Annotated in this window: 46 protein-coding genes, 3 tRNA genes and 1 pseudogene (2 of these 50 cut by a window edge); 31 read left to right on the top strand and 19 right to left on the bottom strand. The window is 71.4% G+C overall.

Translation table 11 applies throughout. From position 1 onward, the window contains the following. From ACZ4VK_RS03520 to ACZ4VK_RS03505, 4 genes are all read left to right on the top strand, one after another. A protein-coding gene (locus ACZ4VK_RS03520; protein WP_468347999.1) for an MmyB family transcriptional regulator crosses the window boundary here: on the top strand, positions 1–276 show its 3' portion. Its footprint begins 588 nt before the window's first position; only the last 276 of its 864 coding nucleotides appear in the window; its start codon lies beyond the left edge, outside the window; it ends in the stop codon at positions 274–276. A gap of 63 nt (positions 277–339) precedes the next feature. After that, on the top strand, positions 340–1476 hold the full coding sequence (gene dusB / locus ACZ4VK_RS03515) for a tRNA dihydrouridine synthase DusB (RefSeq protein WP_468347997.1): 1137 nt from the start codon (positions 340–342) through the stop codon (positions 1474–1476). A 356-nt stretch (positions 1477–1832) separates the two neighbouring features. Further along, positions 1833–4544 (top strand): pyruvate, phosphate dikinase, encoded by a 2712-nt coding sequence (ppdK, locus tag ACZ4VK_RS03510; protein ID WP_468347995.1) that lies wholly within the window; start codon positions 1833–1835, stop codon positions 4542–4544. Between the two features lie 586 nt (positions 4545–5130). Continuing rightward, positions 5131–6165 (top strand): ArsR/SmtB family transcription factor, encoded by a 1035-nt coding sequence (locus tag ACZ4VK_RS03505; RefSeq protein ID WP_468347993.1) that lies wholly within the window; start codon positions 5131–5133, stop codon positions 6163–6165. On the opposite strand, the gene ACZ4VK_RS03500 is transcribed toward ACZ4VK_RS03505, so the two are convergent. Beyond that, positions 6135–7292 (bottom strand): alkaline phosphatase PhoX, encoded by a 1158-nt coding sequence (locus ACZ4VK_RS03500; protein ID WP_468347991.1) that lies wholly within the window; start codon positions 7290–7292, stop codon positions 6135–6137. The genes ACZ4VK_RS03505 and ACZ4VK_RS03500 overlap by 31 nt on opposite strands. A gap of 310 nt (positions 7293–7602) precedes the next feature. On the opposite strand from ACZ4VK_RS03500, the gene ACZ4VK_RS03495 reads away from it, so the two are divergent. Both ACZ4VK_RS03495 and ACZ4VK_RS03490 read left to right on the top strand, forming a co-directional pair. Then, complete coding sequence (locus ACZ4VK_RS03495; RefSeq protein WP_468347989.1) at positions 7603–8052, top strand: group III truncated hemoglobin; 450 nt, start codon at positions 7603–7605, stop codon at positions 8050–8052. A 152-nt stretch (positions 8053–8204) separates the two neighbouring features. Then, positions 8205–8618: a VOC family protein gene (locus tag ACZ4VK_RS03490; protein ID WP_468347987.1), complete on the top strand. Its 414-nt coding sequence runs from the start codon at positions 8205–8207 to the stop codon at positions 8616–8618. 23 nt (positions 8619–8641) lie between these two features. Here ACZ4VK_RS03490 and ACZ4VK_RS03485 read toward each other — a convergent pair whose 3' ends face one another. From ACZ4VK_RS03485 to ACZ4VK_RS03465, 5 genes are all read right to left on the bottom strand, one after another. After that, positions 8642–9403: an SDR family NAD(P)-dependent oxidoreductase gene (locus tag ACZ4VK_RS03485; RefSeq protein ID WP_468347985.1), complete on the bottom strand. Its 762-nt coding sequence runs from the start codon at positions 9401–9403 to the stop codon at positions 8642–8644. Positions 9404–9500: 97 nt separating this feature from the next. Continuing rightward, positions 9501–10085, bottom strand: a complete 585-nt coding sequence (locus ACZ4VK_RS03480) for a TetR/AcrR family transcriptional regulator (protein ID WP_468347983.1) — start codon at positions 10083–10085, stop codon at positions 9501–9503. A gap of 37 nt (positions 10086–10122) precedes the next feature. After that, positions 10123–10479, bottom strand: a complete 357-nt coding sequence (gene nirD, locus ACZ4VK_RS03475) for a nitrite reductase small subunit NirD (RefSeq protein ID WP_468347981.1) — start codon at positions 10477–10479, stop codon at positions 10123–10125. After that, positions 10476–13040 carry a nitrite reductase large subunit NirB gene (nirB, locus tag ACZ4VK_RS03470; protein ID WP_468347979.1) on the bottom strand — a complete coding sequence of 855 codons (2565 nt, stop codon included), beginning with the start codon at positions 13038–13040 and terminating at the stop codon, positions 10476–10478. Before nirB ends, nirD begins: the two co-directional genes overlap by 4 nt. A gap of 1 nt (position 13041) precedes the next feature. Next, positions 13042–14232 carry an NAD(P)/FAD-dependent oxidoreductase gene (locus ACZ4VK_RS03465; RefSeq protein WP_468347977.1) on the bottom strand — a complete coding sequence of 397 codons (1191 nt, stop codon included), beginning with the start codon at positions 14230–14232 and terminating at the stop codon, positions 13042–13044. A gap of 190 nt (positions 14233–14422) precedes the next feature. On the opposite strand from ACZ4VK_RS03465, the gene ACZ4VK_RS03460 reads away from it, so the two are divergent. After that, complete coding sequence (locus ACZ4VK_RS03460; protein WP_468347975.1) at positions 14423–15208, top strand: sulfite exporter TauE/SafE family protein; 786 nt, start codon at positions 14423–14425, stop codon at positions 15206–15208. Positions 15209–15248: 40 nt separating this feature from the next. Here the strand turns inward: ACZ4VK_RS03460 and ACZ4VK_RS03455 are convergent, their stop codons facing one another. The 3 genes from ACZ4VK_RS03455 to ACZ4VK_RS03445 all read right to left on the bottom strand — a co-directional run bounded on the left by ACZ4VK_RS03455 (position 15249) and on the right by ACZ4VK_RS03445 (position 17487). Continuing rightward, a complete protein-coding gene (locus ACZ4VK_RS03455; protein ID WP_468347973.1) occupies positions 15249–15866 on the bottom strand; it encodes a class F sortase in 618 nt (205 codons plus the stop codon). A 93-nt stretch (positions 15867–15959) separates the two neighbouring features. Next, the gene (locus ACZ4VK_RS03450) at positions 15960–16466 is read right to left on the bottom strand and encodes a hypothetical protein (RefSeq protein WP_468347971.1); all 507 of its coding nucleotides are present in this window, start codon (positions 16464–16466) and stop codon (positions 15960–15962) included. 259 nt (positions 16467–16725) lie between these two features. Beyond that, the gene (locus ACZ4VK_RS03445) at positions 16726–17487 is read right to left on the bottom strand and encodes an aminotransferase class IV (protein WP_468347969.1); all 762 of its coding nucleotides are present in this window, start codon (positions 17485–17487) and stop codon (positions 16726–16728) included. 92 nt (positions 17488–17579) lie between these two features. On the opposite strand from ACZ4VK_RS03445, the gene ACZ4VK_RS03440 reads away from it, so the two are divergent. The 4 genes from ACZ4VK_RS03440 to cutA are packed head-to-tail and all read left to right on the top strand — an operon-like array spanning position 17580 to position 22614. Further along, positions 17580–18182: an NADPH-dependent FMN reductase gene (locus tag ACZ4VK_RS03440; protein ID WP_468347967.1), complete on the top strand. Its 603-nt coding sequence runs from the start codon at positions 17580–17582 to the stop codon at positions 18180–18182. A gap of 12 nt (positions 18183–18194) precedes the next feature. Further along, entirely contained in the window at positions 18195–19928 is a 1734-nt protein-coding gene (locus ACZ4VK_RS03435) for an ABC transporter ATP-binding protein (RefSeq protein ID WP_468347965.1), read from the top strand. Then, the gene (locus ACZ4VK_RS03430; RefSeq protein ID WP_468347963.1) at positions 19925–21892 is read left to right on the top strand and encodes an ABC transporter ATP-binding protein; all 1968 of its coding nucleotides are present in this window, start codon (positions 19925–19927) and stop codon (positions 21890–21892) included. Before ACZ4VK_RS03435 ends, ACZ4VK_RS03430 begins: the two co-directional genes overlap by 4 nt. After that, the gene (cutA, locus tag ACZ4VK_RS03425) at positions 21889–22614 is read left to right on the top strand and encodes a divalent cation tolerance protein CutA (RefSeq protein ID WP_468347960.1); all 726 of its coding nucleotides are present in this window, start codon (positions 21889–21891) and stop codon (positions 22612–22614) included. Before ACZ4VK_RS03430 ends, cutA begins: the two co-directional genes overlap by 4 nt. A gap of 31 nt (positions 22615–22645) precedes the next feature. Here cutA and ACZ4VK_RS03420 read toward each other — a convergent pair whose 3' ends face one another. The 3 genes from ACZ4VK_RS03420 to ACZ4VK_RS03410 all read right to left on the bottom strand — a co-directional run bounded on the left by ACZ4VK_RS03420 (position 22646) and on the right by ACZ4VK_RS03410 (position 26305). Continuing rightward, a complete protein-coding gene (locus ACZ4VK_RS03420) occupies positions 22646–24751 on the bottom strand; it encodes a molybdopterin oxidoreductase family protein (RefSeq protein WP_468347957.1) in 2106 nt (701 codons plus the stop codon). Between the two features lie 106 nt (positions 24752–24857). Continuing rightward, positions 24858–25547, bottom strand: coding sequence for a SanA/YdcF family protein (locus tag ACZ4VK_RS03415; RefSeq protein ID WP_468347955.1), 690 nt, complete (start codon positions 25545–25547; stop codon positions 24858–24860). A gap of 35 nt (positions 25548–25582) precedes the next feature. After that, positions 25583–26305, bottom strand: a complete 723-nt coding sequence (locus ACZ4VK_RS03410) for an aquaporin (protein ID WP_468347953.1) — start codon at positions 26303–26305, stop codon at positions 25583–25585. Between the two features lie 75 nt (positions 26306–26380). Here ACZ4VK_RS03410 and ACZ4VK_RS03405 point away from each other — a divergent pair, with 75 nt between their 5' ends. The 6 genes from ACZ4VK_RS03405 to ACZ4VK_RS03380 all read left to right on the top strand — a co-directional run bounded on the left by ACZ4VK_RS03405 (position 26381) and on the right by ACZ4VK_RS03380 (position 34092). After that, entirely contained in the window at positions 26381–26842 is a 462-nt protein-coding gene (locus ACZ4VK_RS03405) for a GNAT family N-acetyltransferase (protein WP_468347950.1), read from the top strand. Between the two features lie 707 nt (positions 26843–27549). Continuing rightward, entirely contained in the window at positions 27550–28317 is a 768-nt protein-coding gene (locus tag ACZ4VK_RS03400; RefSeq protein ID WP_468347948.1) for a sirohydrochlorin chelatase, read from the top strand. A gap of 35 nt (positions 28318–28352) precedes the next feature. Beyond that, positions 28353–29666 carry a deoxyguanosinetriphosphate triphosphohydrolase gene (locus ACZ4VK_RS03395; RefSeq protein WP_468347945.1) on the top strand — a complete coding sequence of 438 codons (1314 nt, stop codon included), beginning with the start codon at positions 28353–28355 and terminating at the stop codon, positions 29664–29666. A gap of 119 nt (positions 29667–29785) precedes the next feature. Continuing rightward, positions 29786–31045, top strand: a complete 1260-nt coding sequence (locus tag ACZ4VK_RS03390; protein WP_468347943.1) for an NAD(P)/FAD-dependent oxidoreductase — start codon at positions 29786–29788, stop codon at positions 31043–31045. A gap of 29 nt (positions 31046–31074) precedes the next feature. Then, complete coding sequence (dnaG, locus tag ACZ4VK_RS03385) at positions 31075–32964, top strand: DNA primase (RefSeq protein ID WP_468347941.1); 1890 nt, start codon at positions 31075–31077, stop codon at positions 32962–32964. Between the two features lie 57 nt (positions 32965–33021). Beyond that, entirely contained in the window at positions 33022–34092 is a 1071-nt protein-coding gene (locus ACZ4VK_RS03380) for an RNA polymerase sigma factor (protein ID WP_468347939.1), read from the top strand. A 93-nt stretch (positions 34093–34185) separates the two neighbouring features. On the opposite strand, the gene ACZ4VK_RS03375 is transcribed toward ACZ4VK_RS03380, so the two are convergent. From ACZ4VK_RS03375 to ACZ4VK_RS03360, 4 genes are all read right to left on the bottom strand, one after another. Then, positions 34186–36117: an ABC transporter ATP-binding protein gene (locus tag ACZ4VK_RS03375; protein WP_468347937.1), complete on the bottom strand. Its 1932-nt coding sequence runs from the start codon at positions 36115–36117 to the stop codon at positions 34186–34188. Then, positions 36117–37850 (bottom strand): ABC transporter ATP-binding protein, encoded by a 1734-nt coding sequence (locus ACZ4VK_RS03370; protein WP_468347935.1) that lies wholly within the window; start codon positions 37848–37850, stop codon positions 36117–36119. The genes ACZ4VK_RS03375 and ACZ4VK_RS03370 overlap by 1 nt, the downstream gene beginning before the upstream one ends. Before the next feature lie 164 nt (positions 37851–38014). After that, on the bottom strand, positions 38015–39454 hold the full coding sequence (locus tag ACZ4VK_RS03365) for an FGGY family carbohydrate kinase (RefSeq protein WP_468347933.1): 1440 nt from the start codon (positions 39452–39454) through the stop codon (positions 38015–38017). A 30-nt stretch (positions 39455–39484) separates the two neighbouring features. After that, on the bottom strand, positions 39485–39796 hold the full coding sequence (locus tag ACZ4VK_RS03360; RefSeq protein WP_468347931.1) for a YtxH domain-containing protein: 312 nt from the start codon (positions 39794–39796) through the stop codon (positions 39485–39487). Between the two features lie 160 nt (positions 39797–39956). Between ACZ4VK_RS03360 and ACZ4VK_RS03355 the strand changes: the two genes are divergently transcribed. The 10 genes from ACZ4VK_RS03355 (at position 39957) to ACZ4VK_RS03310 (ending at position 49063) form a co-directional block, all read left to right on the top strand. Beyond that, positions 39957–40029, top strand: a tRNA-Asn gene (locus ACZ4VK_RS03355). 5 nt (positions 40030–40034) lie between these two features. Beyond that, positions 40035–40107 (top strand) — tRNA-Asn (locus tag ACZ4VK_RS03350). 165 nt (positions 40108–40272) lie between these two features. After that, positions 40273–40349 (top strand) — tRNA-Ile (locus tag ACZ4VK_RS03345). 437 nt (positions 40350–40786) lie between these two features. After that, positions 40787–42424, top strand: coding sequence for a LuxR C-terminal-related transcriptional regulator (locus ACZ4VK_RS03340; protein ID WP_468347929.1), 1638 nt, complete (start codon positions 40787–40789; stop codon positions 42422–42424). A gap of 112 nt (positions 42425–42536) precedes the next feature. Then, positions 42537–43424 carry an alpha/beta fold hydrolase gene (locus tag ACZ4VK_RS03335; RefSeq protein ID WP_468347927.1) on the top strand — a complete coding sequence of 296 codons (888 nt, stop codon included), beginning with the start codon at positions 42537–42539 and terminating at the stop codon, positions 43422–43424. Positions 43425–43462: 38 nt separating this feature from the next. Then, positions 43463–43741 (top strand): hypothetical protein, encoded by a 279-nt coding sequence (locus ACZ4VK_RS03330; protein WP_468347925.1) that lies wholly within the window; start codon positions 43463–43465, stop codon positions 43739–43741. 387 nt (positions 43742–44128) lie between these two features. After that, on the top strand, positions 44129–44428 hold the full coding sequence (locus ACZ4VK_RS03325) for a hypothetical protein (protein ID WP_468347923.1): 300 nt from the start codon (positions 44129–44131) through the stop codon (positions 44426–44428). 322 nt (positions 44429–44750) lie between these two features. Continuing rightward, positions 44751–46067, top strand: coding sequence for a pectate lyase family protein (locus tag ACZ4VK_RS03320; protein WP_468347921.1), 1317 nt, complete (start codon positions 44751–44753; stop codon positions 46065–46067). Between the two features lie 57 nt (positions 46068–46124). Continuing rightward, positions 46125–48146: a pectinesterase family protein gene (locus ACZ4VK_RS03315; protein ID WP_468347919.1), complete on the top strand. Its 2022-nt coding sequence runs from the start codon at positions 46125–46127 to the stop codon at positions 48144–48146. 278 nt (positions 48147–48424) lie between these two features. Further along, positions 48425–49063: a TetR family transcriptional regulator gene (locus ACZ4VK_RS03310; protein WP_468347918.1), complete on the top strand. Its 639-nt coding sequence runs from the start codon at positions 48425–48427 to the stop codon at positions 49061–49063. Here ACZ4VK_RS03310 and ACZ4VK_RS03305 read toward each other — a convergent pair. Both ACZ4VK_RS03305 and ACZ4VK_RS03300 read right to left on the bottom strand, forming a co-directional pair. Continuing rightward, positions 49060–49569, bottom strand: coding sequence for an ATP-binding protein (locus tag ACZ4VK_RS03305; RefSeq protein WP_468347916.1), 510 nt, complete (start codon positions 49567–49569; stop codon positions 49060–49062). The genes ACZ4VK_RS03310 and ACZ4VK_RS03305 overlap by 4 nt on opposite strands. A gap of 169 nt (positions 49570–49738) precedes the next feature. Continuing rightward, positions 49739–52834 carry a discoidin domain-containing protein gene (locus ACZ4VK_RS03300; protein WP_468347914.1) on the bottom strand — a complete coding sequence of 1032 codons (3096 nt, stop codon included), beginning with the start codon at positions 52832–52834 and terminating at the stop codon, positions 49739–49741. A gap of 355 nt (positions 52835–53189) precedes the next feature. Between ACZ4VK_RS03300 and ACZ4VK_RS03295 the strand changes: the two genes are divergently transcribed. From ACZ4VK_RS03295 to ACZ4VK_RS03285, 3 genes are read left to right on the top strand one after another with little or no spacing between them, the layout of a single operon-like run. Beyond that, positions 53190–54446 (top strand): extracellular solute-binding protein, encoded by a 1257-nt coding sequence (locus tag ACZ4VK_RS03295; RefSeq protein WP_468347913.1) that lies wholly within the window; start codon positions 53190–53192, stop codon positions 54444–54446. A 35-nt stretch (positions 54447–54481) separates the two neighbouring features. Continuing rightward, a complete protein-coding gene (locus ACZ4VK_RS03290) occupies positions 54482–55468 on the top strand; it encodes a carbohydrate ABC transporter permease (protein ID WP_468347911.1) in 987 nt (328 codons plus the stop codon). After that, entirely contained in the window at positions 55465–56304 is an 840-nt protein-coding gene (locus tag ACZ4VK_RS03285; protein WP_468347909.1) for a carbohydrate ABC transporter permease, read from the top strand. The genes ACZ4VK_RS03290 and ACZ4VK_RS03285 overlap by 4 nt, the downstream gene beginning before the upstream one ends. 29 nt (positions 56305–56333) lie before the next feature. Here the strand turns inward: ACZ4VK_RS03285 and ACZ4VK_RS03280 are convergent, their stop codons facing one another. Continuing rightward, positions 56334–57119: a DeoR/GlpR family DNA-binding transcription regulator gene (locus ACZ4VK_RS03280; RefSeq protein ID WP_468347906.1), complete on the bottom strand. Its 786-nt coding sequence runs from the start codon at positions 57117–57119 to the stop codon at positions 56334–56336. Positions 57120–57403: 284 nt separating this feature from the next. On the opposite strand from ACZ4VK_RS03280, the pseudogene ACZ4VK_RS03275 reads away from it, so the two are divergent. Next, positions 57404–57671 (top strand): annotated as a pseudogene (locus ACZ4VK_RS03275) (ROK family protein) (its annotated part continues 134 nt past the right edge of the window); the annotation flags it as partial.

Genomic DNA, 57671 nt, shown 5'->3' with positions numbered 1-57671 from the left:
CTGGCAGAGCCCGCCTGGAAGGCGCTGGTACGGCGGCTGGAGGCGGCCTCGCCGGAGTTCCGGGAGATCTGGGCACGGCACGACGTGGTCGCCCCGGGCGGGCGCACCAAGGTCATCCGCAACGCCCAGGTGGGCCTGCTCCGGTTCGAGCACACCAACCTCTGGCTCGGCCCGACCGCCGGACCCCACCTCGTCACGTACGTCCCCGTCGACGACGAGACCCGGACCGGGGTCGAACGGCTCCTGAAGCTGGTCCTCCGGGAGGGTCCCCTGTGAGCTCCGCCATGCGCGGATAGTACGGCTAACTAAAGACCTCCGAGGTGCGCGACAATGGGCCTCATGACCGCGTTCACCCCTCTCGCCATCGGCCCGCACATCGTGCAGCCGCCGGTGGTGCTCGCCCCCATGGCCGGCATCACCAACGCCCCCTTCCGTACCCTCTGTCGCGAGTTCTCCGGCGGCAAGGGGCTGTTCGTGAGCGAGATGATCACGACGCGTGCCCTGGTCGAGCGCAACGAGAAGACGATGCAGCTCATCCGCTTCGACGAGACCGAGAAGCCGCGCTCGATCCAGCTGTACGGGGTGGACCCCGTGACCGTCGGCAAGGCCGTGCGGATGATCGTCGACGAGGACCTGGCCGACCACATCGACCTGAACTTCGGCTGCCCGGTCCCCAAGGTCACGCGGAAGGGCGGCGGCTCGGCCCTGCCCTACAAGCGGCCGCTGCTGCGCGCGATCCTGAACGAGGCCGTGAGCAACGCGGGCGACCTGCCGGTCACGATGAAGATGCGCAAGGGCATCGACGACGACCACATCACCTTCCTGGACGCCGGCCGGATCGCCGTGGAGGAGGGCGTCACGGCGATCGCCCTGCACGGGCGGACCGCTGCCCAGCACTACGGCGGCACGGCCGACTGGGACGCGATCGCGCGCCTCAAGGAGCACGTGCCCGAGATCCCGGTGCTCGGCAACGGCGACATCTGGTCGGCCGACGACGCGCTGCGGATGATGCGGGAGACGGGCTGCGACGGCGTGGTCGTCGGACGCGGCTGCCTCGGCCGCCCCTGGCTCTTCGCGGACCTGGTGGCGGGCTTCGAGGGCACGGGCGCCTACGCGGCGCCGGGGCTCCGGGTGGTCGCGGACGCGATGGTGCGGCACGCGCGGCTGCTCGGCGAGTGGCTGGGCGACGAGGCACGCGGTGTCATCGACTTCCGCAAGCATGTGGCCTGGTACCTGAAGGGCTTCTCGGTGGGCTCCGAGATGCGGAAGAAGCTCGCGATCACCTCCTCCCTGGACGAGCTCCGCGCTCAGTTGAGCGAGCTGGACCTGGATCAGCCCTGGCCGGTGGGTGCGGACGGACCTCGGGGCCGTACGTCCGGAAACAACCGGGTTGTCCTGCCGGACGGCTGGTTGAAGGACCCGTATGACTGCGCCGGAGTGAGCGAGGACGCCGAGCTGGACACGTCCGGCGGCTGAGATCCGGCCTTTCCGAGGGAGTGATCCTCGCCACCCCTGAGGGGGGTGGCGCTCACATGAGCATGTTGCGGTCGACTGCACCGCCTGAAGGGGTGGCACTGGGTGCCACCCCTTTTGTGTTCAAGAGTTGAACGCATATGCTCGAATGCGCGCTCATGTGAGCGTGGTTCTGCTGGTTTGGGTCAAGGATCCTTCGGGCCGTGAAAGCGGAAGCTTCCGCTCGGTAACTTTCGAAGTGCTGGCGGACGGGTGGTTAAGACCGGATGACCGCTAGGCGTACCTCCCCAGACGCCTTCGATCTGGGTATGTTCCTCGCCGTCAGGGCAGCCAACCGAGTCATCGAGGAGTCGGGACCCGTGTCGGAAAACAATGATCAGAAGTTCGTGTACGACTTCACCGAGGGCAACAGGGACCTGAAGGACCTGCTCGGTGGCAAGGGCGCGAACCTGGCCGAGATGACCAACCTCGGTCTGCCGGTCCCCCCCGGCTTCACGATCACCACCGAGGCGTGCAAGGTCTACCTCGAGAGCGGCTCGGAGCCCGTCGCGCTCCGCGACGAGGTGTCCGCCCACCTCGACGCGCTCGAGAAGAAGATGGGCAAGAAGCTCGGCCAGGCCGACGACCCGCTGCTCGTCTCCGTCCGCTCCGGAGCCAAGTTCTCCATGCCGGGCATGATGGACACGGTCCTCAACATCGGCCTCTCCGACGAGTCCGTCGCCGGCCTCGCCCGCCAGGCCGACAACGAGCGCTTCGCCTGGGACTCGTACCGGCGCCTCATCCAGATGTTCGGCAAGACCGTCCTCGGCGTCGACGGCGAGCTCTTCGAGGAGGCCCTCGACGAGGCCAAGTCCGCGAAGAAGGTCGCCAGCGACACCGACCTCGACGCCGCCGACCTCAAGAAGGTCGTCAAGCACTTCAAGAAGATCGTGAAGGCCCAGACCGGCCGCGACTTCCCGCAGGACCCGCGCGAGCAGATGGACCTCGCCATCGAGGCCGTCTTCAACTCCTGGAACACGGACCGGGCGAAGCTGTACCGCCGCCAGGAGCGCATCCCGGGCGACCTCGGCACCGCCGTCAACGTCTGCTCGATGGTCTTCGGCAACCTCGGCCCGGACTCCGGCACCGGTGTCGCCTTCACCCGCGACCCCGCCTCCGGCCACCAGGGCGTCTACGGCGACTACCTGCAGAACGCGCAGGGCGAGGACGTCGTCGCCGGTATCCGCAACACCGTGCCGCTGGCCGACCTCGAGTCGATCGACAAGACGTCGTACGACCAGCTCATGCACATCATGGAGACCCTGGAGACCCACTACAAGGATCTCTGCGACATCGAGTTCACCATCGAGCGCGGCCAGCTCTGGATGCTCCAGACCCGCGTCGGCAAGCGCACCGCCGGTGCCGCCTTCCGCATCGCCACCCAGCTCGTGGACCAGGGCCTGATCGACGAGGCCGAGGCGCTCCAGCGCGTCACCGGCGCGCAGCTCGCCCAGCTGATGTTCCCCAAGTTCGACGAGAACGCGAAGGTCGACCAGATCGGGCGCGGCATCGCCGCCTCCCCGGGCGCCGCGGTCGGCAAGGCCGTCTTCGACTCGTACACCGCCGTCAAGTGGTCCCGGTCCGGCGAGAAGGTCATCCTGATCCGCCGTGAGACCAACCCGGACGACCTGGACGGCATGATCGCCGCCGAGGGCATCCTCACCTCCCGCGGCGGCAAGACCTCGCACGCCGCCGTCGTCGCCCGCGGCATGGGCAAGACCTGTGTCTGCGGCGCCGAGGAGCTCGAGGTCGACACCAAGCGCCGCCGGATGACCACGGCCGACGGCCAGGTCGTCGAGGAGGGCGACGTCGTCTCCATCGACGGCTCCACCGGCAAGGTCTACCTCGGTGAGGTACCCGTCGTACCGTCCCCGGTCGTCGAGTACTTCGAGGGCCGGATGCACGCCGGCGCCGACGACGCCGACGAGCTCGTCGCCGCCGTCCACCGGGTCATGGCCTACGCGGACCGCGTCCGCCGCCTCCGGGTCCGCGCCAACGCCGACAACGCCGAGGACGCGCTGCGCGCCCGCCGCTTCGGCGCCCAGGGCATCGGCCTCTGCCGCACCGAGCACATGTTCCTCGGCGAGCGCCGCCAGTACGTCGAGCGGCTGATCCTCGCGGACACGGACACCGAGCGCGACCAGGCCCTCGAAGCCCTGCTGCCGCTCCAGCAGACGGACTTCGTCGAGCTCTTCGAGGCCATGGACGGGCTGCCCGTCACGGTCCGGCTGCTCGACCCGCCGCTGCACGAGTTCCTGCCCGACATCACCGAGCTCTCGGTGCGCGTCGCCCTCGCCGAGTCCCGCAAGGAGCCGCACGAGAACGACCTGCGCCTGCTCCAGGCCGTGCACCGGCTGCACGAGCAGAACCCGATGCTGGGTCTGCGCGGTGTCCGCCTCGGCCTGGTCATCCCCGGCCTGTTCACCATGCAGGTCCGGGCGATCGCCGAGGCCGCGGCCCAGCGCATCGACGCCAAGGGCGACCCGCGCGTCGAGATCATGATCCCGCTCGTCGGCACCGTCCAGGAGCTGGAGATCGTCCGCGAGGAGGCCGAGACGGTCATCGCCGAGGTCCAGGCCCGCACCGGCGTGGAGCTCAAGCTCGCGCTCGGCACCATGATCGAGCTGCCGCGCGCCGCCGTGACCGCCGGTCAGATCGCCGAGGCCGCCGAGTTCTTCTCCTTCGGCACCAACGACCTGACCCAGACGGTGTGGGGCTTCTCCCGCGACGACGTGGAGGCCTCGTTCTTCACCGCGTACCTGGAGAAGGGCATCTTCGGCGTCAGCCCCTTCGAGACCATCGACAAGGACGGTGTCGGCGCGCTCGTGCGCAGCGCCGTCCAGGCCGGCCGGGCCACCCGCCCCGACATCAAGCTCGGTGTCTGCGGTGAGCACGGCGGCGACCCCGAGTCGGTGCACTTCTTCCACGAGGTCGGCCTCGACTACGTCTCCTGCTCGCCCTTCCGGATCCCGGTGGCGCGACTCGAGGCGGGGCGCGCGGCCGCCGAGTCCAAGGGCAGCGACAGCCGCTGACCCCCCGGCTCCCCGGTTCAGGAGTGGCGGTCGGGCCCTCCTGAACCGGGGTTCAGGAACGGCCGCCGGTCCTGCTGAACCCCCGTTCAGCAGCGGCGGCGCGTGAACCACCGGGCCGCCGCCGGCCATCTCTCACCCTCACCGGCGGGCGGCGGTTCCGGAACCAATAGGGACGGGACGGACACCTTTGTGCGGAGGTGTCCGTCCCGTCGTTTTGATTTTGGGTGAACGTGCGTTCTTGTTCCATCGGGCCGGATTGAATTATTGGCCTTTGAACTTTCCGTTTCTTCGGCAAAGAACGGAGCGGGCGCGACCCCCGGATCCCCACCCGGAGGCCGCGCCCTTTACCGATGCCGGGCAGGTGAGCCGCAACCCTCGCCGACCGCCGCCGGACGGGCAAAGCCCCCCACGGTCTTCACCACGTCACCTCGGTCCTGAAGGTTTCCTGCCCGACCCGTACAGCTTTTCGGTTCCGCCCCGATTGCCGCGATGCTTTTCAACTGTGGCTGAAACACCCTGGTAACGTGCAGTGATGCTGTGCATACTCGTCGTCGGGGGTGGTTGCGAGTGCACAGGTGGGGACGTCATGCTGCGGATTCATTTCACCGGAAACGACTTGGCGGGGGTGCGTACGGCCGCCCGGCCGGACGTTCTGTGGGAAACGATTCTGAGCTTTCACCGTTTAAGGGACCGGCGCGGCTCCGTGGTCTTCGGAGAATGGCGCTCCGAAACGCGGGGGCGGCTCGGTGGTGAGACCCGGCTCCTCGCGGCGCTCGTGCCGAGCCGCGGCTATTTCCCCGACTTCCTGACGCCCGCCGAGGGCGTCCACGGGCTCGAAGAGGGCCTCCAGGCGATCCGCGCGACCGACTCCGGCCGGCTGCGCGCCGAGCTCTCGCTGCTCGCCGCGGACCGCTCCGGCGGCCGGACCGTACCCCACTCGCTCCGTGCCCTCGCCGACGGCGGCGCGGAGCCCTTCGACCGGCTCGTGGGGGCCCTGCGGAGCTATCACCGGGCGGCCGTCGAGCCGTACTGGCCGCACATCCGGGCCCGGGTGGAGGCCGACCGGGCCCGCCGCGGCCGTGCCCTCCTGGACGGCGGCGCCGACGAACTCCTCGCCTCGCTGCCGCCGATGCTGCGCTGGCGCGCGCCCGTCCTGGAGGCCGACTACCCGGTCGACCGGGACGTCCACCTCGACGGGCGTGGGCTGCTGCTCCAGCCCTCGTACTTCTGCCGGGGGACCCCCGTCGTGCTGCGCGACCCCGCGCTGCCGCCGGTCCTCGTCTACCCCGTCACCCACGGCGAGGCGCCGACCGTCCGGGCGCCGGGCGGCTCCTCGCTCGCCAAGCTGGTCGGTCACACCCGCTCGGCCGTCCTGCACGCCATCGGCGACGGCGGCACGACGAGCGAGCTCGCCCGCCGGGCCGGGGTGTCGCTGGCCTCGGCGAGCCAGCACGCGGGCGTGCTCCGCGAGGCCGGGCTCATCGCGACCCTGCGCCACGGCAACGCGGTCCTGCACACGCTGACGCCGTTGGGCGCCGCCCTGCTCGGCGGCGCCCAACGGAAGGTGGACCTGCGGTGCTACGCGGGGAGTTACACGCGGAACGGGCCGGTCACCTCGTAGGTGATGCCGCCCGACGAGCTGCCGCTCGTGCCCCGCTGGCTGGAGAAGTACAGCCGCTTGCCGTCGGGGGAGAAGGCGGGGCCGCAGATCTCGGAGGAGGACTGGCCGCCGATCCGCAGGAAGGGCGCCACGGCGTCGTCCGGGGTGATGACGCAGATCTCCATGTTGCCGCCGTCCTCGGCGACGAAGAGGTCACCGGAGGAGGAGCCGGTGACGTTGTCGACGCCGGTCAGCGGGGCGCCGCCGACCACCAGGGAGTCGTCGTAGGCCAGTTCGTAGGTGCTCGACGCCAGGTTGAGCTGCCACAGCCGGTTGTCGCCCTTGGTGGTGAACCACACGGTGTCGTTGGCGTAGTGGCAGCCCTCGCCGCCGTTGAACTTCTTGGCGGCCGAGACCTGGTAGCGGGTGGCGGTGGGGGAGCCGTCCGGGTCGGGCACGTTCTGCCAGGTGAAAGAGCCGGAGGTGGCGGTGCCCGCCACAAGCACCTGGAGGGTGCCGGCGGAGAGGTTGCCCCAGGTGGACGGCACGAAGCGGTAGAGGCAGCCGTCGGACTTGTCCTCGGTCAGGTAGATCACCCGGCGGACCGGGTCGGCGGCCGTCGCCTCGTGGTTGAAGCGGCCCATCGCGGCCCGGCGGACGGCGGCGTTCACACCCCACGGGTCGGTCTCGTAGACGTAGCCCGTGTCGACCTCCTCGCAGGAGAGCCAGGTGTTCCACGGGGTGGCGCCGCCCGCGCAGTTGCGGTTGGTGTTGGACAGGATGCGGTACGCCGAGGTGACGGTGCCCGAGGAGTTGAACTTGACCGCGCTCGCGCCGCCGGTGCTGGAGATCTCCGAGTTGGAGACGTAGATCCAGCCGGTGCCGTCGGCGAAGCAGGCGCCGCCGTCGGGGGCGGCGTGCCAGGTGTACGAGGTGCCGGCCACGGTCTGGCCGGACCGGGCGATGATCCGGCTGGTGAACCCGGCGGGCAGCTGGATGCCGTTGGCGTTCGCGGCGCCGAGCGCCCCGTACGGGCCCGGGCCCGGCTGGGCGGGGGCCGCGTAGGCGGCCCCGCGCATCAGGGTGCCGCCGAAGGCCGCCGCCGACGTGCCGATGACCGCTCCACGCAGGAAACTGCGTCGCTCCACGTCTCACTCCTGAGAAGGGTGGTGAACCGCCCCGCCACGCCGGTCGGCGGCGGGGTCGCGCGCTTCCGGAACCTAGGAGAACCGAATTGACTGTGCATCAACAAGCGGTGAAGGGGAAGCGGCGGGCATCGGGCAAAGGATCGCGGTGTCGGTGACGCCGCTGTTTTCGAGCCATGTCGATCTCCCCGCGTACGTGCGAGGCGGGGCGGCCCGTCGCGGTACGGCCGCCCGGAGCGGGCGCCCCGACCGGCCCCGGCTCCGGGGCTTTCGGCCCTTGGGGGAGTGGCGGTCTCGTGGGCACACTGGACGCATGCGTGCCGCCCGGGACATCCGTGATCGTGACGACCTCGACGTACTGCTGCGCCGTTTCTACGCCGCGGCCTTCGCCGACCCGCTCATCGGGCCCTTCTTCACCGAGGTCGCCGGCACCGACCTGGAGGTCCATCTGCCGAGGATCACCGACTTCTGGGAGCGCGCCCTTCTCCGTACCGCCGCCTACGGGCACGACGCCTTCGCCCCGCACGCCGCGCTCCACTCCGCCCGGCCCCTCACCGCCGCCCACTTCGGGCGCTGGGTGCAGCTCTGGCACGCCACCGTGGACGGCCTCCACACCGGGCCGCGGGCCGAGCGGGCCAAGGCGCAGGGCGAGCGGATCGCCCTCGCCATGCTGCGGCGGCTCGCCGGGCCCGCGGCGGAGACCGGCGGCGGCAGCGGGGGGTTCGTCCCGCTGGCGGCGCTGCGGCTGCGCTCGGTGGCCTGAACGCTCGGTGGCCTGAACGCTCGGTGGCCTGAACGGAGGAACTTCGAGGAATCGCCGGGAGAGCGATGAGTTCCGGGCGGGACGGCCGTCTTACCTCCTGAGAGCGCCGGAACGCACCGAGCGGGCCGGACCGAGGGAAGAGAGAGAACGCCATGGCCCCGCAGATGATCTTCGTGAACCTGCCCGTGAAGGACCTCGACGCCAGCAAGGCGTTCTACGAGAAGCTCGGCTACTCCATCAACCCGCAGTTCAGCGACGAGACCGCCGCGTGTGTGGTCATCAGCGACACGATCTTCGTGATGCTGCTCACCGAGGAGAAGTTCAGGAGCTTCACCGCCCCGGGCAAGGACATCTCCGACGCCACGAAGGCCACCGAGGTGCTCATCACGCTGAGCGCCGAGAGCCGCGCGAAGGCCGACGAGCTGGCCGACGCGGCCCTCGCCGCCGGCGGCAGCCCGGCGAAGGAGCCGATGGACATGGGCTTCATGTACGGCCGCTCCTTCGCCGACCTGGACGGCCACCACTGGGAGGTCTTCTGGATGGACCCGGCGGCCACCCAGGGCTGAGCCCCCGCGGCCCCGGGCGTACGTCAGGCGGCGACCCCGCCGTCGATCACCAGGTCGGTGCCGACGGCGGAGCCCGCCGCGTCCGACGCGAGGTAGAGCACCGCCGCCGCCACCTCGGCGGCGGACGAGACCCGGCCGAGGGGCGACTGCTCCTTCATCCGGACCTCCCGCTCGGCCTCGGTCTCGCCGGGCAGCAGCGACATCGCGGACTCCGAGGCGCCGGGGCTGACCGCGTTGATCCGGACGCCGTCGGCGATGTGGTCCAGGGCCGCCGCCCGGGTGATCGCCGAGACGGCGGCCTTCGAGACCTGGTAGCCGAAGACTCCGGGGACCCGGACGTGCGGGCCCAGGTTCGACGCGATGTTCACGATCGCCCCGCCGCCGTGCGCCCGCATGTGCGCCACCTCGGCCTGCAGGGCGTGCAGCACCCCCGTGACGTTGATGTCGAGCAGGGTGTGCCAGTCGTCCAGGGGGAAGTCGGCGGCGCTGTGACCGCCCCGGAAGACCCCCGCGTTGTTGACGGCCACGTCGAGACCGCCGAAGACCTCGACCGTGCGCCGGACCAGTTCGCGGGTGGACCCGGCGTCCGCCACGTCGGCGGTGACCGCGGTGGCGGTGCCCCCCGCGGCCTCGATCAGGCCGGCCGTCTCCCGGAGCGGCCCCGCGGTACGGCCGGCGACGACGACCTTCGCGCCCTCGGCGGCGAAGGCGAGCGCGATGGCCCGGCCGAGGCCGGAACCGGCACCGGTGACGAGGACGACGCGATCGGTGAAGCGTGCGGACATGTGAGTCGACTCCCCTGTGAGTAGCTGAGTTAATTTGACCGTACGTTCCAATATGGGCGCCGAAGAAAGGGCGCCCCCCCCGTGGGCGCCCGTCCCCTCAGTCGAGCAGGCTCAGCGCCTGCTCCGTGGCGTCCCGCACCCGGGCCGGGTCGCTCGACACCTTGCCGACCACCCGGATGCCCTGCAGCACGACGAGCAGCATCCGGGCCAGGGCTCGCGGGTCCCGGCCGGCCGGGAGCTCGCCCCCGGCGCGGGCCCGGGTGAGCGCCGCGTACAGAAGGGTCTCGATCAGCTCCCAGCTGAGCTCGACCCGGCGTGCGACGGTCGTGTCGTGCGGCCCCAGTTCCGCCGCCGAGTTGGTGACGAAGCAGCCGTTCAGGCGTTCCTCGTCCGACGACGCCTGGGCGGCGAAGCGGCGGACGAGCGCGCGGACGGCCGGCAGGGCCGGGCCCGGCGCGGACAGTTCCTCGACGATCCGCGGGTCGCGGATCTCCAGGTAGCGGTCGAGCGCCTTCAGGTACAGCTCGCGCTTGTTCCCGAAGGTCGCGTAGAGGCTGGCCCGGCCGATGCCGAGGTGCTCGACGAGGTCCGACAGGGTCGTCGCCTCGTACCCCCGCGCCCAGAACAGCTCGAGAGCGGCCTGGAGCGCGGCGTCGGGATCGAATTCCTTGGTCCTGGCCACGGGAGGACCGTACGGCTATCTGGAACGAACGGTCAAGTCAGCTCGCCCGTACCGGATAGACCGCCACCGCGACCTCGTCGTCGTCCAGACACCGCCCCGTCTCCAGGTCGAAGCGCTGCTTCAGGAGCGGAGAGGCCACGAACGGCCGGCCGTCCACGGAGCCGACGAGCCCCCGGGACAGCACCTGCGCCCCGGTGAACGGGTCACGGTTGTCGATCGCGTACACCCGCCCCGACCGGTCCCGGAAGACCGCCGCCTGCCGGCCGTCCGGCAGCAGCGCCGCCACGCCCCGGCCCGGCGTCAGCCGGGACTCCTCGCAGACCGCCACCCACGTGCCGGGGGAGGGGGAGAGTTCGAGCGTCGTCGTGGTGGGAGAGGTGAGAGTCGTCGTCATCGGGAGGAAGCCCCTTCCAGCGTGCTGTTCGTCCTGCCGAGCGTCAGGATCGTGAGGTCCGGCTTGATCTGGTCGCGCTCCGGCACGAACCGGACCGACGGGTCCGGCGCGTCCGGCGCGTTCACGAAGGAGACGAAGCGCCGCAGCCGCTCCGGGTCGTCCAGGGTCTGCGCCCACTCGTCCTGGTAGTCGTCGACGTGCGCCGCCATCAGCGCCTCCAGCTCGTCGCAGAGCCCGAGCGAGTCGCGCACCACCACGTCCTTGAGGTGGTCGAGCCCGCCCTCCAGGCGCTCCAGCCACGTCGACGTCCGCTCAAGACGGTCTGCCGTCCGGATGTAGAACATCAGGAACCGGTCGATGAGCCGCACCAGTTCGGCGTCCGACAGGTCCTGCGCGAGCAGGTCCGCGTGGCGCGGGGTCGCGCCGCCGTTCCCGCCGACGTACAGGTTCCAGCCGTTGGCCGTCGCGATGATCCCGAAGTCCTTCGACTGCGCCTCCGCGCACTCGCGGGCGCAGCCCGAGACCGCCGACTTGAGCTTGTGCGGGGCGCGCAGGCCCCGGTAGCGCAGCTCCAGCTGGATCGCCATCTTCACCGAGTCCTGGACGCCGTACCGGCACCAGGTCTGCCCGACGCAGGACTTCACCGTCCGCAGCGACTTGCCGTACGCGTGCCCCGACTCGAAGCCCGCGTCCACCAGACGGGTCCAGATCGCCGGGAGCTGGTCCACGCGGGCGCCGAAGAGGTCGATGCGCTGGCCGCCCGTGATCTTCGTGTAGAGGCCGAAGTCGCGGGCCACCTCGCCGATCACGATCAGCTTGTCCGGGGTGATCTCGCCGCCGGGGATGCGCGGCACGACCGAGTAGGAGCCGTTGCGCTGCATGTTGGCGAGGAAGTGGTCGTTGGTGTCCTGGAGGGAGGCCTGCTCGCCGTCCAGGATGTAGCCGTTGTTGAGAGAGGCCAGGATCGAGCCGACGGTCGGCTTGCAGACCTCGCAGCCCTCCCCGCCCTTCGCCCCGTCCCGGCCGTGCGAGTCGAGCAGCGCCGCGAACGAGGTGATCCGCAGGGTGCGGGCGATCTCGTAGAGCTCGCTCCGGGTGTACGAGAAGCAGCCGCAGAGCCCCTTGTCCTTGGGTGCCGGCAGCAGCTTCTCGATCACCTTCACGCAACTGCCGCAGCCCGTACCGGCCTTGGTGCACTTCTTCACCTCGGCGAGGGACTCGCACTGGCCGATGGCGTGCTTGGTGACGTTGTGGCAGGAGCAGATCACCGCGTCGTCCGGCAGCGCCGAGGGACCGAGCGCCACCGGCGCGCCGACCCCGGCCGGAAGGACCAGCTGCTCGGGGGAGACAGGCGGTACGGAACCGGTCAGCGGGCGGAGCAGCCCGTACTGCTCGGCGTCCCCGACGAGGACACCGCCGAGCAGCACCCCCTCACCGGAGATCACCAGCTTCTTGTAGACACCCGAGCGGGAGTCCGAGTAGACGACGTCGAGGCAGCCCTCGGCCGTGCCGTGCGCGTCGCCGAAGGAGGCCACGTCCACACCGAGCAGCTTCAGCTTCGTCGACATGTCGGCGCCGGTGAACCCGTTGACGGTCTCGCCCGTCTCGTCCGTCTCCTCGGCGATCGCCGCCGCCGCCGTCTGCGCCATCTCGTAGCCCGGCGCCACCAGGCCGTACACCCGGCCGTCGGAGGCGAGCGCGCACTCACCGATCGCGAACACGGCGGGGTCGGACGTCCGGCACAGCTCGTCGACCGCGATGCCGCCGCGCTCCCCGACGGTGAGGCCGCAGTCGCGGGCCAGCTGGTCCCGGGGCCGTACACCGGCCGAGAAGACCACCATGTCGGTGGCGACCTCGGAACCGTCCGACAGCTTCATGCCCGTCACGGCGCCGTCCGCCGTCACGACCTCCTGCGTGCCCGTCCCGGTGTGGACGGTCAGACCCATCCGCTCGATCGTACGGAGCAGCGCGGCGCCGCCGCCCTCGTCGACCTGCACCGGCATGAGCCGCGGCGCGAACTCCACCACGTGGGTGTCGAGCCCGAGGCCCTTCAGGGCGCCCGCAGCCTCGAGACCGAGCAGACCGCCGCCGACGACCGCGCCGGTCGTCGCCGTCTTCGCGTACTCCTCGATCGCGAGGAGGTCCTCGATCGTGCGGTAGACGAAACAGCCGCGGGCGTCCTTGCCGGGCACCGGCGGGACGAACGGGTACGAGCCGGTGGCGAGGACGAGCGAGTCGTACGCGAAGACCTGCCCGGAGCGGGCGGTGACCGTACGGGCCTCCCGGTCCACCGACTCCGCCGGATCGCCGACGTACAGCTCGATGCCGTGCTTCTCCATGAAGCCCGCCTCGACCACCGACAGGTCGTCGGGGGTCTTGCCGGAGAAGTACGAGGTCAGCTGCACACGGTCGTACGCCGGGCGCGGCTCCTCACAGAGGACCACGATCCTGGCCCGCTCGGTGACCCCACGGTCGGCGAGCGACTCCAGGAACCGCTGGCCGACCATTCCGTGGCCGACCAGGACGATCGTCGGGGTGTGCGCGGTCATGTCAGCGCTCATGTCAGGAGCCTCCGTCGTGGGTGAGCAGGTGGAGCAGGGGGGCGTCGGGGAGGGCCTCGTCGCCCTCCCACGCCTGAGCGAGCGAGCCGACCGCGGCCAGGTCACCGAGGAGGACGCCCCCGACGAGCCGGTCCCCGCGGACGACGACCTTGCGGTACGCGCTGCGCGTGGCGTCGGTGAGCTGGACGACGTCGTCGCCCGGCCGGGGGGTGGCCTCGCCGAACGCGGCGAGGTCGAGGGGGCGGGCCCCGCCGAGGGTGAGGCGGGTGAGGGCGCGGGTGCCGGTGTAGCCCGTCGTGGGCGTGACCTGGGTGAGCACGTCCGCCAGGACGTCGGCCTGTTCGAGCGCGGGCCCCGCGAGGCCGTACACGCGGCCCGCGTGCTCCGCGCAGTCCCCGACCGCGTGGATGTGGGGATCGGACGTCCGCAGCTCGTCGTCGACGAGGACGCCCCGGCCGACGTCGAGCCCCGCCTCCCGGGCCAGGGCCACCCTGGGGCGCACCCCGCAGGCCAGGACCACGACCTGGGCGTCGAGCACGAAGCCGTCGGCCAGCTCGACCGCCGTCACCGCCCCGTCCCGCTGCCGAAGCCCGCTCACCCGGCACTCCGTGTGCACCTCGACCCCGAGCTCCTCGACGTGCTCCCGCAGCAGGTCGGAGGCGTGCGCGTCGAGCTGGCGCTCCATCAGGCGCTCGCCCTGCTGGGTGAGGACCACCTCCGCGCCGAGGGCCGCGAGGGCCCGCGCCGCCGAGACCCCGAGGAGCCCGCCGCCGATGACCACCGCCCGCACCCCGGGCCGGACCCGGTCGCGCAGCGCCAGACAGTCGTCGAGCGTACGGAAGGCGTGGACGCCCTCCGGCAGCTCCGCCCCGCGCAGTCCGCGCAGCGGCGGAAGCACCGGGTTGGAGCCCGTGGCGAGGACCAGCCGGTCGTAGCCGACGAGCGAGCCGTCCGCGCACTCCACCGTCCGCGCCGCCCGGTCGATCCGCACGGCCCGCACCCCGAGCCGTACCGGATCCCGGGTCTCGGGCAGGGCGATCACCTCGGGGGCGTACCGCCCGGCGAGGACGTCGGCGAGCAGCACCCTGTTGTAGGGGGCGTGCGGCTCCTCGCCGAGGAGGGTGACGGGCAGGCGCTGGGCGAGCCGGGCGCCCGCCGTTCCGCCCCCGACCACCACGATCCGTGTACTCATACCGGGAAGCGTGCGCGGCCGGTGTTACCCGACGGCATCCCGACTGTTTCCCGTACGGAACGCTGATCTCCGCCCCCGGCCGGGTCCGCTGTGAGGGCGCGGGACGGCCGACGGGCCGCAACCTCAGAGATTGCTCAACGATCAAGGGATCGATGGACGGGGCAACGATCTCGTCCCTAGGGTCGTGGCCATGCCGGAGATATCGCTGACCACCCTTGTCCTGCTCTGCCTCGCCGCGCTCGTGGCGGGCTGGATCGACGCCGTGGTCGGCGGCGGCGGACTGCTCCTGCTGCCCGCGCTCCTGCTCGGGCTGCCGAACGTGTCGCACACCTACGCCCTCGGCACCAACAAGGCCGTCGCGATCGTCGGCACCACCGGCGCGGCCGTCACCTTCGTCCGCAAGGCACCCGTCCAGGTGTGGACGGCGGTACGGGTCGGGCTCGCGGCCCTCGCCGGCTCCATGGGCGGCGCGTTCTTCGCGGCCGGTATCAGCGACGCCGTCCTCCGCCCCGTGATCATGGTGGTGCTCGTCGCGGTGGCGGCCTTCGTCATCCTCCGGCCCTCCTTCGGCGCACGGCCCGAGGGGGAGGACCGGGCGCCGCTGACCCGGGCGCGGATCGTCACCGCGATCGTCGTGGTGGGCGGCGGGATCGGCTTCTACGACGGTCTGTTCGGGCCCGGCACCGGCACCTTCCTGGTCCTCGCCCTGACCGCGGTGCTCCACCTCGACCTGGTGACGGCCTCCGCCACCGCCAAGATCGTCAACGTCTGCACCAACGCCGGCGCGCTCGCGATGTTCGCGTACCAGGGCACCGTCTACTGGCAGCTCGCGGCCGTCATGGCCGTATTCAATCTGGCGGGCGGGATGCTCGGGGCGAGGATGGCGCTGAGCAAGGGCACCGAGTTCGTGCGCGGGGTGCTGCTCGTCGTGGTCTTCTCGCTGGTCGCGAAGCTGGGCTTCGACCAGTGGGGGTGAGGACCGGGGGCGGTCTCACCCCGGGCTGCCGCACGCCGGGCTACCTGACGCCGATGAGGTGCCCGAAGGCGACCACGTTCCCCTGGTAGCCGTTCTTCTTCGAGAAGCCGCCGCCGCAGGTGATCACCCGGATCTCGGCGCGGTCCGCCTCGTCGTACACCTTCCGGTCCGGGAAGTCCTTGTTCTCGTACACCTCGACCGCGTCGACCGTGAACACGGCGGTTCTGCCGTCCTGCCGGTCCACCTCGATGCGGTGGCCCTTCTTCAGCGCGCCGAGCGTGTAGAAGACGGCGGGCCCCTCGGCGTTGTCGACGTGACCCGCGACGATCGCCGTGCCCCTGGCGCCGGGCGAGGTGCCGTCCGCGTACCAGCCGGCCATGTTCCGGTTCCCGGCCGGCGGGACGTCGAGCGAACCGTCCGCGGCCAGGCCGAGCCGCATCATCGGGGTGTCCACGTCGGTCTCGGGGATGCGCAGCCTGACCGGCGCCGAAGGCGGCAGCGGGTCGGCGGCCGCGTCCGTGTGCACGCTCGGCCCGGCGGCGAAGGCCTGCGCGGCCGACGGTACGGGCGGGGTGACGTGCTCCGAGCCGTTCTGGACGAGCCAGAGGCCGACGCAGACGGCCACGGCTATGCCCCAGCCCTTGCTCCTGTTGCTCACGGGGTTCCCTCGGTCTGTACGGGGGCGGGGTGTGGCCCTGCCCCCGCCGGGCCGTGATCGGGCGCGCGGCGGGGGCAGGACAGGCGGGTGGTCTCAGTGCCCCCGCGCGCCGCTCGCCCGGCGGCGCAGGAGCAGGACCCCGCCCACGGCAGCCGCGGCCAGCACCGCCGCGCCCGCCGTGACCTGGGCGGTGTCGGGGCCCACGCTGCCCCCGACACCGGTCTGGACGTGGCCGCTGGGGCGCCGGTGCTTGACCGTCAGGTCTCCCCGGGCGGTCTTGCCGTTGTCGCAGGCCACGCTGATGCCGTAGGTGCCGGGCTTGGCGTGCTCCGGCACGACGAACTGTCCGACCACGACCTCCTTGTGCGTGCTCGCACTCAGATGGAACTCACCCGCGCCCAGCGAGTTCGCGTCCCCGACGCCCCGGCCGTGCTTGCCGCAGGCGAGGGTGTTGACGGTGACCGTGGTGCCGGGGGAGGCCTCGGCGGGGTAGATCTCCAGCGCCTCGGAGTTCCCGGCGTACGCCGAGGGGGCGGCGAGAGCTCCGATCGCGGCGACCGTCAGCGCGGTACCGGTGAACAGGCGGACAGTGGTGCGCATGGGGGCCTCCGGGGCGCGCGAGCGGTCGAGCGGATCGGCCTCCCGGGAGGGACTTCCCGGATCGGCCTTCTGTGACCGAGATAAGAGCCGTCGCGCGCCCCGCGCCTGCTGATGAGGCATCAGGATTGGGCCGTCCGATACGGTGTGTCGTCTGGATTCCGGACGTTTCCGCAGGTCAGGGCGGGTTTCAGGGCGTCAGCTGACTCCCCGTGCCGAACGGGTGACCAGGGGTCCGTCCCGGATGTCAGGGGCGCCGGCCCTACAGCTCGTCCCACTCCACCGCGTCGTACGCCGAGCGCACCCGGCGCATGAGCTCCTCGTCCACCGCGAGCGTGACCTCGTCGATCGACGTCACGGGCGCGATGGTCCGTGCGTTGGTCACCAGGGCGGCCCGGTAGCCGGGCAGGTCGGCCACGGTGACCCGGCGCCGGGCCGACGCCAGGCGGGTCTCCAGGAGGGTCATGGTGATCCCCTCCAGGCAGGGCGCGGACGGCCAGACCAGGGAAGTCCCGTCCCAGAAGGCGATGTTGGTGATCGCGCCCTCGGCGATCTCGCCGTACGGGGAGGTGAGCAGGGCCTCGTCGTAACCGGCCCGCCGGGCCGCCTCGCGGTGGTAGCTCTGGCCGAAGCCGCCCAGGTGCTTGATGTGGGGGGCGGGACGCCAGTACTCGACGGTCCTCAGGCGCTGCGGGGCGCCGGGCCCGTCGGGGGCCGGCGGGGCGACGGTCACCACGAGGCGGGCGCCCTCGTACCCGTACACCCGCACCGAGGCGTCCCGGAGTCCGGCCGTCTCCAGGGCCCCGGCGACGAGGCCGCGCACCCGCCTCCCGTCCAGTTCCCGGCCGAAGAGCTCGCGGGTGGAGCGGTCGAGGCGGGCCAGGTGCGGGCCGAGGCCCTTCACGCGCCCGTCCCGTACCTGCATCGCCGTGAAGTGGCCGAAGCCGCTCATCAGGGTGGCGAGCAGCGCCGGGTCGGCCGCGGGAACGCCGTCGATCTCGATGTGGCCGGGCGGGGTGGTCATGCCCTCACCGTACGTCCCGCGAAAGGGGCTTGAGGAACGACTTCGGATCACCGCTTGACCTCAACCAAACTTGAGGTATCAGGATCATCGACATGGACATCACGAACTCCACCCAGACCCTGCCCCTCCACCTCGTCCTCGTCGTCGCGAGCGACCGCGAAGGCCGCTTCGCCCCCGTCATCACCGACTGGTTCCGCTCCCACCTCGCCGAGCGCGAGGACTTCACCGTCTCCGTCGTCGACCTCGCCGAGGTCGACCTCCCCACCTCCCTCTCCTACGACCCCTCCCCGGCCGTCCGCGCCGAACTCGCCAAGGTCTCCCCGGTCCTCGCCGCCGCCGACGCCTACGTCGTCATCACCCCCGAGTACAACCACTCCTTCCCCGCCTCCCTCAAGAACCTGATCGACCGTCACTACACCGAATGGCAGGCCAAGCCCGTCGGCTTCGTCTCCTACGGCGGGATCTCCGGCGGCCTGCGGGCCGTCGAACAGCTCCGCCAGATCTACGCCGAGCTGCACGCCGTCACCGTCCGCGAGACCGTCTCCTTCCACCACGCCCACGGACAGTTCGACGACGAGGGCCGGCACAAGGACTCCGCCGCCGCCGACGGCGCGGCCAAGGTGCTCCTCGACCAGCTCGGCTGGTGGGGCAGGGCCCTCAAGGACGCCAAGGCGATCCGCCCGTACGGCGCGTGAGGGGCCGTCACCGTGCTGCTGCGACTCCTCGCCCCCCGCCTCAGGCCCTACCGGGCGCTCCTCGTCCTCCTCGTCGCCCTCCAGCTCGTCCAGTCCCTGGCCTCCCTGGCCCTGCCCACCCTCAACGCCGGTGTCATCGACGAGGGCGTCCTGCGGGGCGACACCGGCCGGGTCCTCCGCGGCGGCGCCGTGATGATCGCCGTCACCCTCCTCCAGGGCGTGGTCGCGGCCGCCGCCACGTACACCGGCGCCAGGATCGCCATGGGCGTCGCCCGTGACCTGCGCTCCGAGGTGTTCCGCCGCGTCCAGGACTTCTCCGCCCGGGAGCGGGGCCGGTTCGGCGCCGCCTCCCTCATCACCCGTACGACCAACGACGTCCAGCAGATCCAGACGTTCACCGTCCTCGTCCTGACCATGCTGGTCGCCGCGCCGCTCCTCTGCGTCGGCGGGATCGCCATGGCCCTGCGCCAGGACGTGCCGCTCGCCCTGGTCCTGCTCCTCTTCGTGCCCGTGATGACCGGGGCCGTCGGCGCGATCGTGCTGCGGATGCGGCCGCTGTTCCGGGGCATGCAGGAGCAGGTCGACGGCGCCAACCGGGTGCTGCGCGAGCAGATCACCGGCGTCCGGGTGGTCCGTGCCTTCGTCCGCGACCGGCACGAGCGGGAACGGTTCGGCGCCGCCAACGACGAGCTCCTTTCGGTCGGCCTCCGGGCCGGCCGGCTCCAGGCCCTGATGTACCCGACGGTGCTCATCGTCTGGGAGCTCACGACCGTCGCCCTGGTGTACGTCGGCGCCCACCGGATCGACTCCGGCACGCTCCATGCGGGCGGCCTCGTCGCCTTCCTCGGCTATCTGCTCCAGACCGCGATGTCCGTGATGATGGTCCTCTTCCTGGCCATGCACATGCCCCGGGCCGAGGCGGGCGCCGAGCGCGTCCGCGAGGTCCTCGACACCCGCTCCTCGGTCGTCCCGCCGGTGGATCCGGTGCAGACCGTCGACGGCCGGGGGTACCTGGAGGTCAAGGGCGCGGACTTCCGGTATCCGGGTGCGGAGGAGTCCGTCCTGAAGGACGTGGCTCTCGTGGCGCGGCCCGGTGAGACGACGGCGATCATCGGTTCGACGGGCAGCGGGAAGTCGACGCTGCTCGGGCTCGTGCCCCGGCTCTTCGACGCGACCGGCGGCGAGGTCCTCGTCGACGGCGTCGACGTCCGGAGGCTCGACCCCGAGCTGATGGCGAAGACCGTGGGCCTCGTGCCGCAGAAGCCGTACCTCTTCTCCGGGACCGTCGCGACGAACCTGCGGTACGGGAAACCCGACGCGACCGACGAGGAACTCTGGCACGCCCTGGAGGTCGCCCAGGCCGCCGACTTCGTACGCGACCTGGAGAAGGGGCTCGACGCCCCCATCGACCAGGGCGGCACCAACGTCTCCGGCGGGCAGCGGCAGCGCCTCGCCATCGCCCGGGTCCTCGTCGCCCGCCCCCGTCTCTACCTCTTCGACGACTCCTTCTCCGCGCTCGACCCCCGCACGGACTCCCGGCTCCGCGAGGCCCTCCGCGAGGAGACGGCCGACGCGACCGTCGTGATCGTCGCCCAGCGGGTCTCCACCATCCGGCACGCCGACCGGATCGTCGTCCTCGACCGGGGCCGGAACGTCGGCACCGGCACCCACACCTCGCTGATGCGGGACAACGCCACCTACCGGGAGATCGTCCTCTCCCAGCTCACCGAGGAGGAAGCCGCATGAGTACGGCCACGGCGAGCCGCAGCGACGGCACCGGAAGCACGGGCACCCCGGGCACCACGGGCACCCCGGGCACCCCGGGCACCACGGGCACCCCGGGCACCCCGGGCACACCGGATGGACCGCCCACCGCCCCCGCCCGCACCGCCGGCTCCCCCCAGCGCGGCCCCGGCCTCCCCGCCGCCGCCGTCCTCGAACGCTCCCTCTCCTTCCGCACCTCCGGGCTCCGCCTCCTGCGCACCCTCGCCCCCGACAAGCCCCTCCTCCTCGCCGTCCTCGCCGCCGGCGTCACCGCCGTCTCCCTCTCCGTCCTCGGCCCGCTCCTCCTCGGCCGCGCCACCGACCTCGTCGTCACCGGCGCCACCGGCCCCGGCGGAGTCGACTTCGCCGCCGTCGGCCGGATCCTCGCCCTCTCCGCCGCCGGCGTCGCCGGCTCGGCCCTCTTCACCTGGATCCAGCTCCGGATCGCCACCACCGTCGTCCAGCGGGCCGGGCACCGGCTCCGCGAGCGGGCCCAGCACAAGCTGGCGAAGCTGCCCCTCACGTACCTCGACCGGCAGTCGCGCGGCGAGGTCCTCTCCCGCACCACCAACGACATCGACAACATCACGCAGACCCTCCAGCAGGCCTTCAGCCAGATGATCAGGGCCGTACTGACCCTCCTCGGCGTCCTCGCGATGATGTTCTGGATCTCGCCGCTGCTCGCCCTCGTCGCCCTCGCCACCGTGCCCGTCTCGGTCGCCGTCGCCGCCTTCGTCGGGCGCCGCGCCCAGCCGCAGTTCGTGAAGCAGTGGGCGGTCACCGGCAGGCTCGGCAGCCATGTCGAGGAGATGATCACCGGTCACACCGAGGTCGTCGCCTTCGGCCGCCGCGACGAGGCCGTGCGCCGCTTCGACGAGCTGGGCGACGAGCTGTACCGGTCGAGCTTCCGCGCCCAGTTCGTGTCCGGGTTCATCCAGCCCGCACTGACCGTCGTCGGCAATCTGAACTACGTCGCCATCGCCGTCGTCGGCGGACTGCGCGTGGCGAGCGGCACGCTGTCCGTCGGAGACGTGCAGGCCTTCATCCAGTACTCGTACGAGTTCAACGGCCCGATCACCCAGGTCGCCGCGATGGCCAACCTCCTGCAGTCCGGAGTGGCCTCCGCCGAGCGCGTCTTCGACCTCCTCGACGCCGAGGAGGAGTCCCCGGACCCGGCCGAGCCGCAGCGGCCCGCCGAGCTCCGCGGCAAGGTCTCCTTCGAGAAGGTCGCCTTCCGCTACGAGGACGGCAAGCCCCTCATCGAGGACCTGTCCCTCACCGTCGAACCCGGCCGTACCGTCGCCATCGTCGGCCCCACGGGCGCCGGCAAGACCACCCTGGTCAACCTGCTCCTGCGCTTCCACGAGGTCACCGGCGGCCGGATCACCCTCGACGGCGTCGACACGGCGACGATGACCCGGGAGGAACTGCGCTCCGGCACCGGCATGGTCCTCCAGGACACCTGGCTCTTCGGCGGCACCATCGCCGACAACATCGCCTACGGGGTGCCCGGCGAGGTCACCAGGGAGCAGATCGTGGCGGCGGCCAGGGCCGCGCACGCAGACCGGTTCGTCCGCACCCTGCCCGCCGGGTACGACACCGTCCTCGACGAGGACGGCGGAGGCCTCAGCGCCGGCGAGAAGCAGCTGATCACGCTGGCCCGCGCCTTCCTCTCCGACCCGGTGATCCTCGTCCTCGACGAGGCCACCAGCTCCGTCGACACCCGCACCGAACTCCTCGTACAGCAGGCCATGGCCTCCCTGCGCGCCGGGCGGACCAGCTTCGTCGTCGCCCACCGGCTCTCCACGATCCGGGACGCCGACACGATCCTGGTGATGGAGAGCGGCTCGATCGCCGAACAGGGCACCCACGAGGAACTGCTCGCCGCCGGAGGGGCGTACGCCCGGCTGCACGCCGCCCAGTTCGCCCGTACGGTGGAGGCGTGATCGTCACCGTCCTCACCACCACCGACGCGCGCGCCAAGGCCGAGGCCCTGGCGCGCGGCGCCGTCGAGAGCCGGCTCGCCGCCTGTGCGCAGATCTCGGGGCCCGTCACCTCCGTCTACCACTGGCGGGGCGCGATCGAGTCCGCGGAGGAGTGGCAGGTGGTCCTCAAGACCACCGAGGCCCGCTATCCGGCCCTGGAGGCGCACCTCCTCGCCGCCCACGACTACGAGACGCCCGAGGTCATCGCCACCCGGGTGACCCGGGTCAGCGAGGAGTACGCCCGCTGGGTCGAGCGGGAGACCGCGCCCGCCCCGGCGATCGAGGGCCTCGTGCCGACGCACGACGAGCGGCCGTTCTTCGTGTACGGGACGCTGCGCCCGGGCGGGTACAACCACGACCGGTTCCTGCGCGGCCGGATCGGCGACGAGGCGGACGGCGTGCTGTACGGGGCGGTCCTGCACGACGGGCCCGGTTATCCGTACGTCGTCCCGGCGGACGGGGGCCGGGTGGTCGGCACCCTGCTCACGCCCGCGCCCGGCGCCTACGGCGAACTGTTCGGCCTGCTCGACCGGCTCGAGCTGCCCGTCGGGTACGAGCGGGTGGCGATGGACGTCGTACGGGTACGGGACGGGGCGCGGGTGTCCGCCTGGGTGTTCCTGGCGGCGCCGGACGCGCCCCTCGGCCCGGTCATCGAGAGCGGCGACTGGTTCAGCCGGCCTTAGTCCCCTCCGAGGAGCCCCCTCCGAGGCGAGTTCAGTCGGCCGTAGTCCCCTCCGGGGCGAGCCGCTCCAGGCGCACCGCGCACACCTTGAACTCGGGCATCCGGGAGACCGGGTCGAGCGCCGGGTTCACCAGCGTGTTCGCCCGCCCCTCTCCGTACCAGTGGAACGGCATGAAGACCGTGTCCGGCCGGATCGCCGTGGTGATCCGCGCCGGGGCGACGGCCCGGCCGCGCCGCGACACCACCGCGACCCGCTCGCCCTCGGCGACCCCGAGCCGCTCGGCGACCCGCGGGTGGAGCTCCACGAAGGGGCCGGGCGCCGCCGCGTTCAGCTCGGCGACCCGCCGCGTCTGCGCGCCCGACTGGTACTGGGACACGACCCGGCCGGTGGTGAGGACGACCGGGTACTCGGCGTCCGTCTCCTCGGCCGCCGCCCGGTGCACCACCGGCACGAACCGGGCCCGCCCGTCGGGGGTCGCGAACCGGTCGAGGAACAGCCGGGGCGTCCCCTCGTGCTCCGGCGTGGGGCAGGGCCAGAACACACCCTGCTCCTCCTCGATCCGCCGGTAGCTGATGCCCGCGTAGTCGGCGGGCCCGCCGGCCGAGGCGCGCCGCAGCTCCTCGAAGACCTCCTCGGGGTCGGCGGAGAAACCCTTCTCCCAGCCGAGGAGCCCGGCAAGCGCGTGCAGCATCTCCAGGTCGCTGCGGACCCCGGCGGGCGGGGTGAGGGCGCGGCGGCGGAGCAGCACCCTGCCCTCCAGGTTGGTCATGGTGCCGGTCTCCTCCGCCCACTGGGTGACGGGCAGGACGACATCGGCGAGGGCGGCCGTCTCGGACAGGACGACGTCCGCGACGGCGAGGAAGTCGAGCGACCTCAGCCGCTCCTCGACGTGGGCGGCGCGCGGCGCGGACACCACCGGGTTGGAGCCCATGAGGAGCAGGGCCTTCACGTCGCCGCCGAGCGCGTCGAGGAGTTCGTACGCGCTCCGCCCGGGACCGGGCAGCGACTCGGGCGGGACCCCCCACACCCCGGCCACGTGCGCGCGTGCGGCCGGGTCGTCGAGCTTGCGGTAGCCGGGCAGCTGGTCGGCCTTCTGGCCGTGCTCGCGGCCGCCCTGGCCGTTGCCCTGGCCGGTGAGGCAGCCGTAGCCGCTGAGCGGCCGGCCCGCCTTGCCGGTGGCGAGGCAGAGGTTGATCCAGGCGCCGACGGTGTCCGTCCCCTTGGACTGCTGCTCGGGGCCGCGCGCGGTGAGGACCATGCCGGTGGGCGCGTCGGAGAACATCGCGACGGCCTCACGGAGCTGCGGCACGGACACGCCGGTGATCCGCTCGACCTGCTCGGGCCAGTGGGACATGGCCCCGGCGCGGGCGGCCTCCCAGCCGGTGGTGCGCGCGGCGACGAACTCCTCGTCGACCCGGCCCTCGGCGACGACGAGGTGCAGCATGCCGAGGGCGAGCGCGAGGTCGGTGCCGGGGCGCGGAGCGAGGTGCAGATCGGCCTGTTCGGCGGTGCGGGTGCGGCGCGGGTCGATGACGACCAGCTTCCCGCCGTTCTCCTTCAGCTCCGTGAGGTAGCGCAGGGCGGGCGGCATGGTCTCGGCGAGGTTGGAGCCGACGAGGATCACGCAACCCGTCTTCGGGATGTCCTCCAGGGGGAAGGGCAGTCCCCGGTCGAGGCCGAAGGCCCTGCCGTGCGCGGCGGCGGCCGACGACATGCAGAAGCGCCCGTTGTAGTCGATCTGCGAGGTGCCGAGGACCAGCCGGGCGAACTTCCCGAGGGTGTACGCCTTCTCGTTGGTGAGGCCGCCGCCGCCGAAGACCCCCACGGCGTCGGGACCGTGGTCGGCGCGGGTCCGGCTCAGCCCCTCGGCGACGGCGGCGAGTGCCTCCTCCCAGGTCGCGGGCGCCAGGGCCCCCGTGTCAGGGCATCGGACCAGGGGCTCGGTGAGCCTGACCCGGGAGGAGAGTACGGACGGGGCGGTGCGGCCCTTGCCGCACAGGGCGCCCCGGTTGACGGGGAAGTCGGTCCGGTCGACCACCTCGGCGGGCAGCTCCGGGTCGCCGGTGGGGCGGAGCGACATGCCGCACTGCAGGGCGCAGTAGGGGCAGTGGGTGGGTACGGCGGTGACCTCGGACATGCGGCAAGCGTGCGTCAGACGTGTTACGCGGGGCGGCGCGGCTGATTACGGGCGCGGTGCCATGCCCTCCGTTCCCCAGGGCTTCCGAGGTGAGGCGAGCGCGGGGTCACGGCCGGTCGTGAGGTGAGGCGAGCGCCTCGGTGACGCCCTTCTCCCGCGGCCCGAGGAACTGCGGATCCGGCCGGAGGGCGGCGTCGAGGGAGGCCTTGCCGGCCGCGAACAGCTCCCGTGTGGTGCCGTAGTACCAGGTGCGGTCATGGGGTTCGGGAACTCCGACGCCGTACGCGTCGACGCCCGCGCGGCCGCACAGCGCGACGGCCCGCTTGATGTGGAAGTCCTGGGTGACGAGCACGGCCCGGTCGACCCCGAAGACCTTCCGGGCCCGGACGCAGGAGTCCCAGGTGTCGAAGCCCGCGTAGTCGCTGACGATCCGCCCGTCCGGCACCCCGCGCGCCGTGAGGTACGCGCGCATGGCGCTGGGTTCGTCGTACGCGGTCCTGCTGTTGTCCCCGGTGACGAGGAGGACCCGGACCTTGCCCGTCCGGTACAGCTCGGCGGCCGTGTCGAGCCGGTGCGCGAGATACGGGGTGGGACGGCCGTTCCACAGACCGGCGCCGAAGACGACGGCGACCTCCCGGGCGGGCACGTCGGCGGTGGTACGGAGCTTCCCGGCGGCGGCGGTGTGCATCCAGGTGGAGGGGAGGAGGGCGAGGACGGCGCCCGCCATCACGGCCTGGAGGGTACGGCGGCGGGCCCGGGTGGTGCGGGGGATCAACCGGGTGAGCCGTGCCGGCATGCGGGAACCTCCGTGGGGGGACGGGTGTCGGTCTGTCACCCCGTCCGACGCGCGTCGGCGGGATTCGGTTCGCCGGCGCCCCGGTCTGTTCCGTACAACACACCGGCCAGGACCATCCCGAGCAGCATGCCGAGGAACTGGGCGGCGGCGAAGGCGGGCACCGAGGCGGGGGCGATTCCGGTGAAGGAGTCGGAGAACGCGCGGCCGACGGTGGCGGCCGGGTTGGCGAAGGAACCGGAGGAGGTGAACCAGATCGCCGCGCCGATGTAGCCGGCGACCGCGACGGGGGCGAGTCCCGGCCGGCCGGTGTGGCGAAGCCCCTGCACGACGAGGACGAGCCCGGCGGTGGCGACGGCCTCGCCGAGCAGCAGGTGCAGTGCGGAGCGCGACTCGGTGGCCCAGGCGCCGGGCGCCCGCCCGAACATCGCCTCGGCGAGCAGGGCCCCGGAGACGGCCCCGGCGAGCTGGGCGCCGATATAGACGAGGGCCTCGCGCCCTCCGCGCTCTGGCCGCCGGCACCACCACTCCGACAGGGTCACGACGGGGTTGAAGTGGGCCCCGGAGAGCGGCCCGATGAGGGCGATGAGCAGGCCGAGGCCGAGGGCGGACGCGGTGGCGTTGGCGAGCAGCCGGACGCCGATGTCCTGGCTCAGGGAGTCGGCGCGGATGCCGGAGCCGACGATCACGGCGACGAGGGCGCCGGTGCCGATGAACTCGGCGGCGGCGCGCCGGGGGAGCGCGGGCGGGGACATTCTCATAGTGGAAAAGATATTCCGTGATTCGGAAGGAAAAAAGAGGGGAGGGGAGGTGCGAGGTCCCCGTACGATCCGCGCATGAAGATCGACGACCTTGTCATCCGCCGCGCGGCCGACTCCGACGCCGCCGCTGTGGCCGACGTGTGGCTGCGCTCGTACACGGCGGCGCTCCCGAACGTGCGCCGCGCCCACACGGACGAGGAGGTCCGGTCGTGGGTCCGGCACGTGGTCGTCCCCGGCCAGGAGACCTGGGTGGCGACGGTCGACGACACGGTCGTCGCGATGATGGTCCTGGACGGCGAGGACCTGGACCAGCTCTACATCGACCCGCCGTGGCGCGGCCACGGCATCGGCGACCGGCTCGTGAACCTGGCGAAGGAACGCCGCGCGGACGGCCTGACGCTCTGGACGTTCCAGACCAACGCCCCGTCCCGCCGCTTCTACGAACGCCATGGCTTCGTGGCCAAGGAACACACGAACGGCACCCGCAACGAGGAAAACGAACCGGACGTCCGCTACGCGTGGCACCCGGACGCCTGAACCCACTGGGGCGGCGCCCCCCCTGGGGTGGCCCCCCCCTGGGGTGCCCCCCCTGGGGTGGCCCCCGCCTGGGGCGGCGCTTCAGCCGGGCGGCGCTTCAGCCGGGCGGCGCCCCCCCCGCCTGGGGTGCCCCTCGCCTGGGGCGGCGCCCCTGCCCACCCCAGCCGGGCGGCGCCCCCCGCCTGGGACGGCCCCCCCGCCCCCCCCGTGTGGGCAATCGTCCCGCTGGGGCGGGACGGGTGGGCACACGGGACGGCGCCCTTGGCGGCGCCTCCGCCCCTTGTGCCTGGACCCGCACCGGACTGTGCGCCGTACATCGGGTGCGGGTTCAGGCGCGGAAGCCTAGGCCCGGCAGGGGGCGCCGTCCGTTGTGCCCACCCGTTCCGCCCCAGCGGAACGATTGCCCACAACGGGGGTGGCGGGTGGGCGCCGCCACAACGAGGATGGGCGGCGGCGCCGCCACAACGCGGGGGCGGGGCGCCGCCACGGCGAGGGTCGGCGGCGGGCCGCCACAACGAGGGTCGGCGGCGGGCCGCCACGGCGAGGGTCGGCGGCGGGCCGTCACGGCGAGGGGTGGCGGGCGCGCCGACGGTGGTGGCGGGCGTCACGGGGAAACCGGTGGCGCGGGTGCCGGTGTGTGAGGTGACTGCAAACACACGTCACCCGGGCGAAACCGCCAGGCAACGCGCCGCCGTCAGGATCAGCGCATGACCCAGGAGCCGCAGACCACCGACCCCGACGCCCCCACCCTCGTCGCCGTCGGTCACGGCAGCCGCGACCCCCGCGCCCGGGCGACCCTGAGCCGCCTCCTCGACCGCGTCCGCGAGCTGCGCCCCGGGCTCGACGTACGGCTCGCGCACATCGAGCTGAACGCCCCGCTCCTCGCCCCCACCCTCGCGGACCTCGCCGCCGAAGGCCGCAGCGCCGTGCTCGTACCCCTGCTCTTCGCCCCCGGCCACCACGTCACCCACGACCTGCCCGCCGCCCTCGCCGCCGTACCCGGACTCCGCGCCCGCGTCGCCACACCGCTCGGCGCGCACCCGCTCCTCGTCGAGGCCCTCGCCGACCGGCTCGCGCAGGCCGGCTGGGCCCCCGAGGACGGGACCGCCCCCGGTACCGGCGTCGTCCTCGCCTCCGCCGGCTCCCGCGACCCCCGCTCCGGCGCCGAGATCCGCCGTATCGCCGCGCTCCTCAGCGAGCGCCTCGGCGGCACACCCGTCGTCCCCGCCTACGCCTCCGCCGCCGCGCCCACCGTCGCCGAGGCCGTCCGCGCCCTCGCCGCCCGGGGCCGCCACCGGGTCGCCGTCGCCTCCTGCTTCACCGCCCCCGGTCTCTTCGCGAGCCGCGCCGCCGCCGACGCCCCCTGGATCGCCGCCGCCCCGCTCGGCGCCCACCCGGCCCTCGCCCGGCTTGTCCTCCACCGCTACGACCGCGTGCGCACCACCCTCCCCGCGAGGGAACTCGCCGCCGTCTGAGCGCTTCTGTCGGTCCCTCCGGTTACCTTCGAGGCATGGAAGGCACCGCAGACACCCCCGGCACCGCAGACACCCCCGGCTACGACTCCGCCGCGACCGACCGCTGGGCCGCCGAGCCCGACAAACGTCCCGGACGCACCGCCTTCCAGCGCGACCGCGCCCGCGTGCTGCACTCCGCCGCGCTCCGCAGGCTCGCCGGCAAGACCCAGGTCGTCACCCCCGGCACCCGCGGCCACGCCTGGGACGCCAGCCCCCGCACGCGGCTCACCCACTCCCTGGAGTGCGCCCAGGTCGGCCGCGAGCTCGGCGCCGCCCTCGGCTGCGACCCCGACCTCGTCGAGGCCGCCTGCCTCTCCCACGACATGGGCCACCCGCCCTTCGGGCACAACGGCGAGCAGGCGCTCAACGACGTGGCCAAGGACTGCGGCGGCTTCGAGGGGAACGCGCAGTCGCTCCGCCTCCTCACCCGCATCGAGCCCAAGCGCTTCGTGAAGGACGCCGACGGGGAGCTCGTCAGCGTCGGACTCAACCTCACCCGGGCCACCCTCGACGCCGCCACCAAGTACCCGTGGCCGCGCGGCGGGCACCCCGAGGACCCCGGCTCGCCCAAGTTCGGCGTGTACGAGGACGACGTACCCGTCTTCGCCTGGATCCGGCAGGGCGCCCCCGCCGACCGCAAGTGCTTCGAGGCCCAGGTCATGGACTGGTCCGACGACGTGGCCTACTCGGTGCACGACTTCGAGGACGGTCTGCACGCGGGGCACATCGACCCCAACCTCCTCCTCGCCGAGCCCGAGCGCGTCGACATCGCGGCCGTCGCCATCGGCCGCTACGTACCCGAGGACACCGACCCGCAGGAGCTCGCCGACGCCCTCGACCGGCTCCTCGACCAGGAGTGGTGGCCGCACGGCTACGACGGCTCGGCCGTCGCCCAGGCCCGCCTCAAGGACGCCACGAGCCAGCTCATCGGCCGCTTCTGCCTCGCCGCAGAGGGCGCGACCCGGCAGGCATACGGTTCCGGCCGTCTCACGCGCTACGGCGCCGAGCTCGTCGTCCCCCGCGAGGCCCGCAACGAGTGCGCGGTCCTCAAGGCCGTCGCCGACCGGTACGTGATGCAGCGCGCCGAGCAGGAGGCCCTCCGCGCCGACCAGCGCGTCGTCGTCGCCGAACTCGCCGAGGCGCTCGTCGCCCGCGCCCCCGACGGACTCGAACCGCAGTTCCGGTCCCTTTTCGACGCCGCGCGCGACGACCGGGCCCGCAAGCGCGTCATCGTCGACCAGATCGCCTCCCTCACCGACGCCTCCGCCCGCGCCCTCCACGCCCGCCTCCGCCACCCCCGTTCCTCGTAACGGCCCTCTTCCCCCGCCACCCTCCGTGCGGGACGCTCGCATGCACGCCCCGGGGCGGTACGGCCGGACGAACGCCCGGGGGCGTAGGTTGGAATCGGTCGCAACGAGGAGGAAACGACGTGGTCGACGCGGATCAGACCTTTGTCATCGTCGGAGGGGGCCTGGCCGGCGCCAAGGCGGCGGAGACCCTCCGCTCCGAGGGGTTCAACGGCCGGGTGATCCTCATCGGCGACGAGCGCGACCACCCCTACGAGCGCCCACCCCTCTCCAAGGGCTATCTCACGGGCGCCAAGGAACGCGACAGCGCCTTCGTCCACGAGGCCGCCTGGTACGCGGCGAACGACATCGAGCTGCACCTCGGGCAGCCCGTCATCGCCGTCGACCGCGAGGCCCGCACCGTCCGCCTCGGCGACGGCACCGTCATCCGGTACGACAAGCTGCTCCTCGCCACCGGCTCCGAGCCGCGCCGCCTCGACATCCCCGGCACCGAGCTCGCCGGCGTCCACCACCTGCGCCGCCTCGCCCACGCCGACCGGCTCCGCCAGGTCCTCGCCGGCCTCGGCCGGGACAACGGCCACCTGGTCATCGCGGGCGCCGGCTGGATCGGCCTCGAAGTCGCCGCCGCCGCCCGCGGCTACGGAGCCGAGGTCACCGTCGTCGAATCCGACCCCACCCCGCTCCACCGGGTCCTCGGCCCCGAGCTCGGCCAGCTCTTCGCCGACCTCCACACCGACCACGGCGTCCGCTTCCACTTCGGCGCCCGGCTCACCGAGATCGTCGGCCAGGACGGCATGGTCCTCGCCGTCCGCACCGACGACGGCGAGGAGCACCCGGCGCACGCCGTGCTCGCCGCGATCGGCGCCGCCCCCCGCACCGCCCTCGCCGAGAACTCCGGGCTCGCCCTCGTCGACCGCGCCGACGGCGGCGGCATCGCCGTCGACGAGTCCCTCCGCACCTCCGACCCCGAGATCTACGCCGCGGGGGACGTGGCCGCCGCCCACCACCCGCTCCTCCACACCCGGCTCCGCGTCGAGCACTGGGCCAACGCCCTCAACGGCGGCCCGGCCGCCGCCCGCGGCATGCTCGGGCAGCACGTCTCGTACGACCGCGTCCCCTACTTCTTCACCGACCAGTACGACCTGGGCATGGAGTACTCCGGCTGGGCGCCCCCCGGCTCGTACGACCAGGTCGTGGTCCGCGGCGACACCGGCAAGCGCGAGTTCATCGCCTTCTGGCTCAAGGAGGGCCGGGTCCTCGCCGGGATGAACGTGAATGTGTGGGACGTCACAGACCCGATCCAGAAGCTGATCCGCGCCCGCAAGGCCGTGGACACGGACGCCCTCGCCGACCCCTCCGTACCCCTGGAGAGCCTGATCTGATCACCCCCGCCCCCACGTAGACTTCACGCGTGGCAGGCAGGATCAACGATGACGACGTGAAGGCGGTCCGGGACGCGGTCCCGATCGACGCCGTCGTGTCCGAGTACCTCCAGCTCCGCAACGCGGGCGGCGGAAACCTCAAGGGCCTCTGCCCCTTCCACGACGAGAAGTCGCCTTCCTTCCAGGTCAGCCCCAGCAAGGGACTCTTCCACTGCTTCGGCTGCCAGGAGGGCGGCGACACCATCGCCTTCGTGATGAAGATCGACCACCTCTCCTTCTCGGAGACGGTCGAGCGCCTCGCCGCCAAGGCGGGCATCACCCTGCGGTACGAGGAAGGCGGCTACAACCCCGGCCACCAGCGCGGCGAACGCATCCGTCTGGTCGAGGCGCACAAGGTCGCCGCCCAGTTCTACATCGACCAACTCGACTCGCCCGAGGCCGAGATCGGCCGGAAGTTCCTCGCCGAGCGCGGCTTCGACCAGTCCGCCGCCGCCCACTTCGGCGTCGGCTACTCCCCGGCCGGCTGGGACCACCTCACCCGCTTCCTGCGCGGCAAGGGCTTCTCCGACAAGGAACTGATCCTCTCCGGCCTCTCCCAGGACGGCCGCCGCGGCCCCATCGACCGCTTCCGCGGCCGCCTCATGTGGCCGATCAAGGACGTCGGCGGCGAGATCGTCGGCTTCGGCGCGCGCAAGCTCCGCGACGACGACAACGGGCCCAAGTACCTCAACACCCCCGAGACGCCGATCTACAAGAAGTCCCAGGTGCTCTACGGCATCGACCTGGCCAAGAAGGACATCGCCAAGGTCAGCCGGGCCGTCGTCGTCGAGGGCTACACCGACGTCATGGCCTGCCACCTCGCCGGCGTCACCACCGCCATCGCCACCTGCGGAACCGCCTTCGGTGGGGACCACATCAAGATCCTCCGCAGGCTCCTCATGGACAACGGCTCGGCCCGCGTCATCTTCACCTTCGACGGCGACGCCGCAGGCCAGAAGGCCGCCCTGCGCGCCTTCGAGGACGACCAGAAGTTCGCCGCCGAGACGTACATCGCCATCGCCCCCGACGGCATGGACCCCTGCGACCTGCGGCTCGCCAAGGGCGACGAGGCCGTCGCCGACCTCGTCCAGCCCCGCACCCCGCTCTTCGAGTTCGCCCTCCGCCAGATCGTGCGGCGGTACGACCTGGAGACCCCCGCCGGCCGGGCCGCCGCCCTCGACGAGGCCGCCCCCGTCGTCGCCCGCATCAAGAACATCGGCGCCCAGCACGAGGTCGCCGTCCAGCTCGCCGGCATGCTCGGCATCCTCGACACCCAGTTCGTCGTCAAGCGGGTCGCCCAGCTCGCCCGCTGGGCCCGCGACCGCGGCGGCAAGGGCCCCGCCCAGCAGACCCCCCAGCGCGGCTACGACACCCAGCCGGCGCCCGCCGGACCCTCGGGCCCCGCGCTCAACCTGCGCAGCCCCGCCCACCGCACCGAGCGCGAACTCCTCAAGCTCGCCCTCCAGCGGCCCGAACTCGTCTCCCCGGCCTTCGACGCGTACGGCGCCGACGAGTTCACCGCCCCGCCGTACGCGGCCGTCCGCCAGTGCGTCCAGGACGCGGGCGGCGCCACCGGCGCCCCCTCCGACTACCTCGCCGCCGTCCGCGAGGCCGCGCCCAACGACACCGTCCGCGCCCTCGTCACCGAACTCGCCGTCGAGACGATCTTCGCCAAGACCGTCGACGAGGCCTACGCCGGGGACCAGCTCGTCACCGTCCGTCTCCGCGCCGTCGACCGCCGCATCCGCGAGGTCCAGGGCACGCTGGCCCGGCTCGGCGCGAACGGCGACCCGGAGCAGCTCGCGGCCGTCCAGAACGAACTGTGGGTCCTCACCCAGTACGGGCAGTCCCTGAGGAACAACGGCGCCGCCGCGCTCTGACGTACGGTCCGTCACACCCCGGTCTCAAAAAGTCACCGCACGCCCCTCGTGGCGGCGATGTGTCGTACCCCACACTGGGTGACGGTGCCGTTCCGCCCCGCCTGGAGGTCGCCCGTCGTGCAGACCGAGACCCGGACCGTGTCGCAGGAGCCGTCCCCCGACGAACCGGACGGGCCGCCGGAGGTCCCGCGCCGCCGCCCCGACCCCGGCGGCAACGGCCCCTCCTCCGACCTCTTCCGCCAGTACCTCCGCGAGATCGGCCGCATCCCGCTGCTCACCGCCGAGGAGGAGGTCGAACTGGCCCGCCGCGTCGAGGCCGGGCTCTTCGCCGAGGAGAAACTCGCCACCACACCCGACCTGGACTCCCGGCTCGCGCACGACCTGGACCGGCTCGTCGTCCTCGGCCGCATCGCCAAACGCCGGCTGATCGAGGCCAACCTCCGCCTCGTCGTCTCCGTCGCCAAGCGGTACGTGGGCCGCGGCCTCACCATGCTCGACCTCGTCCAGGAGGGGAACCTCGGCCTCATCCGGGCCGTCGAGAAGTTCGACTACGCACGCGGCTACAAGTTCTCCACGTACGCCACCTGGTGGATCCGCCAGGCGATGTCCCGGGCCCTCGCCGACCAGGCCCGGACCATCCGCGTCCCCGTGCACGTCGTCGAACTCATCAACCGGGTCATCCGCGTCCAGCGCCGCATGCTCCAGGAACGCGGCTACGAACCCACCGCCGAAGAAGTCGCCGCGCAGCTGGACGTGGCCCCCGAGCGGGTCGGCGAGGTGCTCCGCCTCGCCCAGGAACCGGTCTCGCTGCACGCCCCCGTCGGCGAGGAGGACGACGTCGCCCTCGGCGACCTCATCGAGGACGGCGACGCCGCCTCACCCGTCGAGTCCGCCGCCTTCCTGCTGCTCCGCCGCCACCTGGAGGACGTCCTCTCCACCCTCGGCGAACGCGAACGGAAGGTCGTCCAGCTGCGGTACGGCCTCGACGACGGCAGACCCCGCACCCTGGAGGAGATAGGACGCCTCTTCGGCGTGACCCGCGAACGCATCCGCCAGATCGAGTCCAAGACCCTCAGCAAACTGAGGGACCACGCCTACGCGGACCAGCTGCGCGGCTACCTCGACTAGCGGGCGACTCCCGGAAGAACGCGCCGAAAGTGACGGCTGCCCTTGGCCATGTGACCCATGCCGCACGTCATGCGGCATGGGTCACATGCCCGTTCAGTCGACCTCGGCGACCGCCTGCGCGAACTGCGCCGCGTACAGCCGGGCATAGGCCCCGCCGGACGCCAACAGCTCCTCGTGCGTGCCCTGTTCCACGATCGCGCCGTTCTCCATCACCAGGATCACGTCCGCGTCCCGGATCGTGGAGAGCCGGTGCGCGATCACGAACGAGGTGCGCCCGTGCGCCAGGCGCGCCATCGCCTTCTGGATGAGGACCTCGGTGCGGGTGTCGACCGAGCTGGTGGCCTCGTCGAGGACGAGGATCACCGGGTCGGACAGGAACGCCCGCGCGATGGTGATCAGCTGCTTCTCGCCCGCGCTGACGCCCGCCCCGTCGTCGTCGATGACCGTGTCGTACCCCTCGGGCAGGGTGCGGACGAACCGGTCGGCGTGCGCGGCCCGCGCCGCCTCCTCGATCTCCGCCCGGGTCACCGCGCGCGTCGCGCCGTACGCGATGTTGTCGGCGATGGTGCCGCCGAACAGCCAGGTGTCCTGGAGGACCATGCCGATCCCGGACCGCAGCTCCTCCCGGGACATCTTCGCGATGTCCGCCCCGTCCAGGGTGATCCGGCCGCCCGTCACCTCGTAGAACCGCATGAGCAGGTTCACCAGGGTCGTCTTGCCGGCGCCCGTGGGGCCGACGATCGCGACCGTCTGCCCCGGCTCCACCGTGAGCGACAGGTCCTCGATGAGCGGCTTGTCGGCCTCGTAACGGAAGGAGACGCCCTCCAGGGCGACCTTGCCCTTGAGGTCCGCGGGCGTCTCGCTCTCGCTCTTCGGGGCGTCCGGCTCCTGCTCCTCCGCGTCGAGCAGGTCGAAGATCCGCTCGGCCGAGGCGACACCGGACTGCAGGAGGTTCGCCATCGACGCCACCTGCGTCAGCGGCATGGAGAACTGGCGCGAGTACTGGATGAAGGCCTGCACGTCACCGATGGAGAGCGTGCCGCTCGCCACCCGCAGACCGCCGACGACGGCGACCAGGACGTAGTTGATGTTCGAGATGAAGAACATCACCGGCTGCATCACACCGCTGTTGAACTGCGCCTTGAACCCGGCCTCGTAGAGGGCCTCGTTCTGCTCGCGGAAGTCCGCGGCGGACTCCGCCTGCCGGCCGAAGACCTTCACCAGGGCGTGCCCGCTGTACATCTCCTCCACGTGCGCGTTGAGCGCCCCCGTGGACTTCCACTGCTGGACGAAGTGCGGCTGCGAGCGCTTGCCGATCCTCGCCGCGACGAGGACCGAGACCGGCACCGTCACCAGCGCCACGAGCGCGAGCAGCGGCGAGATCCAGAACATCATCGCGAGCACGCCGACGATCGTGAGCAGCGAGTTGATCAGCTGGCCCATCGACTGCTGGAGCGTCTGCGAGATGTTGTCGATGTCGTTGGTCGCCCGGGACAGCACCTCACCGCGCTTCGCCTTGTCGAAGTACGACAGGGGAAGCCGCGCCAGTTTCGTCTGGACGTCCTCCCGCATCCGGTAGACCGTCCGGTTGATCACCTTGATCGACATGCGGGTGGAGACCAGCATGAGCAGGCCCGCCGCCACGTAGATGCCGAGGACCACGAGCAGCACCTCGCCGACGGCGGAGAAGTCGATCCCCTGCCCCGGCGTGAAGTCGACCCCGGTCAGCATGTCCGCCATGCCGGAGTCGCCCGCCGCGCGCAGCCGTGCGATGGCCTCCGCCTTCGTGCCGCCCTCGATCTGGTTCCCGATGACACCCGCGAAGACGAGGTCGGTCGCCTTGCCGAGGATCTTCGGACCGATCACGGAGGCCGCCACCGACAGCACACCGGCGATCAGCATCAGCCACAGCGCACCGCGCTCGGGCGCCAGCTGCTTCAGCAGCCGCTTTCCCGAGCCCTTGAAGTCCATCGACCGCTGGTCGGGGCCGCCACCGGCCATCATGCGTCCGCCAGGACCGGCCATCAGGCTGCCTCCGCCTCGGTGAGCTGGGAGAGCACGATCTCCCGGTACGTCTCGTTGTCCGCCATCAGCTCCTGGTGCCGTCCGGTGCCGACGACCCGGCCCTCGTCGAGGACGACGATCCGGTCGGCGTCGCGGATGGTGGAGACCCGCTGGGCGACGATGACGACGGTCGAGTCGGCCGTCTCCTCGGCGAGCGCGGCCCGGAGCAGGGCGTCCGTCTCGTAGTCGAGCGCGGAGAACGAGTCGTCGAACAGATAGATCTCCGGGCGCTGGACCAGCGTCCGCGCGATGGCGAGCCGCTGCCGCTGCCCGCCGGAGACGTTGGTGCCGCCCTGCGCGATCGGCGCGTTGAGCCCGTTCTCCAGCTTCCGTACGAAGTCGGCGGCCTGGGCGACCTCGAGGGCGTGCCAGAGTTCCTCGTCGGTCGCGTCGGGTTTCCCGTACCGCAGGTTCGTCGCGACGGTCCCGGAGAAGAGGTACGGCTTCTGCGGCACGAGGCCCACGGTCTTCGCCATCAGCTCGGGGTCGAGCCTCCGGACGTCGACGCCGTCGACGAGGACCTCGCCGCCGGTCGCGTCGAAGAGCCGGGGCACGAGCCCGAGCAGCGTCGACTTCCCGCTGCCCGTCGAACCGATGATCGCCGTCGTCTCACCGGGCCGCGCCACGAGAGCCACGTCCTTCAGGACGGACTCCTCCGCACCCGGATACCGGAAGTCCGCGCTCCTGACCTCCAGGTGCCCGCGCCGGTGCAGCGTCCGCACCGGATCCACCGGCGGCACCACGCTCGACTCGGTCCCGAGGACCTCCTCGATGCGCTCCGCGCAGACCTCCGCCCGCGGCACCATCATGAACATGAAGGTGGCCATCATGACCGCCATCACGATCTGCATCAGATACGCGAGGAACGCGGTCAGCGCGCCGATCTGCATCCCGCCGCTGTCGATGCGGTGCGCACCGAACCAGACGACGGCCACGCTGGAGATGTTCACGACGGTCATCACCGTCGGGAACATCAGCGCCATCAGCCGGCCCGTCGCCATCGACACGTCGGTCAGCTCGGCGTTCGCCCCGCGGAACCGCTCCTCCTCGTACGTGTCCTTCACGAACGCCCGGATCACCCGGTTGCCGGTGATCTGCTCGCGCAGCACCCGGTTCACCGTGTCGAGACGCTCCTGCATCGTCCGGAAGAGCGGCCGCATCCTCCGCACGATCAGCGAGACGGAGATCCCGAGGATCGGCACCACGGCGAGCAGCACACCCGAGAGCGGCACGTCCTGGCCGAGGGCCATCACGATGCCGCCGACACACATGATGGGCGCGGAGACCATCAGAGTGAACGCCATCAGGACGAGCATCTGGATCTGCTGCACGTCATTGGTCGTACGGGTGATCAGCGAGGGCGCGCCGAAGTGCCCCAGCTCCCGCGCGGAGAACGACTGCACCCGGTCGAAGACCGCGCCGCGCACGTCCCGGCCCAGGGCGGAGGCCGTGCGGGCGCCGTAGAAGACGGCACCGATGTTGCAGACGACCTGGACGACGGAGACGCCGACCATCAGGGCACCGAACCGCAGGATGTAGCCGGTGTCCCCCTCGACGACACCGTTGTCGATGATGTCGGCGTTCAGGGTGGGCAGGTAGAGGCTCGCGCAGGTCTGCAGGAACTGCAGGAGCACGAGCAGGACGATCGGTTTTCGGTAGGGCCCGAGATGGGCTCGGAGAAGTCTTATGAGCACGGCTCCTACTATCGCCCGCGCCCCCGAGACGTTACGACTCGTTTAAGGGGCGCGGCGAGCCCTGGCAAAGACTTTACGAACGGGGTCGCCGGGAAAGGGGACCGCCGGCTCTACGAACCGAGAGGTCACGTACGGGGTCACGTACGAGGTCACGTACCGGGACTCTACGAACCGAACGCACCCGGGTGGATCTGCTCCCGCGTCGCCGTGTACTGCTGCCGCACCGACTGCCCCGTCGCCAGCTCCTCGCCCGGCTCCAGGATCTGCGCGGCCGCGCCCTGCCAGGCCGGGGGAGCGGAGGGCGCAAGCGTGCCGCGCGCCACCCCGAGGGCCCAGGCGGCCTGCCGGGCGGCACCGAGCGCCGCGTAGTCGGCCGGCTGGGGGACGACGACCTGCGCGCCGAACAGCGCGGGCGCGAGCGCCTGCACCGCCGGCAGCGCCGCGGCGGCGCCGAGCAGGAACACCCGTCGCACCTCGACGCCCCGGCCGCGCAGCACGTCCATGGCGTCGGTGAGCGCGCAGAGCATCCCCTCGAACGCGGCCCGCGCCAGGTGCTCCGGCTTCATCGACTCGCGCCGCAGCCCGCTGAGCGTGCCCGCGGAGTGCGGCAGGCTCGGGGTCCGCTCGCCCTCCAGATAGGGCAGCAGGACGAGCCCGGAGGCGCCGGGCGTCGACTTCAGGGCGAGCGCGGACAGCTCGTCGAGGGACTCGACGCCCAGCATCTCGGCGGCGCCGCGCAGCGCGCGCACCGCGTTGGAGGTGTGGACGACGGGGAGGTGCATGCCGGTGGCGTCGGCGAAGGAGGTGATCATGCCGCTGGGGTCGGCGAGCGCCTCGTGGTGGACGGCCATCACGGAGCCGGAGGCGCCGAGCGAGACCACCGCGTCGCCGGGGCCGAGACCGAGACCCAGAGCGGCGGCCATCGTCTCGCCGGTGCCGGCGGAGATGAGGAGCCCCTCGGGCGTGGTGCCGGCGGCCTCGGCGGGCCCGAGGACCTCGGGCAGCACGGCCTGGTGGCCGAGGGCCAGCTCGACGAGGTCGGGGCGGTACGTGCCGGTGCGCGCCGACCAGTAGCCGGTGCCGGAGGCGGCGCCGCGGTCGGTGGTGCGGCGGGCGGGCCGGCCGAGGAGCTGCCAGACCAGCCAGTCGTGCGGCTGGAGGACCATCGCGATCCGCCGGGCGTGCTCGGGCTCGGTGCGGGCGAGCCAGCGCAGCTTGGCGACGGGCTGCCCGGCGCCGGGCACGGAGCCGACGGCCTCGGCCCAGGCCTGGCGGCCGCCCAGCGACTCGACGAGGTCGGCGGCGGCCACCTGGGCCCGCTTGTCGTTGCGGACGAGCGCGGGCCGCACGAGGCCGCCCTGCGCGTCGAGGGGGACGAGTCCGTGCTGCTGCGCGGACACGCCGATGGCCTGCACGCCCTCCAGGAGGCCGCCGGTCGCGGCCTCCCCGAGGGAGAGCAGCCAGGTCTGCGGGTCGACGTCGACGGCCTTGGGTTCGCCCGGGTGAGGGGCGTACCCCTGCCGCAGTACGGCACCCGTGTCCGTGTCACAGACGACGATGCGTGTGAACTCCGTTGAACTGTCGAGTCCGGCGACTATCCCCATGACACATGATTCTGCCGCACGCGGGGCGGTTCAGGTGTTACTGGTGCCCCACTCGTCCTCCTCGACCTTCCCGTTGCCCATGCTCCGCCGGCGCATCGCGTGGACCCGGTCGGTCACGGAGGGCGGCAGGTGGTCACCGACCCTGTCGCCCACGACGTGCATGGCCTTGCCCGCGGCCTGGCGCCCGGTCTGGGCGGCGGACTCGGCGGCGTTGCGCACGGCCGGGTTGCGGGCGAGGCCCTGGGCGGACCTCTTCAACTGTTCGTAGCGCTCGCGTCCGGCTCGTGTGCCGACCACGTAACCGAGGGCGAGTCCCATGGCGAACGTCAGCTTGTATCGCATGGCCACCACCTTCCCTGGAGAGCTTCCCTGATGCATCGCTGGTGCCCACGGCGATACCGATTGGCGGAGCACCCCCCTGCTTGCGCTAATGTATGTGTCGCAGCGAGCAACCGCCCGCCCGGAGCATCCGGAGTGGGTACGTTCGATGCAACCGCAGCAATCCCCTGTAGCTCAATTGGCAGAGCAGCCGGCTGTTAACCGGCAGGTTACTGGTTCGAGTCCAGTCGGGGGAGCGCGATCCCCTGTAGCTCAATTGGCAGAGCATTCGGCTGTTAACCGGAGGGTTGCTGGTTCGAGTCCAGCCGGGGGAGCGAGACGGAAGAGGACCCTTCGGGGTCCTTTTTCGCGTCTCCGGGAACCATGCGGAGCGCGCCGCGGTCTTGATGGTCAGCAGAGCCGATCTTCCGGAGCAGGAGATCGTATGAGCGGCTATGCTGCGGCAGACGGCGCGCACACATGTACGCGCCTCACCGATCGGGGCGGTAGCTCAGCCGGTTAGAGCAGCGGACTCATAATCCGTCGGCCGTGGGTTCGAGTCCCACCCGCCCCACCACGGAAAAACGATCTGACCTGCGAAAACGCCCCTGGAGGGGTGTTTTCGTGTGCGGTGATCGCCTCTCGTCGGTGCGGCGAAATGGACGTCCCCGGCTTGTCTCGCGGGGGCCGTACCTTCTTGACCTGCGGTTTTGGGTGGAGCGTGGGTTTGGAACCACGCCGATGATCCCACGGGGATCCCACGGCTCCTGGGTGTGACACGCCGCACACTGATCGGAATTTCGGCGCCCTTGCCGACACCCCTCCGGGCGGGTGATCGGTCGCTTGTCGGTCGGGACTCCGGGTTCGCTTGTCCGGTCAGTGGCCAGGTCGCGCATGCCGCGAAAAATGGAGCTGTTCCCGCCCCTCCCATAAAATTGAGGTGCTCTCCTGGAGCCTGGAGGCGCGCATGAGGCAGACCTGGGAAGGTGATCCCGGGAAGGCGTTCCCGTGGCCGTGACCGGCGACCTTGAACGTGGCCGGGCGGCCTGCGCCGCACGGCGCTGGGCCGAGGCCCACAAGGCCCTCGAACGCGCGGACCGGTTGAGCCCGCTGGGGCCGGAGGACCTCGAACTCCTCGCTGTATCCGCCCACCTGACCGGCCGTCACGAGGAGATGGTGAGCGTGGCGGAGCGGGCGTACGGCGCGTACCTGGAGGCCGGCCGGCCGCTGCGCGCGGTGCGTTGCGCCTTCTGGGCGGGGGCCGATCTGGCGTACAGGGGTGAGACGGGCCGCGCCACCGGATGGTTCGGACGGGCACGGCGGCTGGTCGACGTGGAGGAGGACGCCTGCGCCGAGGAGGGCTATCTGCTCATCCCGGCCATCGCGGCGCAGCGGGCCGGCGGCGACCACGCGGGCGCCCGTGCCACGGCGGCCCGGGCCGCCGCGATCGCGGAACGGTTCGGGGACGCGGACCTCCTCGCCCTCGCCCTGAACGAGCAGGGGCACTCCCTGGTCAGGGAGGGCCGGGTCGAGGAGGGGCTCGGGCTCCTCGACGAGGCCATGGTGGCCGCCACCTCGGGCGACCTCTCGCCCATCGTCACCGGGATCGTCTACTGCGAGGTGATCGACGTCTGCAGCGCGGTGTACGAGTTCCGCCGCGTCCAGGAGTGGACGGAGGCACTGACGTCCTGGTGCGAGGAGCAGCCCGACCTGGTGGCCTTCAGCGGCCGGTGCCACCTGAACCGCGCCGAGATCATGCAGCTGCTCGGCGCGTGGCCGGACGCGCTGGTGGAGGCGGAACGGGCGGGCGAGCTGTTCCGGCAGGAGGCGTACCCGGCCGGGGCCGCCCAGGCCCTCTACCGGCAGGCGGAGATCCACCGCCTGCGAGGGGCGCTCGGGGCCGCCGAGGAGGCGTACCGGGACGCCAGCAGAGTCGGAGGCGACCCGCAGCCGGGCCTCGCCCTGCTGCGGCTTGCCCAGGGGGACGTGGCCGCCGCGGCCGCGGCGATCCGCCGGGTGGTCGACGAGACCACCGAGCCCCTGGACAGGGCGCGGCTGCTGCCCGCCCGCGTCGAGATCGCGCTGGCCGTGGGCGACACGGAGGCCGCGCGCAGCGCCTGCGACGAGCTCGGGACGATCGCGGAGCGGTACCGGTGCCACGTCCTGTGGGTGATCGCGGCGACCGCCCGCGGCGCGGTCGAGTTGGCGGCCGGTGACGCACGGTCTGCCTTGATCGCCCTCCGCGAGGCCGAGCAGGGGTGGCAGGAGCTAGGCGCACCGTATGAGACCGCGCGGACGCGCATGCACCTCGGCAGGGCGTGCCGGGCCTTGGGTGACAAGGAGACGGCGGCCCTCGAACTGGAGGCGGCCCGCGCGGAGTTCGAGCGGCTCGGGGCGGGGCCGGATGTGGCGCGGGCCGACGCGATCGCTTCGGGCGGCCGGGAGGAGCCGGGGATCGTCCTGGGGCTGACAGCGCGCGAGCAGGCCGTCCTGCGGCTCGTCGCGGCCGGGAAGCACAACCGGGAGATCGCCTCCGCCCTCGTCATCAGCGAGCACACCGTCGCCCGGCACCTCCAGAACATCTTCGCCAAGCTGGACGTGGACTCGCGGACGGCGGCGAGCGCGAAGGCGCACGAGTACCACGTGGTCTGACGCCCAAGTGGTCAGAAAGAACCACGCCTCGCCCCCTGACGGGATTGGTGATTCCGGTCGATGCAGCCCGCCGCCGCCCCGAGGACGCTGGAAGCGGATGGAGGTGGCAGAGATGACCAAGCCCGCCGCCCCCGGCGACGAGATCCGCGAACGGCTCCTCGCCGGCTTCCCCGCCACAGAACGACGTATCGACCCCGCCGGCATCCCGACGGCCGTGCTGGAAGGAGGCGAAGGACCGCCGCTCGTCCTCCTCCACGGCGCAGGGGAGTTCGCCGCGACCTGGATGCGCGTCATGCCGGACCTGATGGAGACCTTCTCCGTGGTCGCCCCCGACCTGCCGGGACACGGCGCCTCCGAACCGGGCGAAGGCCACCTGAAGGCCGACCGCGTCCTCACCTGGCTCGGCGAGCTGATCGAGCAGACCTGCGCCTCTCGGCCCGTCCTGGCCGGCCATCTGCTCGGCGGCGCGATCGCAGCCCGGTTCGCCTGCGACCACGGGGACCGGCTCGCCCGCCTGGTCCTGGTGGACACGTACGGCCTCGCCCGGTTCCGCCCCGCCCCGAGGTTCGCCTTCGCGATGGCCCGCTTCGTGGCGCGGCCCACGGAACGCTCCCGGGACCAGCTGATGGACGCCTGCATGGTCGACGTGGGCGCGCTGCGCCGACAGCTCGGCGAGCAGATGGAGCTGATGGAGGCGTACATGCTCGGCGGTGCCCGCACACGCGACGAGAAGGCCGCTCTGCGCAGCCTCATGCCCGCGTTCGCGATGACCCCGGTCCCGGCGGCCGACCTGGCCCGCATCCCCGTACCCGTGGCCCTGATCTGCGGAAGACACGACCTCCAGGTCGGGCTGAAGGTGGCCCAGGCCGCGAGCGCTCGCCACGGATGGCCGCTGCACGTGATCGAGAACGCCGCCGACGACCCCGCCTTCGAACAGCCCGAAGCCTTCCTGGAAGCGCTGCGGACGGAGATCGGCACCCCCCTCTCGCACACCACGTGACCACACGGAAAAAGACGCCCGACCATGAGGAGGCAGTGATGGCGATCGTCATGCTCGTGGACAACCCCCACGGTTCACAGGAGATCTACGACAGGGCCCGGGAACAACTGGGCCTGCAGGACAAGCCCGCCGGCGGCATCTTCCACGCCGCCGGCCCCAGCCCCACCGGCGGCTGGCGTGTCATCGAGATCTGGGAGTCGGAGGAGGAGGCGAAGCGATTCGTCAAGGAGCGCCTCGCCCCCGCCCTCCAAGCCGCAGGCGCGACGGGCCCGCCCCCGACACCGCAGTTCTCGCCGATCTACACCTACATGACATGACGACGAAGCCCCAGGTCTCCGACCCGGGGCTTCTCCGGGACTCAGGCTCTGCCGTTCGCCCGCCGCACGACAGTGCTCTCGTGAGGCGACACGCCTGCGACCGGAACGACGGGACCACGCGTGAGGACTCTGCCCGTGGCCGGAGACCCCGGAAACCGGTCTGCTGGGCGCTGACCGAAGTGCGGCAGCGCCTCTCCTGGGAGCGAACCAGATGAAGAAACTCCGGGTCCTCTCCACCACGGCACTGATGATCGCCCTGTCGATGTCCGGCGCCCGCGCCGCCATGGCGGCCGACCAGACCTCCCCTCACTGCGCCGGGGCCTCGACCGTGCGAAGCCCGCCGCGACAGCCGCGACAGCCGCGACACCGGTCACCGTCTGGCACCCGGTGGCCGCGATCACCTGCTCCGGCAGCACCGCGACCAGGAACCGCGGCTTCGTCACCGAGACCTACGCCACCGGCACCGCCACCGGAGCACCGGTCATCGACCTGCAGACACTGAGCGTCTCCCTCTGCAACAGCCTGCGTCTCTGCCCGCACAACGGCGACTTCGGCTCGGGCCCCGTCGGCGCCTTCTTCTGCAACGACCGCACCCATGTCGAGACCTACGGCGCTCAGCGGATCGCCGGACTCGTCGCCAATGACGTACGCCGGCAGGGCTTGCCGCTCGCCGCGCGTCTCAGGTAGGCCCCGACGAACGCGCGGGCCGGTTGGACGCTCATCACTGACACTCCTGCCCCACTTCTTTTGTTAGAGACGTTGACTAAACCCCTCGGCCGCTTCTAGCTTCAACCCGTCATATTTCGTACGTCGTATATGAGATGTGAGATCTGAGCCTCAGGTAGCTGTGGAATCTGCGCCGAGCTGGATCCCCTCCCGTGCGCCGTACGTGCGGCCTTGCCCCTGAGCCGACTCGGAGATCATCCGGGCCGGGTCGGCGCATGTCTCGTAGCAAGCGCTTACCAGTAAGCGCTTGCTACGAGATCCGAGGAAAGGACAGTGCCACCTGATGCCCACCCCGAGAGCCCGTCGCTCCCTCCAAGTCGCCCTGGCGATACTCCTGCTGGCCGCAGTCGGCGCCCCCGCGTCCGCGTCCGCGGAGCCCCGGGACCTGAGCCGCGAAACGCTCGCCGCCGACGACGGCTGGGCGGCTGCCGACGGCGGCACCACCGGGGGCGCCGCCGCCGATGAGGCCCACGTCTTCACCGTACGCAACCGGGCCGAGCTGGTCCGCGCGCTGGACGGCGGCAGTGCGACCCCGAAGATCATCCGCATCGCGGGCGTCATCAACGCCAACACGGACGACAGCGGGCGACGCCTGGACTGCTCCGACTACGCCACCGACGGCTACAGCCTGAAGCAGTACCTGGCCGCATACGATCCCCGCACCTGGGGCGCCGCCAAGCCGGCCGGACCCCAGGAAGAGGCCCGCAAGGCGTCAGCCGCCCGGCAGGCGGAGCGGGTTGAGATCGAGGTCGGGTCCCACACCACCATCGTCGGGCTCGGCGACAACGCCGTACTGGAAGGCGTCGCCCTCCATGTCCACCACGCCGACAACGTCATCATCCGCAATGTGGAACTGCGCGATGCCTACGACTGCTTCCCCGTCTGGCAGCCCAACACCGGCGGCCTCGGCGACTGGAAGACGGCGTACGACAATCTCTGGCTGCGCGGCGCCACCCACGTCTGGATCGACCACGTCACCGCCTCGGACGGTGAGCGCCCCGACGCGAAGGAACCCACCCACTTCGGCCGCAACTACCTGCGCCACGACGGGCTGCTGGACATCACCAATGGCTCCGACCTGGTCACCGTCTCCTGGAGCCGGTTCGCCGACCACGACAAGGCGATGCTCGTCGGCAACTCCGACACCGCGACCGGCGACCGCGGCAAGCTGCGCGTCACCCTGCACCACAACGAGTTCGAGTCCGTCGTGCAGCGCGCTCCGCGCGTCCGCTTCGGCCAGGTCCACGTGTACAACAACCGCTACGTCGTTCCCGAGGACGTCCACGACTTCCGCTACTCCTGGGGCGTCTCCACCGAGTCGGCGGTCTATGCCGAGAACAACGCCTTCACCGTCCCCGGTCATATCGAGGCCGCCGACCTGGTGAAGAGCTGGAACGGCAGCGCGCTGCACCAGACCGGCACGCTGTTCAACGGCTTCCCCGTCGACCTGCTGGCGATCAACAACGCGTACAACTCCGCCGGTGAGCGCGATCTCACCGCCGACGTCGGCTGGGTCCCCGCCCTGCACGGCCCTGTCGACAGCGCGGCGAAGGCCGACCGCGACGTGGCACGCGGCGCCGGCGCCGGGGAACTCCGCTGAGCACTACCGCCATCCGCACCTGAGCGATTGCAACCTCATGCCTGTTGGGAGTCCGCAATGAAGCACACACTTCTCCATAGCAAGCGCTTGCGCGCGCGAGCCGTCGGCGCCGTCACCGCCCTGGCCGCCGCGCTGGGGCTGACGGCCCTGAGCCCCGTACAGACCGCCGGGGCGGCAGAGCCGACCGCGGCCACTGCCACCGCCTCCGGCACCGCCTCCGGGCCGGTCGCCACGCCCCACCGGCTGTCCGACACCGCGCATGGATTCGCCTCGCTCGCGGGCGGCACCACCGGCGGGGCGGGCGGTCAGGTCGTCACCGTCACCGACCAGGCCTCGCTCGCCAAGTACGCGGCGGCGGAAGGCCCCTACATCATCCGGGTCAAGGGCTCCATCGACGTGGCGCCCTACGGCGCCGAGATCGACGTGACCTCCGACAAGACCCTCATCGGCGTGGGCACAACAGGCGAGCTCGTCCACGGCGGACTGAACCTGCGCCCCGGCACGCACAACGTCATCATCCGCAACCTCACCATTCGCGACACGTACGTCGACGGCGACTGGGACGGCAAGACCCAGGACTTCGACGCCATCCAGATGGACACCGTCGACCATGTCTGGATCGACCACAACAACCTCACGCACATGGGCGACGGCCTGATCGACCTGCGCAAGGACAGCCAGTACGTCACCGTCTCGTACAACCGCTTCGACACCCACAACAAGGCGTTCGGCATCGGCTGGACCGAGAACGTCACGACGCAGGTCACCATCGACCACAACTGGTTCAACGGCACCAAGCAGCGCAACCCGTCCGCCGACAACTGCGCCTACGCGCACCTCTACAACAACTACATGTCGGCCCAGGTCCAGGACGGTGACCCGGTCTGGACGTACGGCAACTGGTCGCGCGGCAAGACCAGAATGGTGATCGAGAACAGCTACTACCAAGACGTCCAGCACCCCTACCAGGCCGATGCCACCGCCGAACTCGTCCAGCGCGGCTCGATCCTGAAGAACACGACCGGACGCCACGACACCCGGGGCACCGCCTTCGACCCGCGTGACTTCTACGACTACCGACTGGACCCGGCCGCCGCCGTCCCGGCGCTGGTACGGAAGTTCTCCGGCCCGCAGCCGACCATCGGCACGAACATCGTGCTCGACGTGCCGCGCGACTATCCGACCGTGCAGGCCGCCGTGGACGCCGTGCCCGCGGGCAACGACTCCACCGTCACGCTGAAGCTCGCCCCGGGCACGTACCGCGAGAAGGTCCGCATTCCGGCGACCAAGCCGCTCCTCGCGCTGCGGGGAACGGGGCAGGACCGCTCTCAGACCAAGATCGTGTACGACACCCCGGCGGAGCAGGGCGGTTCCACCGGCAGCGCCACCGTACTGATCGCCGCGAACGACGTCACCGCGAGCAACCTCACCTTCGCCAACGACTTCGACGAGGCCGCCCACGAGATCAAGGGCGAGCAGGCGCTCGCCATGAAGACCACCGGCGACCGCATCGTCTTCGAGAACACCGCCTTCCTGGGCAACCAGGACACGCTGATGACCGACACCCCCAAGCTGGACATCATCCGCCGCGTCTACATCCGCGACTCCTACATCGAGGGTGACGTCGACTTCATCTACGGGCGCGCCACCACCGTGATCGAGAAGTCCGTCATCAAGGCGCTCAACCGTGGCTCAACCACCAACAACGGCTGGATCACCGCGGCTTCGACCTGGAAGAACAACCCGTACGGCTTCCTGATCACCAGGTCCCAGGTCATCAGCGACGCGCCCGCCGGCTCCTTCCACCTGGGCCGCCCCTGGCACCCGGGCGGCGAGCCCGACGCCATCGCGCAGGTGCTGTTCCGCGAGACCGAGCTGCCCGCGGCGATCAAGGCGTCGCCGTGGACGGACATGAGCGGCTTCTCGTGGAAGGACGCTCGCTTCACGGAGTACCAGACCTACGGTCCGGGCGCCGCCGAAACCGCCGACCGGCCGCAGATGAGCGACGAGCGGGCGGCCCTGCACACGGTCGCCGACTACCTCGCGGGTACGGACGGCTGGGCCCCGCACCGCCGGTAGCCGGTAGAGGACTGACGAAAGAGGCCGAAGACACATGACCACCACCCGCCGAACCCTGGTAGCGGCACTCGCGGGCGTTCCGCTCGCGGCAGCCAGCAGGCTTGCGCGGGAGAAGGGGGCTGGTGCGGGTCGTTGCCGTGCTCGGGGCCTCGTACGCGGCTCCGCCCTTCCGTGTCCGGCGGTGCCGGGAGCCACCGCTCTGGTTCCTCGCTCCGCGCGGCCCTTGAAAAGGTAGGGGTGCAAGGTTTTTCCCTGCGGGGCCCGGCTAAAGTAATTCGGTGACCACACGACGACCCCGGGGCCCGTACGCCAAGACCGCCGCCAAACGGCAGGAGATCCTCGACGCCGCTCTGGCCGCCTATGCCGAGGCCGGCAGCCGGGGCGTGTCCGTACGGGACATCGCCCAGCGGGTGGGGATGACCGACGCGGGCGTCCTGCACCACTTCGGGAGCCGTGAGGCGCTGCTCACGGCGGTGATCGAGGCCCGCGACACCGCCGCGTCCGAGGCGTACACCCCGGAGACCGTCCTCTGGCGGACGGAGCTGCTGGCTCGGAACGCCGCCACGCCCGGACTGGTCAAGCTCTTCCTGGACATCGCCGCGGCCTCGGCCGACCCCGACCACCCGGGGCATGCGTTCTTCACAGAGCGGTACCGCGGCCTGAGGCTCCAGATCGCGGCGCTGCTCGCCGGGGGTCCGCCGCCCGGGCTCGGCCCCGCGGGGCCGGTGGCGGACGCCGATGCGGACTGGGCGGCCCGGATCCTGCTGGCGGCGACGGACGGGCTGCAGCTCCAGTGGCTACTGGAGCCGTCGATCGACATGGCCGGTGACATCGGCCGACTGCGGGACCTGCTCCTGGAAGTGCTGGGCAGGCAGCAGGGGTGGGAGCCGGAGCCCCAGGACCCACCAGCGCCCTAGTCCCGTACCGGCGGTCTCTGCTCGATCAACGCGTCGGCGGCGAGAGTCACGGCCACCCGCGTGCCACGTGCTGTCCGGATGATCGCGCAGTCCAGGGCGAACGCGCGCACGAGCTGCAGGCCGCGGCCGCAGCATGCGGCGGCGTCGTCACTGGGGAGACGGGGGCGCCGGGGGCGCCACCTGCCGGTGTCCTGGACCTGGAGGGTCACCGTGCGGCCGGTCGTCGTCAGGAGCACGGCCACGTCCTGGCTCCCGCTGTGCCGGATGACGTTGGCGACGAGCTCGGTCACGATGACGCCGAGTGCCTCGTCGACCTCGTCGCCGAGTTCCCATGGGCCGACCGTCTCCCGGACGAAGCGGCGCAGCAGCGGGACCGCCTCGACGGTCGCGGGCATCACGCACAGGGCTCGACGTTCGTCCTGAAGGCACAGGCCGGGCCGGAGGGGGAGGAGGTCGGGAGGGCCGGTGAGCTGGGTGAGCGGGGTGTTCTGCGTGGTGGTGAACATGAGGGGCTCCTCTGCGCCTGGGGGGGCGGGGCGCGGTGGCGGCCGGAGAGCCGCCGGTCATGCCACGGTAAGCGCGAAAACTTTGAATGTCTAGGTTTTTGCGTATATGGCCGCGCCCCCCGACCGTTGCCGGTCGGGGGGCGCGGTTTCCCTCCTCAGGTGGTGGCGGTCAGGCAGTGGGCGTCCATCGCTGGGCCGCCGTGCCCGAGCAGGTGGCGAGCGTCAGCTTGGTGCCGTTCGCCGTGCCCGCCCCGACGGGGGCCAGGCAGCGTCCGCCGCTGGTGATCGTCGCCTGGGCGCCGAGCTGCCACTTCTGGCCCGCCGAGCCGTTGCACGCCTGGACGGCGACGGTGGCGCCGGAGCCGTCGAGGCAGACGCCGTCCTTGCCGGTCAGGGTCCCGGTGCTGGTGAAGGTCCAGCGTTGGTTGGCGCCGCCGTGGCAGGTGTAGAGCGCCGGCTCCGTACCGGGGGTCGTGGCGCTGTACGGCAGGTCCACGCACGTGCCCGAAGCCCCGTTGACCAGCGTCGCGTTCGCCGGGAGAGGTACGGCCCGGCCGGTCGCGGAGATCTCGGCGGCGCTGGTCCACGGGCCGCTGTCCCCGGCCTCGGTCAGGGCCTTCAGCCGCAGATAGCGGCCCGTCCTGGGAGCGAAGGAGGTCTTCTTCTCCGTGGCGCTGTCGGCCCACACGCCCGTCGCGACCGGGCTGCCCCAGCTCGCCGTGGTGTCGGAGACGTATACCTCGTACGAGCCGATGTGGCCGTTGCTTCCGCCGTCCTGGCGCGGCAGGTACGACAGGCTGTCCACGTCGTAGCGCGCCCCGAGGTCGATCTGGACCTCGTGGGGAAGCTGCGCGGCCGTGCTGCCCGAGTAGGCGGTGTGCCACCTGGTGGCCGGGTCGCCGTCGATGGCGTTGGCGGCGGCCCCGTTCTCGGCCGTCGTCTCCTGGCTGTCGGTGTACGCGATCTTCCAGGCGGCCTTGGAGATCGGCTCGCCCGTGGCGGGGACCTCGGCGGCCGGAAGCAGCGTCACACCGGACGCGGTGACGGTGAACGCGCCGGACTTCGACCCCGTCTTGACCCACAGGGCGCCGGAGCGGTCGGACGGGTCGAAGTACCAGCCGGTCGTGGCGGAGTCGTACGCGGCCTTCGACGTCAGCGCCGGCAGGGCCGCACCGTCGACCGTGACGCCGCTGGGCGCGGCGGCCGCGTGGACGGTGAACTCGTAGCCGCGCGAGGCGGGCTTGCCGTTGTACGTGCCGGTGCTGGCGCCGACGGCGATGCGGACGTCGCCCGTGCCGGAGGCGGGGGCGGTGACGTCCACCTTCTGCTTGGCGTACGCGCCGGTCTGGTGCTGGCGGGTGATCCCGTCGTCCTCGTACAGCGTGAACGTCGAGGAGCCGCGCGGGTACACGTCGTAGGTGAGGGTGGAGACCGGCTTCTCGCCGGTGTAGTTCATCTGCGGCCACATCGGCACGATGCCGCCGCCCTTGACGAACATCGGCAGCCGGTCGAGCGGGGCGTCGTAGCCGTTCAGCCAGCCCGGCCCGCTGTACGTCTTGCCGCTCCAGTAGTCGGTCCAGGTCCCGGCGGGCAGGTAGATGCCGTCGCGCTTCGTGGTGTCCGTCACGACGGGAGCCACCAGCAGCGAGTCACCGGACATGAACTGGCCGCTCGTCTGGTTGCCGCGCGCGACCGGGTCGTTCGGGTACTCCAGAACCATGGCCCGCAGCGTCGGCGTGCCGGTCTCGGTCGCCACCCGGCTCATGGAGTAGAAGTACGGCATCATCCGCATCTTCAGCTTGAGGTACTTGCGGTTGATGGACAGGTACGGGTCGGAGAAACGCCAGGGCTGCTTGTCCTGGTATCCGGCCTCCGGGTTGGTGGCGCCCCAGCCGGACATCGTCATGAAGACGGGCGTCATCGCCTTCCACTGCAGGTCGCGGACGTACGTCTTCGGGCTGCCCTGGAAGATGCCGTCGACGTCTCCCGAGGCGTAGTTGAGCGCGGACAGGCCCGCGCCGGTGACCGCCGGGACGTGCCAGCGCATGGCGTCCCAGTTGCCGGGCGTGTCGCCGGTCCAGACGATGGCGTTGCGCTGCGTGCCGGCCCAGCCGTCGACCGTCCACACGTAGCGGCGGGCGTCGGAGTTCTTCTCGATGCCGTCCACGGCCTGCTGCACGCCGTCGAAGGCGTACTTGTAGCCAGGGCCGATCCAGGCGACGTCGGTCTTGACGCCGCGGCTGCCTGCGACACCGACCTCGGTGCCGATGTTCGCGAGGCCGGTCGAGGTCCACAGGCCGGTCTGGAAGCCCTTTGCCTTCAGCCCGTCCACGGTCGTCTTCAGGTCCGAATATCCACACCCATAGCCGTCGTTGGGCAGGAACCAGCCCGACGGCATGTCGGCGGCGCGGGCGTCCGTCGCATACCCCAGGACGTCCTTGGTGGTCTGGTGACGGAGTCGGTTGTGGTCACCGGTGTAGTCGGGGTTCGTGGCGTTCCAGCAGTCGGCGTTACCGAGCTCGAAGCCCCACATCGGCGCCAGGAACGGCTTGCCGCTCACGTCGGTGTACGCGTCGAGGACGCCCTTGAGTGAGTCGCCGACGAAGTACCAGGCGTCGAAACGGTTCTCGTTGTGGGTGAACGTGCCCGGCGCGCCGAAGCTGTACGTGCCTGGAGCCCAGGTGTTCCGCATGACGCCGTAGTTGTTGGTCGACATGTAGAACGGCGCGGGGCTCGCGTTGTGGTTCTCCAGCCACTTGTTGCTGCCGGAGATGGGCACGCTCTTGCCGCGCAGCGCCCACTCGCCGAGCCGGAGGCCGGTGCCGTAGAACTGCTCGTCCGCGCCCTGGGTCAGGTACTGGCTGGCCTGCGTGCCCGTCCAGGAGAGCGGCTGGGACTCCGCCCAGACCAGGGTGGAGTTGTCGGCGCGGTAGACCGAGAACCGCAGCGGGGACTTGTTGACCCGGATGTTCAGGGCCGGGGTGGTGATCCGGAAGTACGTGCCGGCGTCCGCGACGCTTGTGGGCACGGTGCCGAAGTCGGTGTCGATCGCGAGGGCGCTGCCCGCCGGGTCGTCAGTGAAGCTGCCGTTCGGCGACAGCCAGATCCGGAAGATGTCCTGGCGGGCGACCGTGACCCGGGCCTTCGCCGCCGTCGAGGTGCTGATGGTGAAGGTGTTGCCGGTCTGGCTGACCCCCGTGGCGTCCCCGGCGGTCGCCGCCGCGGCCGGCGACACCGGGCCCGCGACGGAGAACACTGCCGCCACCAGGGCCGCCACCACGCAGAGGACAGCTGGTCGCCGCCCTCTGCCTCTGATCCGTACTGAAGAGCGTGCTCGCATCACAGTCGCCTTTCGCTCGCCGACACTGCCGAGAGTGGTGCGCGACATGACAGCAGTCGCCGTTGAATGACGTCAAGTGCGCACATGATCCATCTATCAATCAAAAACAATCAGAACTGCGCATGACGCCTTGGGTCCAGCTGGGCGGTCACAAGTGCGTAACTCACCCGAGTTCGCGGGTGACGCGAGGCGCATTTGATGCTCTAAGTTGAGCGTTACGCGCCAACCTGCTCAGTTTCGCGCGTCAACCTCTCTCTTCATGAATCAGGCGGTAGTTGCCATGAAGCGACGTCTTTTCGCCCTGTCCACCGCCGGAATCGTCGGCGCGCTCGTGCTCACGGCCTGCGGCGGCGGAACCGGCGCCTCGACCGGCGCGGACGGGGTCACCACGATCAAGTTCGTCGCGGCGGACTACGGCTCCAACGGCGACAACCCCAGCCAGGCCTACTGGCAGGACGTGATCAAGGCGTTCGAGAAGAAGAACCCGAAGATCAAGGTCGACCTCCAGGTGATCAACTGGAACGACATCGACGCCCAGGTCAAGACCATGGTCCAGAACGGGAACCAGCCGGACGTCCTCCAGACCGGCGGCTACGCCGACTTCGCCAGGAGCGGCTTGCTGTACTCCGCCCCGGAGGTGCTCTCGGTGGCCACCGAAGGGGACCTCATCCCCGCCATGGCCGACGCCGGCCGTCAGGACGGCACCGCGTACGGCATCCCGTTCGTCTCCAGTGCCCGGATGTTCCTCATCAACAACGAGCTGTTCCGCAAGGCCGGGCTCGACCCGAAGAAGCCGCCGCAGACCTGGACCGAGGTCACCGCCGCCGCGACCGCGCTCAAGAAGGCCGGCGTCGAGGTGCCCCTCGGCGTGCCGCTCGGCAAGGAGGAGGCGCAGGCCGAGGCGTTCATCTGGATGATGGGCAACGGCGGTGGCTACCAGAACTCCAGCGACACGTACGCGATCAACTCCATCGCCAACGTGGAGACGTTCACCCAGCTCAAGAAGTGGGCCGACGCGGGACTCACGGAGAAGAGCCCGGCCGCCGTCAACCGCACCGACCTCACCAAGAACTTCGCCTCGGGCAAGGTCGGCATGCTCAACGGCTTCCCCGGCCAGCTCACCGAGCTCAAGGGCATGGACGTCACATGGACCGCCATGCCGGGAGCTGAGGAGAAGAGCCCCAGCACGCTCGGCGTGGCCGACTGGGTCATGGCCTTCAAGAAGGGCGGCCACAAGAAGGAGATCAAGGCCTTCCTCGACTTCGCGTACGGCAAGGAGAACACGGTCAGGTTCGCCAAGACCTACAGCCTGCTGCCCGTGACCCAGTCCGCCCGCACGGCGCTCGCGGCCGACCCGGCGACGAAGGACCTGGCCCCCTTCCTCGAGATCCTGCCGACCGCGACCTTCTACCCGCTCAGCGACCCGACCTGGCCGGGCGTCTCCGCCCAGATCAAGACCCAGATCGGCAGTGCCCTCGACGACCCGCAGAAGACCCTCGACGCCCTCCAGCAGGCGGCCGAGCAGGCGGGGCAGTGACGGGCTCCGGCCGTACGTCCGAAACGAGAACGCACGTGTCCACCAGCACCACACCCCGTACCGCCGACCGGCGGGCCCACGCGGCCCGCCGGCCCGCAGCCCCGGGCCCCGGCCGGCGCCGCCCTGACCGGCCGGCCGGGTCCCGGCCCCGCTCCTGGTTCCGGCGCCTCGGCGCGCTGCCCTGGATCGCACCGGCCGTCCTGCTCATCCTGGCCGTGGTCGTCTGGCCGGTCTTCGAGATGGTCCGCACCTCGCTGCGGAGGATCGACACATCCGGCGTGGACCTGGGCCCGGCCGGACTCGACAAGTACCGCAAGCTGTTCGCCGACCCTCGCCTCCCCGACGTCCTGACCTGGACGGCCGTGTGGACGGTTGCCGTCGTCGTGCTCACGATGCTGATCTCCCTGGCTCTGGCCCAGCTGTTCAACCAGCGGTTCCCCGGCCGCCGGGTCACCCGATGGGCGCTCATCGCACCCTGGGCGGCCTCCGTCCTGATGACCGCCATCGGCTTCCGCTGGATGCTCGACCAGGTCGCCGGCGTGCTCAACCGCCTCCTCCTCGACCTCGGCCTGATCGACTCGGCCGAAGCGTGGACCGGGGACGCCGCGCACGCGAAGCCATGGCTGATCGCCGTCGCCGTCTTCGTGTCCCTGCCGTTCACCACGTACACGCTGCTCGCCGGACTCCAGACCGTGCCCGGAGAGGTGTACGAGGCGGCCCGCGTCGACGGCGCCTCGCGCCTCCAGACCTACGTCCGCATCACGCTGCCGCTGCTGCGGCCGTCGTTCCTCGTCGCCCTGGTGATCAATCTGATCAACGTCTTCAACTCGTTCCCGGTCATCTGGGGCATGACTCAGGGCGGTCCCAACGCCGACACCGCCACCACCACGGTCTTCATGTACATGCTGCGGAGTTACGACGTGGCCGAGTCGGCTGCCCTCTCGGTGGTCAACTTCGCCGCCGTCATCGCCCTGGTCCTGGTCTTCCTCAAGGTCAGCGGCTGGAAGGAGGCGGACCGATGAGCACCGCGACCCTTCGCCCGCGCCCCCGCACGAAGACCGTGCTGCTCACCGTCACGGCCTGGGCATTGGCCGCGCTCTTCCTGCTGCCGTACGTCCAGATGGTGATCACGGCCGGACGCCCGGCCGACGAGCTGCGCGACAACGGCTATCTGCCGTCCCGCTTCGACTGGTCCGCGTTCACCCGCGTCTGGAGCGAGACCACGCTCGGCCAGAACCTGTCCAACACGCTGCTGATCGCGGCCGGTTCGACGCTGCTCGTGCTGCTCGTGGCGCTGCCCGCCGCGTACTACACGGCACGCGTCCGCTTCCGCGGGCGCAACGCCTTCCTGCTCCTCGTCCTCGTCACGCAGATGTTCCAGCCGACGGCCCTGCAGGTGGGCCTCTACCGGGAGTTCCACGCGCTCGGCATGCTGGACACGACGACCGTGCTGATGGTGGCCAACGCGGCCTTCAACCTGGCCTTCGCGGTCTGGATCATCAGCGCGTACATCGGCTCGATCCCCGTCGAGCTGGAGGAAGCCGCCATGATGGACGGCTGCGGCCGGGCCCGCGCCCTGTTCCGGGTGACCCTGCCGCTCGCTCTGCCCGGCATCGTCACCGCCGTGATCTTCACCTTCATCGCGGCGTGGAACGAGTTCATCATGGGCCTGACGCTGACGACCTCACCCGAGCGGCAGCCGCTCACCGTGGGCATCAACAACATGATCGGGGCCTACAGCGTGCAGTGGAACCAGGTGTTCGCCGCGTCGCTGGTGGCCATCGTGCCGGTGATCGTGCTGTTCGCGGTCATCGAACGCCATGTGGTGTCCGGACTGACGGCCGGCTCGGTCAAGTAGCCCTGTGCGTCGGTGTTCAGCGACACCCCCTAGACGCAGTGGACGTCGACGCCCTGGGCCGTGAGCTGCTCGACCAGCTCGTCGGCGGCGTCATGGTCGGTGACCAGGGCGTCGATCTCGGCGATCGTACAGACCCGGGCGAACGCGCGCTGGCCGAGCTTGGTGGAGTCGGCGACCACGATCACCTTCTCCGCCCGCTCGGCCATGGCGCGGTTGGCGCTGGCCTCGCCCTCGTCGTGGGTGGCGGCGCCGAAGCGCGGGTCGACGGCGTTGACGCCGAGGATGGCGTAGTCGAGCGAGAGGCCCTGGAGCACCGCCGTCGCCAGCGGGCCGGTCAGTTCGTACGACTGGGGGCGGGCGACCCCGCCGGTCACCACGGTCTTCACATACGGGCGGACCGCCAGCTCGTTGGCGATGTTCACGGCGTTGGTGACGATCGTCAGCGCCGTGGACCCGCCGTGCTCGGCCAGGTCGGCCCGGGTCGCCAGCTCACGGGCCACCTCGGACGTCGTGGTGCCGCCGTTGAGTCCGACGACGGAGCCCGGCGGGATGAGCGCGGCGGCGGCGCGGGCGATGCGCTGCTTCTCGTCGGCCTTGCGCGCCGTCTTGTAGCGCAGCGGCAGGTCGTAGGAGACGCCACTGAGCACGGCGCCGCCGCGGGTGCGGGTGAGCAGCCGCTGACGGGCCAGCTCCTCGAGGTCGCGGCGCACGGTGGCCGGGGAGACGTCCAGCAGTTCGGCGGCCTCGCCGACCTCGATGCTGCCGCGCTCGCCCAGAGCGTCGAGCAGTCGCGTCCACCGCTCGTGCGTGCCCATCACCGTTCTCCTCGTCTCACGACATCGCCTCGCGACATCACTGGAGCCGAGCGTACCCGTGTCCGCATCACTGTGATCAATCTTGCGCAAGCTTGCTCGAAGTTGAGCGATCACGCTATAGGCAAGTCATGTTCAATCATGCGGCCTGGATCGACTCGGCCGCCACGCCTTCTGGGAGGCCCCCCGTGAGTCACGTCGACCTGGAGAACGCGGAACGGCGCGGGGACGGCCGCGGCCGCACGGACGGTCATCGCCCTGGACGTCGGCGGCACCTCCATCAAGGCGTCCCCGGCATCGTCGACGAGGAGTCCGGACTCGCCGTCCTCGCAGCCAACCTCGGCTGGCGCGGCGTCCCCGTCCAGGACTGACTCGCCGAACACCTCGACCTGCCCGTCGCGTTCGGCCACGACGTACGCGCGGGGGGACTGGCCGAGGCGCGCCTGGGCGCCGGCCGCGGCTGCGCCGACTTTCACGCTGTACGACCCCGAGCGCGTCGTCCTCGGTGGCGGACTGGCCCGCGCGGGAGAGGCGTACCTGGCGCCCGTGCGCGAC

The organism is Streptomyces sp. NPDC028711 (assembly GCF_055565415.1).
The sequence above is the reverse complement of the archived record's forward strand: the minus strand, read 5'-3'. Positions and strand labels throughout refer to the sequence as shown.

Coding starts and splice junctions, on each gene's coding strand:
- dusB (WP_468347997.1), top strand. CDS start 340: ATGACCGCGTTCACCCCTCTCGCCATCGGCCCGCACATCGTGCAGCCG.
- ACZ4VK_RS03505 (WP_468347993.1), top strand. CDS start 5,131: ATGCTGCGGATTCATTTCACCGGAAACGACTTGGCGGGGGTGCGTACG.
- ACZ4VK_RS03495 (WP_468347989.1), top strand. CDS start 7,603: ATGCGTGCCGCCCGGGACATCCGTGATCGTGACGACCTCGACGTACTG.
- ACZ4VK_RS03490 (WP_468347987.1), top strand. CDS start 8,205: ATGGCCCCGCAGATGATCTTCGTGAACCTGCCCGTGAAGGACCTCGAC.
- ACZ4VK_RS03485 (WP_468347985.1), bottom strand. CDS start 9,403: ATGTCCGCACGCTTCACCGATCGCGTCGTCCTCGTCACCGGTGCCGGT.
- nirD (WP_468347981.1), bottom strand. CDS start 10,479: ATGACGACGACTCTCACCTCTCCCACCACGACGACGCTCGAACTCTCC.
- nirB (WP_468347979.1), bottom strand. CDS start 13,040: ATGAGCGCTGACATGACCGCGCACACCCCGACGATCGTCCTGGTCGGC.
- ACZ4VK_RS03465 (WP_468347977.1), bottom strand. CDS start 14,232: ATGAGTACACGGATCGTGGTGGTCGGGGGCGGAACGGCGGGCGCCCGG.
- ACZ4VK_RS03460 (WP_468347975.1), top strand. CDS start 14,423: ATGCCGGAGATATCGCTGACCACCCTTGTCCTGCTCTGCCTCGCCGCG.
- ACZ4VK_RS03450 (WP_468347971.1), bottom strand. CDS start 16,466: ATGCGCACCACTGTCCGCCTGTTCACCGGTACCGCGCTGACGGTCGCC.
- ACZ4VK_RS03445 (WP_468347969.1), bottom strand. CDS start 17,487: ATGACCACCCCGCCCGGCCACATCGAGATCGACGGCGTTCCCGCGGCC.
- ACZ4VK_RS03440 (WP_468347967.1), top strand. CDS start 17,580: ATGGACATCACGAACTCCACCCAGACCCTGCCCCTCCACCTCGTCCTC.
- ACZ4VK_RS03430 (WP_468347963.1), top strand. CDS start 19,925: ATGAGTACGGCCACGGCGAGCCGCAGCGACGGCACCGGAAGCACGGGC.
- ACZ4VK_RS03420 (WP_468347957.1), bottom strand. CDS start 24,751: ATGTCCGAGGTCACCGCCGTACCCACCCACTGCCCCTACTGCGCCCTG.
- ACZ4VK_RS03415 (WP_468347955.1), bottom strand. CDS start 25,547: ATGCCGGCACGGCTCACCCGGTTGATCCCCCGCACCACCCGGGCCCGC.
- ACZ4VK_RS03410 (WP_468347953.1), bottom strand. CDS start 26,305: ATGAGAATGTCCCCGCCCGCGCTCCCCCGGCGCGCCGCCGCCGAGTTC.
- ACZ4VK_RS03405 (WP_468347950.1), top strand. CDS start 26,381: ATGAAGATCGACGACCTTGTCATCCGCCGCGCGGCCGACTCCGACGCC.
- ACZ4VK_RS03400 (WP_468347948.1), top strand. CDS start 27,550: ATGACCCAGGAGCCGCAGACCACCGACCCCGACGCCCCCACCCTCGTC.
- ACZ4VK_RS03395 (WP_468347945.1), top strand. CDS start 28,353: ATGGAAGGCACCGCAGACACCCCCGGCACCGCAGACACCCCCGGCTAC.
- ACZ4VK_RS03380 (WP_468347939.1), top strand. CDS start 33,022: ATGTGTCGTACCCCACACTGGGTGACGGTGCCGTTCCGCCCCGCCTGG.
- ACZ4VK_RS03375 (WP_468347937.1), bottom strand. CDS start 36,117: ATGGCCGGTCCTGGCGGACGCATGATGGCCGGTGGCGGCCCCGACCAG.
- ACZ4VK_RS03365 (WP_468347933.1), bottom strand. CDS start 39,454: ATGGGGATAGTCGCCGGACTCGACAGTTCAACGGAGTTCACACGCATC.
- ACZ4VK_RS03360 (WP_468347931.1), bottom strand. CDS start 39,796: ATGCGATACAAGCTGACGTTCGCCATGGGACTCGCCCTCGGTTACGTG.
- ACZ4VK_RS03335 (WP_468347927.1), top strand. CDS start 42,537: ATGACCAAGCCCGCCGCCCCCGGCGACGAGATCCGCGAACGGCTCCTC.
- ACZ4VK_RS03330 (WP_468347925.1), top strand. CDS start 43,463: ATGGCGATCGTCATGCTCGTGGACAACCCCCACGGTTCACAGGAGATC.
- ACZ4VK_RS03320 (WP_468347921.1), top strand. CDS start 44,751: ATGCCCACCCCGAGAGCCCGTCGCTCCCTCCAAGTCGCCCTGGCGATA.
- ACZ4VK_RS03315 (WP_468347919.1), top strand. CDS start 46,125: ATGAAGCACACACTTCTCCATAGCAAGCGCTTGCGCGCGCGAGCCGTC.
- ACZ4VK_RS03305 (WP_468347916.1), bottom strand. CDS start 49,569: ATGTTCACCACCACGCAGAACACCCCGCTCACCCAGCTCACCGGCCCT.
- ACZ4VK_RS03295 (WP_468347913.1), top strand. CDS start 53,190: ATGAAGCGACGTCTTTTCGCCCTGTCCACCGCCGGAATCGTCGGCGCG.
- ACZ4VK_RS03285 (WP_468347909.1), top strand. CDS start 55,465: ATGAGCACCGCGACCCTTCGCCCGCGCCCCCGCACGAAGACCGTGCTG.
- ACZ4VK_RS03280 (WP_468347906.1), bottom strand. CDS start 57,119: ATGGGCACGCACGAGCGGTGGACGCGACTGCTCGACGCTCTGGGCGAG.